Source organism: Streptomyces sirii, assembly GCF_045690365.1.
GTDB classification, from domain to species: domain Bacteria; phylum Actinomycetota; class Actinomycetes; order Streptomycetales; family Streptomycetaceae; genus Streptomyces; species Streptomyces sirii.
The window spans coordinates 1,482,065-1,539,186 of sequence record NZ_CP147982.1 but is presented as its reverse complement, the minus strand read 5'-3'; the positions used below and the strand labels follow the sequence as shown (position 1 = coordinate 1,539,186).

Annotated in this window: 50 protein-coding genes and 2 pseudogenes (1 of these 52 cut by a window edge); 18 read left to right on the top strand and 34 right to left on the bottom strand. The window is 73.0% G+C overall.

Features of this window, described 5'->3' with window-relative positions:
- The first annotated feature begins 876 nt into the window (after positions 1-876).
- Complete coding sequence (locus tag WAB15_RS07135) at positions 877-1,170, top strand: hypothetical protein (RefSeq protein ID WP_407285703.1); 294 nt, start codon at positions 877-879, stop codon at positions 1,168-1,170.
- A gap of 400 nt (positions 1,171-1,570) precedes the next feature.
- Here WAB15_RS07135 and cas2e read toward each other — a convergent pair whose 3' ends face one another.
- The 14 genes from cas2e to WAB15_RS07065 all read right to left on the bottom strand — a co-directional run bounded on the left by cas2e (position 1,571) and on the right by WAB15_RS07065 (position 13,199).
- Complete coding sequence (cas2e, locus tag WAB15_RS07130) at positions 1,571-1,900, bottom strand: type I-E CRISPR-associated endoribonuclease Cas2e (protein WP_407285702.1); 330 nt, start codon at positions 1,898-1,900, stop codon at positions 1,571-1,573.
- A gap of 22 nt (positions 1,901-1,922) precedes the next feature.
- Positions 1,923-2,165, bottom strand: a complete 243-nt coding sequence (locus tag WAB15_RS07125) for a hypothetical protein (protein ID WP_407285701.1) — start codon at positions 2,163-2,165, stop codon at positions 1,923-1,925.
- Between the two features lie 110 nt (positions 2,166-2,275).
- Positions 2,276-3,391 carry an alcohol dehydrogenase catalytic domain-containing protein gene (locus WAB15_RS07120; RefSeq protein WP_399149074.1) on the bottom strand — a complete coding sequence of 372 codons (1,116 nt, stop codon included), beginning with the start codon at positions 3,389-3,391 and terminating at the stop codon, positions 2,276-2,278.
- A gap of 48 nt (positions 3,392-3,439) precedes the next feature.
- Entirely contained in the window at positions 3,440-4,438 is a 999-nt protein-coding gene (locus WAB15_RS07115; protein WP_407285700.1) for an ROK family protein, read from the bottom strand.
- 11 nt (positions 4,439-4,449) lie between these two features.
- Positions 4,450-5,145 (bottom strand): HAD-IA family hydrolase, encoded by a 696-nt coding sequence (locus WAB15_RS07110; RefSeq protein WP_407285699.1) that lies wholly within the window; start codon positions 5,143-5,145, stop codon positions 4,450-4,452.
- Complete coding sequence (locus tag WAB15_RS07105) at positions 5,142-5,999, bottom strand: TIGR03619 family F420-dependent LLM class oxidoreductase (RefSeq protein WP_384428261.1); 858 nt, start codon at positions 5,997-5,999, stop codon at positions 5,142-5,144. The genes WAB15_RS07110 and WAB15_RS07105 overlap by 4 nt, the downstream gene beginning before the upstream one ends.
- On the bottom strand, positions 5,996-6,862 hold the full coding sequence (locus WAB15_RS07100) for a VOC family protein (protein WP_407285698.1): 867 nt from the start codon (positions 6,860-6,862) through the stop codon (positions 5,996-5,998). The genes WAB15_RS07105 and WAB15_RS07100 overlap by 4 nt, the downstream gene beginning before the upstream one ends.
- Complete coding sequence (locus tag WAB15_RS07095; RefSeq protein ID WP_399149069.1) at positions 6,859-7,032, bottom strand: hypothetical protein; 174 nt, start codon at positions 7,030-7,032, stop codon at positions 6,859-6,861. Before WAB15_RS07095 ends, WAB15_RS07100 begins: the two co-directional genes overlap by 4 nt.
- 14 nt (positions 7,033-7,046) lie before the next feature.
- Positions 7,047-7,946 (bottom strand): NADP-dependent oxidoreductase, encoded by a 900-nt coding sequence (locus tag WAB15_RS07090; protein ID WP_399149068.1) that lies wholly within the window; start codon positions 7,944-7,946, stop codon positions 7,047-7,049.
- Positions 7,943-8,758: an SDR family oxidoreductase gene (locus WAB15_RS07085; RefSeq protein ID WP_407285697.1), complete on the bottom strand. Its 816-nt coding sequence runs from the start codon at positions 8,756-8,758 to the stop codon at positions 7,943-7,945. Before WAB15_RS07085 ends, WAB15_RS07090 begins: the two co-directional genes overlap by 4 nt.
- Complete coding sequence (locus WAB15_RS07080; RefSeq protein ID WP_407285696.1) at positions 8,751-9,743, bottom strand: zinc-binding dehydrogenase; 993 nt, start codon at positions 9,741-9,743, stop codon at positions 8,751-8,753. Before WAB15_RS07080 ends, WAB15_RS07085 begins: the two co-directional genes overlap by 8 nt.
- Entirely contained in the window at positions 9,743-10,957 is a 1,215-nt protein-coding gene (locus WAB15_RS07075) for an MFS transporter (protein ID WP_407285695.1), read from the bottom strand. Before WAB15_RS07075 ends, WAB15_RS07080 begins: the two co-directional genes overlap by 1 nt.
- On the bottom strand, positions 10,954-12,018 hold the full coding sequence (locus WAB15_RS07070) for a 3-oxoacyl-ACP synthase III family protein (protein ID WP_407285694.1): 1,065 nt from the start codon (positions 12,016-12,018) through the stop codon (positions 10,954-10,956). The genes WAB15_RS07075 and WAB15_RS07070 overlap by 4 nt, the downstream gene beginning before the upstream one ends.
- A complete protein-coding gene (locus tag WAB15_RS07065) occupies positions 12,015-13,199 on the bottom strand; it encodes a sedoheptulose 7-phosphate cyclase (protein ID WP_407285693.1) in 1,185 nt (394 codons plus the stop codon). Before WAB15_RS07065 ends, WAB15_RS07070 begins: the two co-directional genes overlap by 4 nt.
- Positions 13,200-13,511: 312 nt before the next feature.
- Between WAB15_RS07065 and WAB15_RS07060 the strand changes: the two genes are divergently transcribed.
- Positions 13,512-14,123, top strand: coding sequence for a TetR/AcrR family transcriptional regulator (locus WAB15_RS07060; RefSeq protein WP_399149062.1), 612 nt, complete (start codon positions 13,512-13,514; stop codon positions 14,121-14,123).
- A gap of 76 nt (positions 14,124-14,199) precedes the next feature.
- Here WAB15_RS07060 and WAB15_RS07055 read toward each other — a convergent pair.
- From WAB15_RS07055 to WAB15_RS07000, 12 genes and pseudogenes are all read right to left on the bottom strand, one after another.
- Positions 14,200-14,370 (bottom strand): annotated as a pseudogene (locus tag WAB15_RS07055) (purine permease); the annotation flags it as partial.
- Between the two features lie 31 nt (positions 14,371-14,401).
- Positions 14,402-14,617, bottom strand: a pseudogene (locus WAB15_RS07050) (ATP-binding protein); the annotation flags it as partial.
- Between the two features lie 170 nt (positions 14,618-14,787).
- On the bottom strand, positions 14,788-16,335 hold the full coding sequence (locus WAB15_RS07045; protein WP_407289181.1) for an ABC transporter ATP-binding protein: 1,548 nt from the start codon (positions 16,333-16,335) through the stop codon (positions 14,788-14,790).
- 5 nt (positions 16,336-16,340) lie between these two features.
- A complete protein-coding gene (locus tag WAB15_RS07040; protein ID WP_407285692.1) occupies positions 16,341-17,168 on the bottom strand; it encodes an ABC transporter permease in 828 nt (275 codons plus the stop codon).
- The gene (locus tag WAB15_RS07035) at positions 17,165-18,118 is read right to left on the bottom strand and encodes an ABC transporter permease (RefSeq protein WP_407289180.1); all 954 of its coding nucleotides are present in this window, start codon (positions 18,116-18,118) and stop codon (positions 17,165-17,167) included. Before WAB15_RS07035 ends, WAB15_RS07040 begins: the two co-directional genes overlap by 4 nt.
- 26 nt (positions 18,119-18,144) lie before the next feature.
- A complete protein-coding gene (locus tag WAB15_RS07030; RefSeq protein WP_407285691.1) occupies positions 18,145-19,740 on the bottom strand; it encodes an ABC transporter substrate-binding protein in 1,596 nt (531 codons plus the stop codon).
- A gap of 128 nt (positions 19,741-19,868) precedes the next feature.
- Complete coding sequence (locus WAB15_RS07025) at positions 19,869-20,660, bottom strand: class I SAM-dependent methyltransferase (protein WP_407285690.1); 792 nt, start codon at positions 20,658-20,660, stop codon at positions 19,869-19,871.
- A 91-nt stretch (positions 20,661-20,751) separates the two neighbouring features.
- Positions 20,752-22,011, bottom strand: a complete 1,260-nt coding sequence (locus WAB15_RS07020; protein ID WP_407285689.1) for an MFS transporter — start codon at positions 22,009-22,011, stop codon at positions 20,752-20,754.
- Positions 22,008-23,060 (bottom strand): dipeptide epimerase, encoded by a 1,053-nt coding sequence (locus WAB15_RS07015; RefSeq protein WP_407285688.1) that lies wholly within the window; start codon positions 23,058-23,060, stop codon positions 22,008-22,010. The genes WAB15_RS07020 and WAB15_RS07015 overlap by 4 nt, the downstream gene beginning before the upstream one ends.
- Positions 23,057-24,148, bottom strand: coding sequence for a PLP-dependent cysteine synthase family protein (locus WAB15_RS07010; RefSeq protein ID WP_399149056.1), 1,092 nt, complete (start codon positions 24,146-24,148; stop codon positions 23,057-23,059). Before WAB15_RS07010 ends, WAB15_RS07015 begins: the two co-directional genes overlap by 4 nt.
- Positions 24,145-24,996 carry a Rossmann-like domain-containing protein gene (locus WAB15_RS07005; protein WP_407285687.1) on the bottom strand — a complete coding sequence of 284 codons (852 nt, stop codon included), beginning with the start codon at positions 24,994-24,996 and terminating at the stop codon, positions 24,145-24,147. Before WAB15_RS07005 ends, WAB15_RS07010 begins: the two co-directional genes overlap by 4 nt.
- The gene (locus tag WAB15_RS07000) at positions 24,993-26,249 is read right to left on the bottom strand and encodes an ATP-grasp domain-containing protein (protein WP_407285686.1); all 1,257 of its coding nucleotides are present in this window, start codon (positions 26,247-26,249) and stop codon (positions 24,993-24,995) included. Before WAB15_RS07000 ends, WAB15_RS07005 begins: the two co-directional genes overlap by 4 nt.
- Before the next feature lie 165 nt (positions 26,250-26,414).
- Between WAB15_RS07000 and WAB15_RS06995 the strand changes: the two genes are divergently transcribed.
- On the top strand, positions 26,415-27,911 hold the full coding sequence (locus tag WAB15_RS06995) for an alpha/beta hydrolase (RefSeq protein WP_407285685.1): 1,497 nt from the start codon (positions 26,415-26,417) through the stop codon (positions 27,909-27,911).
- 53 nt (positions 27,912-27,964) lie between these two features.
- On the opposite strand, the gene WAB15_RS06990 is transcribed toward WAB15_RS06995, so the two are convergent.
- Positions 27,965-28,339 carry a GNAT family N-acetyltransferase gene (locus WAB15_RS06990; RefSeq protein WP_407285684.1) on the bottom strand — a complete coding sequence of 125 codons (375 nt, stop codon included), beginning with the start codon at positions 28,337-28,339 and terminating at the stop codon, positions 27,965-27,967.
- Positions 28,340-28,533: 194 nt separating this feature from the next.
- Between WAB15_RS06990 and WAB15_RS06985 the strand changes: the two genes are divergently transcribed.
- Complete coding sequence (locus WAB15_RS06985; RefSeq protein WP_407285683.1) at positions 28,534-29,640, top strand: PP2C family protein-serine/threonine phosphatase; 1,107 nt, start codon at positions 28,534-28,536, stop codon at positions 29,638-29,640.
- Positions 29,641-29,742: 102 nt separating this feature from the next.
- Positions 29,743-30,171, top strand: coding sequence for an SRPBCC family protein (locus WAB15_RS06980; RefSeq protein ID WP_407285682.1), 429 nt, complete (start codon positions 29,743-29,745; stop codon positions 30,169-30,171).
- Positions 30,172-30,258: 87 nt separating this feature from the next.
- On the opposite strand, the gene WAB15_RS06975 is transcribed toward WAB15_RS06980, so the two are convergent.
- Complete coding sequence (locus WAB15_RS06975) at positions 30,259-32,388, bottom strand: SpoIIE family protein phosphatase (RefSeq protein WP_407285681.1); 2,130 nt, start codon at positions 32,386-32,388, stop codon at positions 30,259-30,261.
- Between the two features lie 67 nt (positions 32,389-32,455).
- Here WAB15_RS06975 and WAB15_RS06970 point away from each other — a divergent pair, with 67 nt between their 5' ends.
- Positions 32,456-32,749 (top strand): plasmid stabilization protein, encoded by a 294-nt coding sequence (locus tag WAB15_RS06970; protein WP_407285680.1) that lies wholly within the window; start codon positions 32,456-32,458, stop codon positions 32,747-32,749.
- 123 nt (positions 32,750-32,872) lie between these two features.
- A complete protein-coding gene (locus tag WAB15_RS06965) occupies positions 32,873-34,405 on the top strand; it encodes an alpha/beta hydrolase (protein ID WP_399149047.1) in 1,533 nt (510 codons plus the stop codon).
- An 18-nt stretch (positions 34,406-34,423) separates the two neighbouring features.
- On the opposite strand, the gene WAB15_RS06960 is transcribed toward WAB15_RS06965, so the two are convergent.
- From WAB15_RS06960 to WAB15_RS06945, 4 genes are all read right to left on the bottom strand, one after another.
- A complete protein-coding gene (locus WAB15_RS06960) occupies positions 34,424-35,392 on the bottom strand; it encodes a Ku protein (RefSeq protein WP_399149143.1) in 969 nt (322 codons plus the stop codon).
- 214 nt (positions 35,393-35,606) lie between these two features.
- Positions 35,607-36,002 (bottom strand): hypothetical protein, encoded by a 396-nt coding sequence (locus WAB15_RS06955; protein ID WP_399149046.1) that lies wholly within the window; start codon positions 36,000-36,002, stop codon positions 35,607-35,609.
- A 225-nt stretch (positions 36,003-36,227) separates the two neighbouring features.
- Positions 36,228-36,452 (bottom strand): hypothetical protein, encoded by a 225-nt coding sequence (locus tag WAB15_RS06950; protein ID WP_407285679.1) that lies wholly within the window; start codon positions 36,450-36,452, stop codon positions 36,228-36,230.
- 86 nt (positions 36,453-36,538) lie between these two features.
- Complete coding sequence (locus WAB15_RS06945; protein ID WP_407285678.1) at positions 36,539-40,744, bottom strand: molybdopterin-dependent oxidoreductase; 4,206 nt, start codon at positions 40,742-40,744, stop codon at positions 36,539-36,541.
- 215 nt (positions 40,745-40,959) lie between these two features.
- Here WAB15_RS06945 and WAB15_RS06940 point away from each other — a divergent pair, with 215 nt between their 5' ends.
- The 6 genes from WAB15_RS06940 (at position 40,960) to WAB15_RS06915 (ending at position 48,036) form a co-directional block, all read left to right on the top strand.
- A complete protein-coding gene (locus WAB15_RS06940) occupies positions 40,960-42,126 on the top strand; it encodes an FAD-dependent oxidoreductase (protein ID WP_407285677.1) in 1,167 nt (388 codons plus the stop codon).
- 151 nt (positions 42,127-42,277) lie between these two features.
- On the top strand, positions 42,278-43,042 hold the full coding sequence (locus WAB15_RS06935) for a VOC family protein (RefSeq protein WP_399149042.1): 765 nt from the start codon (positions 42,278-42,280) through the stop codon (positions 43,040-43,042).
- Positions 43,043-43,164: 122 nt separating this feature from the next.
- Complete coding sequence (locus WAB15_RS06930) at positions 43,165-43,602, top strand: SH3 domain-containing protein (protein ID WP_399149041.1); 438 nt, start codon at positions 43,165-43,167, stop codon at positions 43,600-43,602.
- Between the two features lie 251 nt (positions 43,603-43,853).
- Positions 43,854-45,053, top strand: coding sequence for an acyl-CoA dehydrogenase family protein (locus WAB15_RS06925; protein ID WP_407285676.1), 1,200 nt, complete (start codon positions 43,854-43,856; stop codon positions 45,051-45,053).
- Positions 45,054-45,108: 55 nt separating this feature from the next.
- The gene (locus WAB15_RS06920; RefSeq protein ID WP_399149039.1) at positions 45,109-46,026 is read left to right on the top strand and encodes an oxygenase MpaB family protein; all 918 of its coding nucleotides are present in this window, start codon (positions 45,109-45,111) and stop codon (positions 46,024-46,026) included.
- A gap of 33 nt (positions 46,027-46,059) precedes the next feature.
- Entirely contained in the window at positions 46,060-48,036 is a 1,977-nt protein-coding gene (locus WAB15_RS06915; protein WP_407285675.1) for a protein kinase domain-containing protein, read from the top strand.
- Positions 48,037-48,069: 33 nt separating this feature from the next.
- On the opposite strand, the gene WAB15_RS06910 is transcribed toward WAB15_RS06915, so the two are convergent.
- Entirely contained in the window at positions 48,070-49,377 is a 1,308-nt protein-coding gene (locus WAB15_RS06910) for a glycoside hydrolase family 27 protein (RefSeq protein ID WP_407285674.1), read from the bottom strand.
- 179 nt (positions 49,378-49,556) lie between these two features.
- Between WAB15_RS06910 and WAB15_RS06905 the strand changes: the two genes are divergently transcribed.
- The 5 genes from WAB15_RS06905 (at position 49,557) to WAB15_RS06885 (ending at position 56,390) form a co-directional block, all read left to right on the top strand.
- Entirely contained in the window at positions 49,557-51,131 is a 1,575-nt protein-coding gene (locus tag WAB15_RS06905) for a phytoene desaturase family protein (protein WP_407285673.1), read from the top strand.
- A gap of 87 nt (positions 51,132-51,218) precedes the next feature.
- Positions 51,219-52,322: an NAD(P)H-dependent flavin oxidoreductase gene (locus tag WAB15_RS06900; protein WP_407285672.1), complete on the top strand. Its 1,104-nt coding sequence runs from the start codon at positions 51,219-51,221 to the stop codon at positions 52,320-52,322.
- A 19-nt stretch (positions 52,323-52,341) separates the two neighbouring features.
- Entirely contained in the window at positions 52,342-53,901 is a 1,560-nt protein-coding gene (locus tag WAB15_RS06895) for an acyl-CoA synthetase (RefSeq protein ID WP_407285671.1), read from the top strand.
- Positions 53,902-53,958: 57 nt separating this feature from the next.
- Positions 53,959-55,491, top strand: a complete 1,533-nt coding sequence (locus tag WAB15_RS06890) for an acyl-CoA synthetase (protein WP_407285670.1) — start codon at positions 53,959-53,961, stop codon at positions 55,489-55,491.
- A gap of 98 nt (positions 55,492-55,589) precedes the next feature.
- A complete protein-coding gene (locus tag WAB15_RS06885; RefSeq protein WP_407285669.1) occupies positions 55,590-56,390 on the top strand; it encodes a VOC family protein in 801 nt (266 codons plus the stop codon).
- A 65-nt stretch (positions 56,391-56,455) separates the two neighbouring features.
- Here the strand turns inward: WAB15_RS06885 and paaK are convergent, their stop codons facing one another.
- A protein-coding gene (gene paaK, locus WAB15_RS06880; RefSeq protein ID WP_407285668.1) for a phenylacetate--CoA ligase PaaK crosses the window boundary here: on the bottom strand, positions 56,456-57,122 show its 3' portion. It continues 665 nt past the right edge of the window; 667 of the gene's 1,332 nt are visible here — the last part of the coding sequence; its start codon lies off the right edge, out of view — the gene reads right to left on this strand; its stop codon occupies positions 56,456-56,458.

The following is a 57,122-nucleotide window of genomic DNA, read 5'->3' as shown; positions in this document are numbered from 1 at the left end:
TGAGATTAGCAGTCGTGCCTCTGACCGGTGTTTTCCCAGGTCAGAGTGGATTCCGGCAGTTTCTGATCTTGGCGGTCTATGGCGGTCGTACGCGGGGTCGGGCGGGGCTGATGCTGACTTAATGCCGACTTTCCTGATGGTGTGTCAGGCCTGTTCTGGATGTCACGGAGGTGGCGGGCTCGCCGGTCCAAGTATCGGACCGTGAGCCGACGACGGCCCTGCTATCCGCGGGTGTCGTCGTGCCCTGAGCGGTGTCACCTTGCGTTGCCTCCGACCGATCATCGTCGTGTCCACGGCCCCATGGAAGTGCACCAGGCGGACGACTGGCCACACGGATCCGTACGGAGGCGTTCGGCACCTTGGTTGTGCTCATGGCGGCCCCGCCGAGCCTTGGCCACCACTGAGGCTGATCCGTTGCCCGGATCAATTGCCGGCTACGCGGGCCAACAGGTTCCGGGTTCGCGCCAGCCGCGCCAATCAGCCGCGCCTGCATGCCCCTGACTCAGCAACAGGGAGTTGATCGCACGAGACGGTCCCGGTCGACCGGCTGGGGGCAGCTGTCGTGCGAGCATGAGCGGCCGTGATCAAGACGCAGACGGTTGCTGAGGAGCCAGGGTGAGACGGAACGTCGGATTGACGGTGGTACCCCTGGCGGCTCTGGCGCTACTGACCGCGTGCGGGGGTTCCACGGGAGACACACATCCCTGCACCTTGACGGACACGCCCGCGGGGATCCGGGTGGAGGTCCACCGGCAGCTGGCGAACAGGGTGGCCGACGCGAGCCTTACGGCATGCTGGGACGGCGCATGCCGGAAGCGCGCGCTGCAGCTGCGGCAGACCCGGCCGGAAAACCCGGCGGCTCCAGGAAACCCCGTGATGACTACGGAATCCGCAACCGCCGCGGAGGGCCCGGTAGCGACGACCGCCCGGACTCCCGAGCCCTCTGCCTGGCCTGGCTTCGCGTTCGTACGTGACCTCCCGGGGAAGTCGATACGCGTCAGGCTGGTGTTCAAGAACCAGCAAGGCGCCACCGTGCTCGACCGACAGATCAGCATCACCCCGCAGCCGACCTATCCCAACGGCCGCGACTGCTCGCAGGGCGGCCGTCAGGCACGCCTGACGGTCACGGGAGAGGGTGCTCTGATCTCACGCCCGCTGCGACTGCGGTGAAGGAGACAATCGGCTTTCACTCGGGCGTTTGCGGTGGGGCCGGCGCGAGCGCACGAGACTGCCCGCGGCTGCACCGATGCGAGCCGGTCCGCGCTGGACGTGCTCGCCTGCGCACCACTAGGAGAGCCGCCCGTCCGCCTCGCGCGGATGCATGCCGAGGTTCTGCTCGCCACACAGAGGCCATGCCTGCCACACACAGAGACAGTCTTTGGTGCGGCGTTGGTGATGGCCGTCGAGGCGAGGACAGCGTTGTCCGCCGAGTCCGGAACTGAGAAGTGGTCGCGCGAGCGCTTGTATTCCACGATGACGGGCGTACAGATCTCGTTCTTGTCTGAGCCCTCCTTCCCGGCGATATTCCGATCCTCGCCTGCGCGGAGACCACCCTTCGCGCCCTGCGACGCTACATCGGCTTTGCGACTTCTTGGTCTACTCCGCGGGTGCCTTCGACATTCCGGAAGGCGATGAGTGTGAGTCCGTCGAAGTCGCGTAGGTGGCGGTGTCGTTGGCCGGCGGTCCGCAGGGCGAAACCTTGTTCGTTGTTGGCGGGATAGGCGAGCACTGCGATGCCGTCGCCGACGCAGGCGCTGACGGCATTCCAGAGTTCGTCTCTCACTTTTGCGGAGACTGTGCCGACGTAGAGTTCCGGCGTTACTTCCAAGAGCCAGCGTGTCAGTGCTCCTCGCAAGTGGTCGGGGACTGCCGTCATCGTGAGGGTGATCACCGATGGCATGTGGTGCCTCGTTGCGCTGCGGTTAGCTGCCGTCGGCCGCGTAGTTGACGCCTCCGGGAATGACACCGGAGATCGGGTCCCAAAGGTCTACCAGTTCTTCTTCCAGGTCCGGTTGTTCGCGTGTTTCGTCAGGGGAGAAGAGGCGTTGGATGTCGGAGACGACGCGGGGCATGAGGCGGAACAGACGCAGGCCGTCGCGGAAGCCTCGACGGGCCGCTTGCTCGGGCAGCGACAGCGTGAACGCAAGGCCCGGTCGCCGGAGCATCTGCTGGCGCTGGTGGTGCTGCTCAGAGCTTCCAGGAGTTGGGCTACTTCCCCAGCCTTGACGAGGTGCCGGAGCTGGTGGTCGGGCATGTGCGCGGACTGCTGGGGCGGCTACGGCAGTCGGCCGCCGTGGTGTGCGGGGCCGTTCCCCAGGTCGATGACCAGGCGGATGACGAGTTCGCCGTCGACGGTGCGGGTGCGGTCGCCGATGATCCGGTTGAGGTGGCGGACGCCGGGCTCCAGGGCCATGACGTGGGTGAGGAGCGGGTCGACGGTGCTGTCGGTGCGCAGGGCTTCGGCGGCGGCGAGGAGCTGGGGGTTGGTGACGCCGCGGTTGCCGCTAAGGGTGAGGCTCAGGCCCGGGCGGGTGAAGGTGGTGGTGGCGGGGGGCCAGGGGCCGCCGGTGTTGGCGCGGCGGACGCCGTCGAGGTCGACGCCGGGCAGCAGGGGGGTGGTGGCGCGGGGCGGGACGCCGCCGAGGGGGTGGATGGCGACCAGGCGCTCGCCGAGGGCGGTGAGGGCGGCTTCGACGGCGGGGACGGTTCCGCTGCGATGGGTGGTGACGAGGAGCGCGACGGTGCCGGTGACATGTCGGTCGAGGGGATCGGTGGCAAGGACGCTCACCGTGTGAGGGAAGTGGGCCTGGGTCCATTTGAGGCCGGCTTCTGTGCGGTGGACCACGACGACCCGGACAGTGGGGAAGAGGAAGCGGGGCGCGAGAAGGGCGGCGAGATTGCCGGTCAGGCCGTCGCCGTGGACGACAAGGGTGTCGGGAGCCGAGGTGGCTAAGCAGGAGAGGGCGTAGCGGACGACCGCGTACGGTTCGACGAGGGTGGCGCGGGCGGCGGGGAGGTCTTCGGGGAGATGGGAGACCAGGCCGCCGCGGACGGCCGAGGCGCCGATGAGGACGCGTTGCTGGAAGAGGCCCGGCACGTTGTGGCCGAGGAGGAAGGACGGGTCGCCGGGGTGGGTGGGGTTGACGAACACCCGTTCGCCGGGGGCGAAGCCGTCGGTGCCGGGACCGGCGGCTACGACCTGGGCGGCGCCCTCGTGCCCGACGACGGGTGAGGGGTCGTCGCGGTCGCCGCGCAGGATCTGGATGTCGGTGCCGCAGAGGCTCACGTGCTCGGGTGCGAGCAGGAGTTCGCCCTCGCCGGGGTCCGGGGTGGGGGCCTCTTCGATGCGGCAAGTGGTGCCGTGGCGGACGATCGCGCGGTGGGTGGCCATGGCTGGCATGGGGTCCTTCCCGGGTGGTGACGGTTGAAGGGGCCGGTCTCAGTGTTTGGTGACGATCAGTGCGCCGTGGGAGAGCGCGACGGCGCCCGCCATCGGGTCCACCTCGCCGGGGCGGCACAGCCGCAGACGGTGTCCGGCCCGGTCGAGGCCGGTGTCGCGGTCGGCATAGCTGCGTACCTCGCTCACCTGGCGGACCAGTTCGGCGCGGTAGGGGTCGCCGAGGCCTTCCGCGTAGCCGCCGCCGATGCCGATGAGGTCGATACGGGGATCGAGGCAGCGCAAGGTGCGCACGATTTCGGCGACGGGTTCCACGACGGCGGTGAGCAGGCGGCGGGCGGCGGGGTCTTCGGCCCGTAGCCGGACGGGGAGGGCGTCGCGGATGCCCTCGGGGCGTTCGATGCCGAGCGCGGCCGCGACGTGCGGCAGGGCGGGTCCGGCGGCCAGGGCTGCGACGTGGCCGGTGCCGCCGCAGGGGCAGCTCAGTGCGCGGACGGCGGCGGGTGCGGTGGAAGCGGCCGGGAGGTGGCCGACCTCGCCCTGCATGCCGTGGGCGTCGACCGGGACGCAGCGTTCGGTGAGGTCGGCGGTGCGCAGGGCGATGCCGCTGCTCACCGTGAGGTACACGACGCGGCGGTGGTGGGGACGGGCGAACCGCTCGACGAAGCTTGCAAGGCCGGCGGTGACGTCGTTGAACAGGTGCCAGTTGACGTCCGGGCGGCGGGCGGTGAGCAGGGCGCGGAGCGGGACGGGCCGGTCCGGGCCACCGCCCCAGAGCGGGCCCGAGCCGTGCAGCACGCCATGCTCCTCGTCCATGGCGGCACCGCAGGACATCGCCACCCGCGCGTCCGCCGGCACCGCGTCGGCCAGGGTCTCGATCAGCTGATCGAGGAGCGCTGCCGGATCCTCGCCGGGCCGGTTGAGGATGCTGGGCGCGGGGAGCCGTACGGTCTCCCCGGACCCGGTCCGGATCCGCAACCAGGTCCCTCCGAGGTCGACGGCGACCTCGGTACGTACCTGGTCGTCGCGGTCCTCTGTCACGGCCCGTGTGCTCACAGCCGTATCCCCTCTGCCGGTTCGGCGTGTGCCCGGGGCTGCCGGATCTCCAGGCGGATACGGCCGTCCTGGACGTGGGCCGTGACGGCGGTCAGGTCGTCGACGCGGTACGGGGCCGGTTCGGCGACGGGGGCGGCGACGGCGACGGGGGTGCCGCCTGAGCGGCGGGCGGCGAGCAGACCGGGGGCGGAGTCCTCGAAGAGGAGGCAGTCGGCGATGTCCACGTCGAGGAGGCGGGCAGCGGCACGAAAGCCCTCGGGGTCGGGTTTGCCGGCCCGGACGTCGTCGGCGCAGACGCCGACGGTGGGCAGGGGCAGTCCGGCGGCGGTGAGGCGGCGTTCGGTCATGGTGCGGGAGGCGGAGGTGACCACGGCCCAGGTGTGCGCGGGCAGGGAGGTGAGCAGCCGACGGGCGCCCGGGATCTCGGTGACGGTGTCGGCGGTGGCCTCCTCGCGTGCCCGGATCCAGGCGACTTCGGCGGTGACGTTGGAGAAACCGGCTGCGGGGAGGAGCCCGGCGACGATGTCGTGCGCGGTGCGGCCGGGCAGCGCGGCGAGCACGGTGGCGGGGTCGAGACGGTGGCGGGCGGCGAACTCCCGCCAGACGCGGTCGATGGAGTCGGCGGAGTCGACCAGGGTGCCGTCCATGTCGAAGAGCAGAGCGCGGGCCGTCACGGCACGCAGGGAGGTCATCCGATCTCCAGGGTGTGCGCGGCGAGCCGGATCAGTTCGAGGTCTTCCTTCCAGTGCCTGCGCAGACGCTGGTCGCCGGGGTCGGTGTCGAGGATCACGTGGTCGGCACCGAGTTCGCGGAGGAAGGCGATGTCGGAGCGGATCTGGTCGGGTGTGCCGTAGCCGAGAGGCCGGGAGTCGGGGTCGGCGGGGGTGGTGGTGGGGAGGAAGAAGATCCTCGGGGCGAACTCCTTGCCTTCCGCGAGGGCCCCGGCGGCCAGGGCGCACAGCTGCCGGCTGGGGTGGAGCGGGTGCCAGGCGGTACCGATGCGGTTGACGCGTTCCAGGGCGCGCGGTCCGTTGCCGCCGATCCACAGCGGCGGATGCGGGTCCTGTACGGGCCGGGGTGCGGTGTGCACCCGGTGGCCGCGGTGGGTGACGGTGTCGGAGGTCCACGCCGCGACCAGGACGTCCAGGGTGTGGTCGGTGAGGGCGCCGCGCCTGCGGAAGTCCACGCCCAGGACGTCGAAGGCGCGCGGGGCCCAGCCGACGCCGAAGCCGACGACGAGGCGGCCGCCGCTGAGCTGGTCGATGGTGGCGGTGGCCCGGGCGAGCGCGATCGGGTGGCGGTGGGAGGCGATGAGGACGCCCGCGCCGAGACGGACGGTCTCGGTCTGCCCGGCCAGCCAGGAGAGGGTGGCGAGGCTCTCGTGGAACGGGGCCGGTGAGCGCCGGTGGGCGTCGTCCGTGAGGGCGAGGTGGTCGGAGACCAGGACGGTGTCGAAGCCCAGCCGTTCGGCCTCGCGGGTCCAGGTGAGCATGCCCTCAGGTGTCATCTGGGGGCCGAAGTTGGGCAGGTTGATGCCGAATTTCACGTGGTCACCGGCCCGGGGAGGGTGAGCCCGAAGGGGGCGTGGTGGGCTGTGGGGGCGGGTTGCGGTGTGGCGTGGAGTTCGAGCAGGTTGCCGCCGAGGCGGTCGAGAGGGCGCGGCGGTTCCTGGTCGGGGACACCATGTTCGAAGAGTTCGAGGTTCAGGGCGTCGTCGACGACGACCATGGCCATCGCCGAGGTGCCCTCGACGTCGAGGTCGAACTGGCGTCGCATGAAGGCCCGATCGACGGCGATCTCGGTGCGCAGGACGACCCGTGCCCGGTGGTGGGTGACCAGGTGGTCGACAGTGGCGTCGAGGCTCTGGACGCTGTAGCCGGTGTGGTCCAGGCCGAGCAGGGTCGGCAGGGGCGCGTCGTTGGCCGGCCGCTGGCCGTGGTGGAGCCGTTCGGCGGTGGTGTCGACGTATCCGGGGGTGTCGGGCCACTCTTGCAGTTCGAAGAGGGTGCCCCAGGGGGAGCGGAAGTAGATCCAGCGGTTTCCGCGGATCGGGCCCTCGGGGATGGTGACGATGTCGCCGAGGACGTCGACCCCGGGAAGCTCTTCCAGGTGGGCGACGGCTGCCTCGATGTCGCCGACGCGGAGGCAGAGGTGGTTGGTGCCGATGTCGACCAGGCGGGGCGGGGTGTCGGCGGTGCCGGCGGGCGCGGTGGGATGAAGTCGCACCTCGATGCCGTGTGAGAACGAGACGACGCCGGCCCCGCCGTCCCTGTCCACGGTCGAGGGCCCGGCCAGTTCCGCGAGGAAGGCGGTGGCCTCCGCGACGTCGGGCACCGCCACCGTGATCCGGTGGGCCGGCGGGCGGGTGCCCGGGGCGAGGGTCAGGGAGGTGTCCGGAGCCGTGCTCATGCGGGGGTTCCTTCGGGGTGCGGGGTCGGATCGACGACCCGGGTGGTGTGGGGGCTGGTGGCCGGAACCGGGTACGGGCCGGTGGCCGGGTACGAGTACCGGCCGGTGGCCGAGGCCGTGGCCGGGGTCGGGACCGTGCGCGACTCCGTGACCGGGTGCGCAGCCGACATCGGGTGCGGATGCGTCACGCCAGGAGCAGGACCTTCCCTCGCAGGCCGCCCGCGCCGAAGTCGTGGTGGGCGCGGGCGGCGTCGGCGAGCGGGTAGCGGCGGCCGGCCGGTACCGTGAGGCGGCCAGCGGTGATCAGGTCGCTCAGGGTCTGGAGCTGGTCGCCGTTCTCGTCGACGTAGCTCTTGCGGGGAGTGATGCCGCGCTCGGGCGCGGGCTGGAGGTTGTCGTCGATGGCGACGAACTGGCCGCCGTCGGCGACCGCGCGGATCGCGGCGGCCACGCCCGCGGTGTCGACGACAGCGGTGTGGGTGGCGTCGGGGAGATCCTCGGGCCGGGTGTGGACGGTGCCGACGCCGATAGCCCGCAGAGGTTCGGTGTCGCCGGTCCGGGCCAGGGCGTCGACCGGGTGTCCGTCGGCGAGCAACAGCTGGACGGCGATCCGGCCGACCGCGCCGGCCGCGCCGGTGACGAGCACCGGCGCGCCGGGCGGCAGCGTGAGCTTGGCCAGGGTCTGGACGGCGGTGAGTCCGGCGAGCGGGAGCGCGGCGGCCTCCTCCAGCGGCGCTCCGGCCGGGGCACGGGCGAAGAGGCGTGCGTCGGCGGTGACCTGTTCGGCATAGGTGCCGTAGCGGTGGACCGGCTGGGCGATCATGCCGATGACCTGCTCGCCCACGGCGAACCGGGTGACCTCGCTGCCGGTCTCGGTGACGACGCCGGAGACGTCCCAGCCGGGGACGGCCGGGTAGGTCAGGTTCATGGTGAGGAAGCCGGAACGGGTCTTGAGGTCGACCGGGTTCACGGCGGCCGCGGTGACGGTGACACGGATGTCCTGCGGTCCGAGGGGCAGTTCGGGCACCTCGGCGAGGGCCAGGACCTCCGGGTCGCCGGTGCGGTGGAAGGTGACGGCTTTCATACCGGTGGGTTCTCCCTTGGAGGAACGGTGGTGAAGGCGTGGCGGGCGTTGGCCTCCGCCGCGGTCAGGGCGAGTCCGCCGTCGGCGAGGACCGAGGCGCCGGTGAGGTAGCCGGCGCCGGGCCCGGCGAGATAGGCGATGAGCGAGGCGATCTCCTCGGCTCCGGCCGGGCGTCCGAGCGGAATGTCGGGCCGGGAGATCTCCCGGTAGGTGTCCTCGTCGTGGACGCCGTTCATGGCGGTGGCGGTCTCGCCGGGGGCGACGGAGTTGACCCGGATGCCGAACCGGCCGAACTCCAGGGCGAGAACCTTGGTGATCATGCCCAGGGCGGCCTTGCTGGCGCAGTAGAGCGCGCCGCCGCTGATGGGCACGGTCTCGTGGACGGAGGTGACGTTCACGATGCTGCCCCGGACGCCGCCTCGGATCATGTGGTGGCCCACCGCGGAGGCGAGCGTCATGGGGGCGAGGGCGTTGATCGCGAACACCTCGTCGGCCCGCTTCAGTTCAAGGGCATCGGCGGCGGTGCGGTCGTTGATGCCGGCGTTGTTGACCAGGCAGTCGATACGCCCGGCCCGCTCGACGGCGGCCATGCAGCTGTCGACGGCGGCCTCCGGGTCGCGCAGATCGGCCCGGACCGGGACGCACTCGGCGCCGGTGGTGCGCTGCAGCTCCCCGGCGACCTGGCGGATCCGGTCCTCGCCGGTGGCGTAGCCGAGAAGCAGCCGGTGGCCGGGGCGGGCGAGCGCCCGGGCGGCGGCCCGGCCGATGCCGCTGCTGGCGCCGGTGATCAGTGTGGTGTGGAGGTCAGGCAACGCTCAGCACCACCTTGGGCCGGATCCGGCCGTGCTGGAGCACGTCGAAGGCGCGGGCGACCTCGGCGAGCGGTATCACCTGGTCGACGAGACCGGCGGCGAGTTCGTCGACGAGTGCGACGGCGCGGGCGTAGTGGTCGACGCCGTGCCGGACTCCGGCGATCCGGAGGCCGTTGAGAGTGATCCGGCCGGGGTCGACGGTCTCGGTCCGTGCGGGGACGCCGACCAGGAGGCACAGGCCGCCGGGTCGCAGACGGTCCAGCGCGGCGGTGAGGGTGCCGGGGGCCCCGGAGCACTCCAGGACGAGGTCGTAGCCGGTGGGGGCGTCGGCGGTGCGAGTGACCCGGTCGCGGTAGCTGCCGGGCGGGAGGTGGCCGACGCTGCCGGGTTCGGCGACGTCGACGGTCACCGGGTAGCGGGCGAGAACGGCGGCGGCGAGGCTGCCCATGGTGCCCGCGCCGACGACCAGGACCTGGTCACCGGGCCGGAGGTCGGCCGCGCGGACCGCCTCCAGGACCGTGACCAGGGGTTCGACCAGGACATGTGCCGGGCGCGGGTGCTCCGTGCCGGGACCGAAGGGGACCAGGGCATGGCGGGGCATCACCAGGTACTCGGCGGCGGCACCGGTCCAGCCGTACAGGCCGACCTCGCGCAGTTCGGTGCAGAGGTTGCGGTGGCCGGAGGCGCAGGACCGGCAGGACTGGCAGGGGATCATGGTGGAGCCGGTGACCACCTCGCCGTGGCGCAGTCCGGTGACGCCGGGGCCGTACTCCTCAACGGTGCCGGCCCATTCGTGGCCGAACCGGTGCGGGAAGGCGGCCCGCCCGTCGGCGAGGTAGGGGGAGGTGCCGTGGAGCAGCTCCAGGTCGCTGCCGCACAGGCCGACGTAGGCGATCCTGACCAGGACCTCACCGGGTCCGGCGACCGGTCGGGCGGTCTCCACCAGGGTCGCGGTGTGCGGTTTGTCGATGACGGCGGCCCGCATCAACGGCCCTCACCTGCCGTCCGGGTAAGGGTGCGGCGGGTGCCCACGGCAAGGGCGAGGACGGCTGCCAGGGCCAGGGCGGCGCCGACCGCGGGCAGCGAGGCCAGCGATGCGCCGAGGGAGAGGGTGGTCGAGCCGATCCAGGCGCCGGCGGCGTTGGCGAGCTGGAAGCCCGCGATGTTGACCGTGGCGGCGAGGTTGGGGGCCTCACTCGCCGCGGTGATCAACTTGGAGGCCAGCGGCGGGATGATCGAGAAGCCCGCGGCGCCAAGGACGAAGAGCCAGGGGGCGGTGAACCAGGTGCTCGAGCCGAAGAGCGCGAGCAGGCCGAGGGCGACGGTGAGTGCGCCGAGCGCGACGAACAGGGTGCGGTCGATGGAGCGGTCGGCGAAGTGTCCGCCGAGCTGGTTCCCGGCCACCGAGCCGATACCGAAGACGAACAGGAGCAGCGTGACGTGGCCGGACGAGAAGCCGGTGTAGTCGCGGAGGTAGGGCGCGATGTAGGTGAAGACGACGAACAGGGCGGCCTGGCTGAGCGCGGTCAGGGTGAGCGCAGCCCACACCGAGGGCCGGGTGAAGACGGTGAGTTCGGCGGAGATGGACCCGGCCGGGCGAGCGGGAGCGCGCCGGGTGACGGCCACGAGCCCGACGGTGACCAGGGTCTGGAAGACGGCGACGACCACGAAGGAGGTACGCCAGCCGAACTCGCCGCCGATCAGGGTGCCGAGCGGCACGCCGAGCACGGTGGCCAGGTTCAGGCCGAGCGAGACCCGGGCGATCACCCGGCCCTGGAACTCCGGCGGCACCAGCGAGGTGGCGAGGACCAGGCAGAGGGCGAAGAAGGTGGCGTGCGGCAGCGCGGTGACGATCCGGAAGACGACCAGGAGCGCGAAGCTGTGCGCCAGAGCTGTGCCGAGGGTGCCGATGACGAAGACCGCCATGGAGCCGATGATCAGGGCGGTGCGCGGCACCCGGGTGGTGACGATGGTGAGCAGCGGACCGCCGATCATCACGGTGACCGCGTAGACGGTCACCAGGAGGCCGGCGGTGGCGTCGGATACCTTGACGTCGCCCGCGATGTCCGGCAGGACACCGGCGACGAGGTATTCGACGGTGCCGACGCCGAAGACGGCGAGCAGCATCCAGAACACTGCGGCGTTGGCGCCCGCCCCTGATACGGGCGTTGCGGTCTCGGTCCTGGTGGTGGCGGTCAACGGACGCCCCCCTTCGTCTCGTTCGTCTCAGTGGTGTGTGCGTGCGCGCCGGTGTACTCCACGACCGCGCAGCCCCAGGTGAATCCGGCGCCTATGCCGGTGAGCAGCAGCCGGTCGCCCGGGGTGAGGGCGCCGGAGTGGCGCAGCAGGTCGAGGCCGACGACCGGGTCGGCAGCGCCGGTGTGCCCGATCTCCCAGCCGCGTTCGGCGAGCGTCTGGCCGGCGTCGATCTTCAGCGGGGCGAAGCACTGCTTGCGCAGCAGGACCCGGCCGAAGTGCGGCACCAGCCAGTGGGCGATGTCGGAGTGTGCGGTGCCGGCGTCGGCGAGTGCGGTCTCGGCGGAGCGTGACAGTGCGGCGGTGTTCCGGGTCCAGAACTCCTCGATGCTGCGGGTCTCGGTGAATGCGGCGACCCGCTGGCACAGGTCGATGGGGGTGCTGGAGCCGTAGTACGGCATCGCCATCGAATCGTTGCCGCGGTGCATCCGCTCGAGCAGCGGGTCGCTGACCACGGAGGTGGACAGGACCCGGAAGGGGCCGCCGTCGTGGCCGAGGACCAGGGCACCCGCGCCGTCGCCGTAGACCAGTCCGCTGTCGGAGGCCCAGCGGTCGAAGAGCGGCAGCTGCCAGGCGTCGGAGGCGGTGACCATGCCCTTGCCGGAGCCCGCACACCAGCGGCCGACGAGTTCCATGCCGACGACGGCGCCCGCACAGGCGGTGCGTATCTCGATCGGTATGCATTCCTCTATGTCGAGCTCGCTCTGCAGATAAGCGCCGCAGTTCCAGGCCTCCAGGCCGTTGTGCAGCACCACCGCGTGGACCAGGACATCGATGTCAGCGGGGTCGGTCCCGGCGTCCGCGAGCGCGGCGCGTCCGGCGTCCGCCGCCATCTCGGGGGCGGTCTCGCCGCGTTCGGGTCGGGCTATGGCGGCCGACACCTGTCCGGTCTTCTGGTGTTCGACCTGGCTGTACCGTCCAGTGGCCACCATCTCTGCGGCGAACTCACGCTCTTCGGGCAGATAGGAGCCGACGCCCTCGATGTAGAGGCTGTCCCACTTCACGCTGCCTCACCGGCCCCTACGAGTCCGGCGGCCGGTCCGAAGTCCTGCCCGATCCGTCTTCGTTCGGTGTCGAGTTCCTTGAGCGCGGTGTTCAGTTCCTCGGGGGTGACGTCGTTGACGAAGCGGTGGTGTCCGATGCCGACCGGCAGCGGCAGCCGCTGCTGTCCGTCGCGGTGGCGCACTGTGTCGGCGAGTGCGCCGTCCAGGATTCCCGGGCGGGCCAGGACCTCGGTCCACAGCGGCAGTCGCAGCCGGTCCATCAGTGCCAGTACGCGCTGGGCCTGATGCTCGGTGACATCGCCGCGCATCCTTCCCATCACGGTGGTGAGCGCCATGTCGACGGCGACCGCCTCACCGTGCAGCAGCTCCGGCAGCGCCTCCATCTCGATGGTGGGGCTGAAGGTGTGCCCGTAGTCGACGCACCGTTCCAGGCACTGTTCCCACAGATTGGGCTGGAGTTCTTCCAGCATCAGATGGATGGCCTCGGAGACGACCCGGCGGGCCGCCGTCTCCAGTGCGGGAGTGCTTCCCTGGAAGCGGTCCTCGATCAGCAGCGGCCCGAAGTCTTCCAGAAGACCGAAGAGTTCCGCCGACTTGATCAGCGCCATCTTGAGGATCTCCGCCAGCCCGTTGGAGAGGTGACGCGCATCGAGGGTGCTGAGGAAGGAGCGGTCCACGAAGGTCGCCACGGCCGGCGCGTAGGTGCCGAGCCGGTTCTTGCCCTGCTGGTAGTTGACCCCGGTCTTCACGCCGACCCCGGCGTCGACCAGGCCCACAAGCGTGGTGGGTATTCGTATGTAGGGTGTGCCGCGCCGGTACAGGCTGGCGGCGAGTCCGACGACGTCGAGGAGGACGCCGCCGCCGATTGCGATCACCGGTTCGCGCCTGCGGTCGATGCCGAAGTCGTTCATGGCGTCGACCACGTCCGTCACCAGGCTCCACCGCTTGACGCTCTCGTCCACGCGTAAGGGAAGGAGGGTGACCGCGATGCCGTGGTGGTCGAAGTAGCGGGTGATGCGCTCCCCGTGGAGTTTCTGAACAGTGGAGTCGATCACGACGAGACGCCGGTCGCCGGGTCGCAGCGGAGCGTCCGCGCAGCCGGAGAGCAGCAGGGTGCTCTCGGGATCGAACAGTCCGGACGCCTCGACGACGTGGTACCGAACCTGTTTGATGGCCTCCACGGTCCAGGACGGGGAGGCGGAGTGACGACGCGTTAAGCCATCGGTGTATGCGGCACTGTTGTGCACCTGGAGTCCCCCTGTGTGCAGACAATGTGTCACGGCCGGCGACCACCCTGTCGCCGCGCCGCGTGGCGCATGGAGATGCGGCGAGGGACCACGCCTGTCGGCGTACCGGTTCCTCTCACCCGCCCGGCGACACTACTATCATTCGTTTATTGACCGCTACATGAATAACGGATCACACCGGTGAAGCTGCGTCCCGGCCCGCGCCCCGACAGAGCACGCTCACTGACGACGACGTGGGAGCACCCGATGGCAGGCGTACGCGGCCAGGGCCGTAAGTTCGATCTCGAACACATTCTGGACAAGGCCATGGTCGCCTTCTGGCGGCACGGTTACGACGGCACCTCGGTGGCCACCCTCACCCGGGAGATGGGGATCAACACCCCCAGCCTCTACGCAGCCTTCGGCAGCAAGGAGGGCCTCTTCTTCGCCGCCGTCGAGTACTACAACAACGGCAGGGGCAGCTTCATGCAGCGCGCCTTCGACGAGGAGGACCGCTCCCCCGCCCTGATCCATCGCCTGCTGCACGAGGCGGTCGACGCCTACACCCACACCGACAGTCCCGGCGGCTGCCTGGTCATAGGCTCCGCCACCCGGGTCTCCGACGCCGCCCAGCAAGTCGCCGACCACCTCCGCGATCTCCGCAACGCCAACATCGACCGCCTGGAGGCCCGCATCAGGGCCGACATCGCCGCGGGCACCCTCCCGGCCGGCACCGACGCACGCGCGGTCGCCGAGTTCGCCGGGGTGATCGTTCAGGGCATGTCCCACCGGGCCCGGGACGGCGCGACGGCCGAGGCGTTGCGGACGGTCGCGGGAACGGCGTGGGAGTCGATCCGCGGACTGCTGGGCGAGACGTAAGGTCGGCCCGGGAGAGCCCGATGACGGTGCCGCCGGCCAGCGGCGGGAAGAAGCGGACCGCCCGCGCGAAGGGCACGGCAACCAGCAGCCGGAAGACACCGGCGGCGATCATCGACCCGTATACCGCCTGCCCGCACTCGCCCGCGATGAGGGTCATCGGGGTCACGGCGGTGAAGGTGGCACCCGCGACGACCGGCAGCCGCACGCCCAGTACCTTGCCGATGCCGAGTGCCTGGAGCAGCGTCACCAGGTCGGCCACCAGCAGGGCTGCGTTGATCAGCAGGCCGATGTAGGCCCCGGCCCTTGGTGAGGGCGGACACGGCCTGGGTCTCCACGCCGGTCAGTCCCAGCAGGGCGGCGGCGGAGGTGAGTTGGTCGGCTTCCTGGCGGTAGATGATCCGAGTCGAGCAGTCGGTGAGCAGGCCCTCGGCCAGTGCCCGGCCCCGGGAGCCGGCATCGCCCGTGGTCAGTAGATCGCCATCTTCATGAGGTACCTCCTGGTGAGAGCTGAGCGGTCGGGTCTGTGGCCGGTGTACGTCCAGGTCGGGGCGGTGCCGGAGCGCACAGGCAGCCGTGGAGACGCTCCGGGGGCAGTATCCGCGCTCCGGTCCTCAAGGTCACGCGATGGCGGAAACGAGTGTGTCACCGGACGATTGCCGACGTACTAGCCCACCGCCGGACCGGCTCCGTCACGGACCGTCAGATCCGCCGCGACCTCCACGAGGGAGGCGGTGAAGGCGTGCCGCGGTGCGGTGATCACCTGGCGCGCCGGCCCCTGCTCGACGAGTTCGCCGCCGTCCAGTACGGCGATCCGGGCGGCCGCCGCGGCGGTGGCGAGGTCGTGGGTGATCAGCACCAGGGACAGCTCCGGCCGGTCGTGCAGCAGGGCGGTGAGCGTGTCGAGCAGACCGCGCCGGGTGACGGCATCGAGCCCGGAGGTGATCTCGTCGCAGATCAGCACCCGCGGCCGGGCCAGCAACGCGCGGGCCAGCGCGGCGCGCTGCAACTCACCGCCGGACAGCCGGCCGGGCACGCGGCGCACCAGCTCCTCGGCCAGACCGAGCGCGGCCAGCGTACGCAGCGCCTCCGCCACGGCCTGCCCCGGATCCGCCCCGCGCAGCCGCACCGCCGTGCGCGCCACCTGGTCCAGCACCGGCCGATGCTCGTCGAACGCGGCCCTGGCGTCCTGGAAGACGTACTGGACCGCGGCGAGTTGCGCTCGGGTCCGCGACCGCAGACTGCGCGGGAGGGCGGTGCCGTCGAGCCGGACCTCGCCCCGGAAGTCGCGGTGCAGCCCGGCCAGGCAGCGGGCCAGGGTGGTCTTCCCGCTGCCGGAGCGGCCGACGACGGTGAGGAACTCGCCCGCACGGAGGGTGAGTTCGGGCAGCCGCAGCACTTCGGTGGCGGTCCGGGATCCGGCCCGGTGCCGGGCCGCAAGTCCGCGCACCTCCAGCACCGGCCGGCCCGCGACCGCCGGCGGACTCTGGCCCACCCCGGCTTCCGCGGCGAGGAGTTCAGCGGTCCACCGATGCTCCGGGGCGCGCCACAGCCGCTCGGCGGGGCCCGCCTCCACCACCCGCCCGCCCCGCATCACCAACACCTCGTCGGCGAGTGCCCGCACGACGTCCAGGTCGTGGCTCAGCAGCAGCACCGCGATGCCCTGCCGGGCGAGCGCCGCCAGCTCGCCGACGACGCGCCGCTTGGTCACCGCGTCCTGACCTGTCGTCGGCTCGTCCGCGACCACCACCCCGGCACCGGCCAGCAGCGCCTGCGCCAGGACCACCCGCTGCTGCTGGCCCCCCGACAGCTGGTGCGGATAGCGGCCGAGCAGCGCCTCGCCCTCCGGGAGCTGGGCCAGGGCCAGCGCCTGCCGGATGCGCTCACGGGCCGCCGCCCGCCGCCCGGCCCGGGGCAGGGCCCGCACCTGGCCGCGGGCGATGTCCGACAGCAGCGCACCGACCCGGCGTGCGGGGTTGAGGACCGCGCCGGGATGCTGGGGCACATAGCCGACCAGACCGTCGGCCACCCGCACCTCACCGGCCACCCGCGCACCCGCCGGGTACTCGCCCAGCAGTGCCAGGCCGGTCGTCGTCTTGCCGCTGCCGGACGCGCCGACCAGCGCGGTGACCTGCCCGGCCCGGAGCCGCAGACCGACCCCGTCGACGATCGGCCGCCCGTCGACCTCGACACGCAGATCCCTGATCTCGGCGATCACGCTCACGCCCGCCGCCTCCTTCCCGCTCCGGCGGTCTTCTTCTCCAGTACGGCGTCGAAGAGCAGATTGCTCCCCACCGTCAGCGCGACGATCAGCAGCGCCGGCACCACCACGGCCCAGGGCTGGACGAACAGCCCCGTACGGTTGCGGTCCACCATCACCGCCCAGTCGGCCGCGTCCGGCGCCGCACCGACACCGAGGAACGCCGCCGTGGCCACCAGATACAGCACCCCCGTCAGCCGTACGCCGGCATCCGCGACCAGGGTGCGCGCCATCGATCTGCCGACGTACCCCACGGCCATCCGCCACCAGGACTCGCCCTGCATGCGCAGCGCCTCCACCGCGGGGCGGGAGGCCGCCTCGGCCGCCGTGGCCCGCACCATCCGTGCCACATCGGGGATGTTGACCAGGGCCACCAGCAGCGACAGCCCCACCGCCCCCGGCGGGGCGACCGCCGCCACCAGCAGGATCAGCAGCAGCGACGGCACCGCGACCAGGACGTCCCAGGGCCGCATCAGCAGCTCCTCCAGCCACGCCCGGTGGGTGAGCGCGCCCGCGAGCCCGACCGGCAGCGCCACCAGATAGGCCAGCGCCGTCGCGGCCAGCGCGACGAGGACCACCGACCGCCCGCCGAGCAGCACCTGCCGCCACACGTCCCGGCCGACGAAGTCGGTGCCCAGCCGATGCCCGCCGCCGAGCGTGAAGGAAGGCGCCCGGGGCGCCGGCTCACCCGCGAGCAGCGGGCCGAGCAGGGCCAGCACCAGCGGCACGGCGAGCACGGCCAGGGCGAGCGCGAAGCGCCCCGGCCGGGCACCGGCGAGCCTCCTCATGCCGCCACCCCCGCCCGCGGCGCGAAGCGGCGGGCGACCAGGTCGGCGCCCAGGTTGAGCAGCACCGTCGCCACGCCGAAGACCACGGCCAGGCCCTGCACCACGGGCAGATCGCGCTCCGCGACGGCGTTCATCAGCACCGTTCCCAGCCCCGGGATCACAAACAGCGCCTCCACGACGATGACCCCGCACAGCAGCCAGTCGACGGTGCGGGCCAGCTGCTGGGCGGCGGGCGCGATCGCGTGGGGCAGCGCGTGCGCGTACCGGACGCGGGCGCCCGGTACGCCGTAGCGGCGGGCATGGACGGCGTACGGAGCGGCCAGCGCGTCGATCATCCCGGCGCGTACCAGGCGGGCCAGTGAGCACACCGGACGCGACAGCAGGACCAGGACGGGCAGCACCAGGGCCGCCGGATGGGCGAGCAGATCGGTGCCGTAGCCGACGGCGGTCGGCGGCAGCCAGCCCAGGCGCAGCGCGAACACCGTGACCAGCAGCACGCCGCAGGCGAACTCCGGGACCGCGTACACGCCGAGCGCCACCGAACTGATCAGCCGGTCCGCGAACCGCCCCTCGTGCCGGGCGGCCAGCACCCCGAGCCCGACGCCGGCCGGCACCAGCAGCACGAGGGTGAGCCCGGCCAACAGCAGGGTCGGCTCGAACCCGTCCGCGAGATACCCGCTCACCGGCCGGCCCGACGTCAGGGACGTGCCGAGGTCGCCGTGCAGCAGCCCGGCCGCCCACTCCGCCAGGCGTTCATGCGCCGGCCGGTCCAGGTGCAGCGCCGCGCGGAGGGCCGCGATCCGCTCCGGGTCGGGCTGGTCGCCGGCGAGCGCCACCGCCGCGTCGCCCGGCAGCGCCTCGGTGAGCGCGAAGACGAGCAGCACCACGGCCGCCGTCTGCACCGCACCGGTCAGCAACCGCCGGACGCACCAGGACCGCAGCCCGCTCATGCCCGCGGCTCGCTCGCTACGCGCCCTCACGCCAGCCAGACCTTGTCGAAGCGCGCCCAGTCGAGGGAGTTGGCGGGCGCCTCGCGTTCGACGCCCCGCACATTGCGGGCGGTGCCCAGGATCCAGTCGGCGAAGCCCCAGACCAGGAAGCCGCCTTCGGCGTACAGCCGGCGCTGCATGCGCGCGTAGACGGCGGCACGGTCCTTGTCGTCCCTGGTGGACTGCGCCTGCCGGTACAGCGCGTCGAAGTCCTTGTGCCGCCAGTGCGTGGCGTTGGTGGAGGAGTCGGTGAGCAGGCGCTGCGAGATATGGGACTCGATGGGCATGGCGCCGGAGCGGTAGCAGCACAGCGTGCCGGCGTCCAGGATGTCCGTCCAGTAGCTGTCCTTGCTGCCGGTCCTGACCTCGACGCGCACTCCGGCCTCGGCCGCCTGGTCCCGGAAGATCGCCGCGGCCTCGGTGAATCCGGAGGCGACGGGCGAGGTGTCGAGCGTGACCGTCAGCTTCTCGGCACCGGCCCGCTTCAGCAGATGCCGGGCCCGGTCGAGGTCCGGGGTGCGTTGCGGCAGACCGCCGGCGTAGTACTCGTACCCCTTGCCGAACAGATCGTTGCCGACCTCGCCGGCACCGGACAGCGCACCGTCGACCAGCTCCTTGCGGTCGGCCATCAGGAAGAACGCCTCGCGGACCCGCCGGTCGTCGAACGGCGGCCGGTCGGTCTTCATCGCGAACGCCTGCATGGCGCTGTTCCGCAGCCGGACGATGGTGATCTGCCCCTGGTCCTCATGGGCGCGGGCGGTGGCCGGGTTCAGCTCGTGGGCGTACTCGACCTGGCCGCCCAGCAGGGCGTTGGTACGCGCCGACTCCTCGTTGGCGACGACGAACTCCAGCTCGTCGAGGTAGGGGGCGCCGTCCCAGTAGGCGTCGTTGCGCCGGAAGATGGCGGAAGTGCCGGGCGTGAACGATACGAAGCGGAACGGACCGCTGCCGACCGGCTTGCGGTCGAAGTCCCGGGCCCCCTCGGGGACGATGTACGCGCCGAACGCGGCGAGCACATTGGGGAATTCGGCGGTCGGGCGCTTGAGGACGAACTCGACGGTCCGCGCGTCCACCGCCCGGCTGGCCTTCAGATCGATCGGCTCCAGCGACGCCTTGGCCCGGAACGCCTTCTTCGGGTCGGCGATACGGCGGTAGCTGTAGAGCACGTCCCGGGCCGTCACCGGCCTGCCGTCGTGGAACGCGGCCTTGCGCAGCGAGACCCGCCACCGGTCCAGGCCCGCGTTCGGCTGCCACGCCGCGGCGAGCCGGGGCCGGGCGGCGAGATCGGGGCCGTAGTCGGCGAGCTTGTCGAAGAGCGCCTTGGCGCGGGCGACATCGGCGAAGAGGTTGGCGAGGTGCGGGTCGAGGGTCTCGCCGGCACCGCCGCCCGCGAAGGCGGCGCGCAGCCGTCCGCCGTGCCGGGGCCTGCCGTCCTCGGAGGCGTCACCCGCCGAGAGCCGGGAGCCGGAGCAGCCGGCGAGCGCGAGCGCACCGAGCCCGGCGGCCCCGCCGGCGGCGGCGAGGAAGCCCCGGCGGCGCAGCCCGGGGAGACGGGGGTCGTTGACGGGGACGTGGTGGTCCATGGCGATGTCCTTCGAAGGCGGGGGAGCGGGGGAGCGGGGGAGCGGGGGACTGGTGGTGCGGTGGGGCCGGCGGCGGCCGTCCGGCACCCCGGTGGAGCGGTGTCCGGCGCGGCGTCCACCGGGTGCGATCAGGTCTCCCGGGTGAGCCGGGCGACGAGATGGAGCCGGTCGGCATCGACAGTCGTGGCGGGCGGATCCCCTGGGCTCCAGGGCGGATCGGTGCGCGGGCCGGGCCCGTCGTACAGGGCGAGCACCTCGAAGCCATGGGTGCCGAGGAGATGGCGCAGCTCCTGCGGGAAGAGCAGCCGCCATGCGGAGTGCTGCTCGACCGGCGGCGATCCGTCGTCGGCTGTCCACACCCGGGTACGGCGCAGCAGTTGCGCCGCCCGGTCCACGCGCAGCGCGGTCGTCGACCGGTGGGTGACGCCCTGCCAGTCGAAGGTGCTGACGGACGGGCCGTCGAGCAGTTCGGTCCGGCCGAGGAAGAAGGCCCCGTTGCGCATCTCCGCCAGGAGCAGCCCACCGGGCGCCAGGGCCCGGCGGCACGAGGCGAGCAGGCCGTCGAGCTCCTCGTTGGTGTGGCAGTACAGCAGGGCGCTGTCCAGGCACACCACCGCGTCGAAACGCCGTTGCCCCAGGTCGAAGTGGCGCAGATCGGCCCGGACGTACGCGGGCCCGGGGTGGTGGCGGCGGGCGTGGCCGAGCATCGCCTCGGACAGGTCGGCGCCGACGACCCTGCGGCCGGCGCGGTGCAGATGCGCGGCGTCGCGGCCGGTGCCGCAGCCGAGGTCGAGGACCCGCGGACCGGCGCCGTAGTGGCGCAGGCGGTCCTCGGCCCAGCGGCCGGCCAGCCGTGTGGCGTCGGGGAAACGGGCCTCGTACAGGGCCGGGTTGTCGGTCAGCAGGTTCGCGTCGGTCATCGGTTCTCCTTACGCGGCCGCCTCGGGCCGCAGCTGTCCGCCTCGTCCCGCGCCGGCTCCGCCGAGCGCCGGCACCCGCGGCGGCCCGCCCTCACACCGGCACCGGTTCGGCCGGCGTCCGGTCGGGCAGGGTCCGCAGGCGGTGCAGCCGGGCGACGGCCGCCGCGGAGACGAGTCCGAAGGCCAGGCAGCACGCCCAGGGCAGCCACCGCGCCCCCGTGTGCTCCCCGGCGTCCATCGCCCAGCCGACGACGGCGTTGCCCACGGCCGCGGCGATGCCGGATACCACGTAGAACAGGCCGAAGTAGGTGCCGGTCAGTTCCGGGCGGCCGAAGCCGGGGATCAGCTCCATCACGAACGGCTGGGCGATCATCACGCCCAGGTAGAGCAGCAGGGCACCGCCCAGCACCGGCAGCAGGCGCAGCGCCGCGCCGACCGGATCCCCGTGTGCGGTCCCGGCTCCCGCCACCGCCATCGGCGGCAGGAAGCCCAGGCCCATCAGGGCGATTCCCCCGCTGATCCAACGGCCCCGGCTGCCCCGCGCCTTGAGGGCCCGGGTGAGGCGCAGTTGCAGTCCGAGGTTGGTGAGGGTGCCGACGAGGAAGACGACGCCGGCTGCGCCGTCCCAGCCGGTGGCCCGGCGCGCGCCGTCGGGCAGCAGCAGATACAGCTGGTTCTCCATGGTGAACATGCCGACCATGGCCAGCGCGAACGCCACGAAGCCGCGGTTGCCGGCCACTTCGCGCCAGTCCGCCATGACGCTGTTCCCGGATGGCGCGACCGTGTCCGCCGGCAGCACCAGGGCCTGGGCCACCGTGAGCACCGCGAAGAGCCCTGCCGCGGTGAGCGCGGAGACCCGGAAGTCGACCAGCAGCAGCGCGCTGCCGAGCAGCGGCCCCACCAGCGCGCCGGCCGTCGCGAACACGTTGAACAGGGCGAACGCCTCCGCCTTCCGCTCGCCCGCCGCCAGCGCGAGGTATGCGCGCACGGCCGGGTTGAACAGCGCCCCGGCCAGTCCGCTGAGCACCGAGGCGGCCAGCAGCACCGCCGGCCCGTCGCCGAGCGCGAAGAGCCCGAAGCCGACGGCGCGCAGCCCGCAGCCGGCGATGATCACCCCCCGCGCGCCCAGCCGGTCCGCGGCCGACCCGCCGATCAGGAACAGGCCCTGCTGGCTGAGGTTGCGTACGCCGAGCACGATGCCGACGACCGCGGCCGACAGCCCCAGGTCCTCGCCGAGGTGGACGGCGAGATAGGGGATGAGCAGATAGAAGCCGGTGTTCACCCCGAACTGGTTGACCAGCAGGAGCCGTATCGCGACGGGAAAGCCGCGGATCTCTCGCCAGGTCCTCACGGCCGCGCCCCGCCGTCCGTACGCGGCCGCACGCCCAGCCCCGGACGCCCGCTCGCCCGGACGGTGCCGTCGGTGCCGGCGATACCGGTCCACGGGTCGTGGGCGAGCAGCAGATGCCCGTCGAGGTCGGTCCACCGGGCGCGGTCGGCGAGGTGGACGGCGGGGGCGATGCCCAGGGTGCTGGCGGTCAGGCAGCCGAGCATCAGCTCGGTGCCGGTCCCGGCGACGAGGTCGGCGATCCGCAGGGCCGCGCCGACCCCGCCGCACTTGGCGAGCTTGACGTTGACGCCCTGCACCCGTCCGGCCAGGCGGCGGACGTCCTCGTAGTCGACCGCGTCCTCGTCGGCGACGACCGGCAGCGGCGAGCGCTCGGCGAGCCGCGCCAGCGCTTCGGGGTCGCCGGGCGCGGTCGGCTGCTCGACGGCCTCGACGCCCAGCGCCGCGAAGCGGTGCAGCAGGCGCTCGGCCTCGTTCGCGCGCCAGGCGCCGTTGGGGTCGAGCAGTAGTCGCGCCAGGGGTGCGGCGGTCCGGACGGCCCGTACGCGGGCCAGATCGTCGGCGGGGTCGGGGGAGCCCGCCTTGATCTTGAGGACCGAGAAGCCGTCCCGCACCAGGCGGGCGGCCTGGGCCCCGGCCCGTTCCGCCGAGGTGATGCCGAGGGTGCGGGCGGTCGCCGCGGACGGCGGGCCGGCGGCGCCGAGCAGGGTGTGCAGCGGGACGCCCGCGCGCTTGCCCACCAGGTCGAGCAGCGCGGACTCGACGGCGGCGGTCACGGCGGGCGGAGTGCTCGCCAGACCGTGGCCGCGCAGCTCCTCCAGGGCGCTCTCCGGATCGGCGAAGCGCGCCAGCCATGAGGACTGGGCGTGCATCAGCCGGCCGAGCGTGTCGGCGTCGAGGCCGTAGTACACGCTGGTGACGGCCTCTCCGTGGCCGTGGCGCCCGTCGTGCTCGACGGACAGCCAGACCGCCTCGCGGGCCGCCATGGTGGAGCGGGATATTCGCAGCGGCTCGGTGAGGGCGAGGCGCACGGTGCGCTGACTGACTTTCACGGGTTCTCCTGGCTGTGGGGGGTTCGGCGGGCGAGCGGATCGGCGACGGCGCGGCACCGGGCCCAGCCGGTGGCCTCCACGGCCCCCGGGTGCGGGATCTCGACCGGACGGGTGGCCGCCGTGGCGGGGTCCAGGCCGTGCGCGGCGAGGAAGTCGTCGTCGTAGACGCTGCCGAGGTAGCGGTGCGGGCCGTCGGGGAAGACCCCGGCGACGACGGCCCCCGGATGGACCCGGGCGGCCCAGGCCGCGACCAGGGCGACCGCGCCGGTGCTCCAGCCGCCGCTGACGAAGTTGCCGCGGGCCAGTCGGCGGCAGGCGTCGGCGGCCTCCGCGGGCCCGACCCAGTGGACCTCGTCGAACGCCTCGTAGGCGACGTTGCGCGGATGGATGCTGCTGCCCAGGCCGCGCATCAGCCGGGGCCTGGCCGGCTGGCCGAAGATCGTCGAGCCGGTGGCGTCGACGCCGATCAGCCGCAGCCGGGGCCAGTGCCGCCGCAGCGGGCCGACGATGCCGGCGCTGTGGCCGCCCGTGCCGACGCTGCACACCAGCACGTCGAGGTGGTCCAGTGCGGCGGCCAGCTCGGCGGCGAGCGAGGCGTAACCGGCCACGTTGTCGGGGTTGTTGTACTGGTCGGGCCAGTACGCGCCGGGCAGCCGCGCCAGCACCTCCCGCAGCCGCGCCAACCGCGCGGCCTGCCAACCGCCCTCGGCCGCCGGGCGGTCGACGAGCTCCAGGCGGGCGCCGTGGGCGCGCAGCAGCCGGCGCATCGAGGGCTCCAGCTCCGCGTCGCCCACCAGCACGACCGGATGCCCCAGGGCCTGGCCGGCGAAGGCCAGCCCGATGCCGAGGGTTCCCGAGGTGGACTCCACCACCGGTGCGCCCGGCCGCAGTTCGCCGCGCTCCTTGGCGCCGAGCAGCATGGAGACCGCCGCCCGCGCCTTCATACCGCCGACGCCGAGCCCTTCGAGCTTGCCCCAGAAGCCGGGCTGCGGGCAGGGCAGATCGGCGGTGATCCGGGCGAGCGGGGTCCGGCCGAGCAGGGCGAGGAGTTCGGCGTTGCCGGCGGGGCTGAGGACTGCTGTGGTCACCGGGCGTCCTCGGGGTGCGCAGGGCCGCCGTAGCGGTGGACGACGCCCGGACCGCCGTCGAGCCAGAAGAACGGGTACGGCTCGGCGCACACCGCGCTCACCCCTGCGCCGATGAGGCGCGGCAGCACCGCGCTGCCGGTCTGGGCGAACATCACCAGCGGCGTGCCGTGCCGCAGCGCGTGCCGGCGCAGCTGTTCGAAGCTGCCGTTGCCGAGCGTCATCCCCGAGGCCAGGACGGCGTCGCAGCGCGCCAGTTCCGCGGCCGCGTCGGTACGCACCCGCTCGCCCCACTCCGTGGTGCCGCCCTTGAGGTCGCAGGGTATGTACCGCACGCCCCGCGCGCGCAGCGCCTCCAGCAGCGAGTTCACCACTCCCACGACGAGCACGGTGCCGCCCGGCGGGACGTCGAGCAGCCCGGTGACGGCCCTGGCCCTGGCCCGGGACTTCACCAGCGAACTCCCGGCGGGCAGCGGCCAGGGCCGTGCGCCGGCCGCGGGACCGTGGGGCAGGACGTGCGCCAGATAGGCGTCCAGCGCGGCCACCCGCACCGGCAGCAGTTCATGCGTCAGCAGCCGGGCGACGTCGGCGCCGACGCAGTCGTCCACCGCGCCGTCGGGCAGGGCGCCGGGCTCGACCGCGCACGAGCCGACCGCCGCGGCCAGGCGCAGGCTCAGCACCTCGTTGCGGTAGCCGCCGCCGCGCCCGTCGTGGCGTACGGACTGGCGCGTGGCGAAGGCCACCGCGATCCGGGTGGTGCGCGGGTCGGGGCCGAAGTCACCGTCGAGCACCCGCTCGACGAGTTCGTCGTACGAGGCCGCGGTGCGGTCGGCGGAGATGCGGGCGCTCATCGGGCGGCCACCTTCGGACACAGCGCCGACAGCAGGGCCTCGACCCGCTCGCGGGCTCCGGGGCCCCGGGCGTCGCCGGCCATGACGTGGCCCAGGTACTCGTTGTTGCTGCCCGCGGCCCGCACCACCCTGCCGGGTTCGGCGAGCTGGAGCTCCAGCAGGCCGTCGGCCCCGCGCACCTCGTCGGCTCCGCCGACGGACGCAAGCACGCCCGCGGTGTCCGGCACCAGGAACCCGATGGCGGCGCTGCGCAGCCCGGTCGCCCGCGGGCGCAGGTCCGGTTCGCGGCCGAGGGCCATCTCGACACCGGCGGCGGCCAGGTCGATCCCCGCCACATGGCGGACGAGTTCGGTGATGCGGTTGCCGGCGGGGCGCGGATTGACCTCGACGACCCGGGGGCCGTCGGCGGTCAGCTTGATCTCGGTGTGCGCCACCACCGCGTCCAGGCCGAGGGCGGCCAGCGCCCGGCGGGCGGTCTCGGCGGCCGCCTCGGCGTCGGCGGGGGAGAGCGCCGCGGGGTACATGTGCCCCGTCTCGATGAACGCGGGCGCACCGCCGACGCTCTTGTCGGTCACCCCGACCACCCGCGTCGTCCCGCCGAACGACACGGTCTCCACGCTGACTTCGGGCCCCTGGAGCAGCTCTTCGAGCAGCACCACGGGAGCGCGCCGCTGACCGCGCGCGTTGACGGGGAAGTCGGCGAGCGCCTGGTAGGCGCGGGCCAGCCCGGCCTCGTCGTCGACGCGGCGGACGAACATCCCGCCGCACAGGTCCACCGGCTTCAGTACGAGCGGATAGCCGATCTCCCGCGCCGCGTCGGCGGCCTCGGACCGGTCCGCGCAGACCGCGAAGCGCGGCCCGGGCAGTCCGGCGTCGGCCAGCGCCCGGCGGGTGGCGTCCTTGCGGCAGGCGCTTTCGACCGCGGCGGGGGCGGGGCCCGGCAGGCCCAGCCGGGCGGCGATCCGCGCGGCCGTCGGGAGGTAGTAGTCGCACGACGTGATCACCCCGTCGAAGCCCAGCGCGCCGTGCAGGCGCTCGACGAGGGGCAGCAGGGTGTCGAGGTCGTTGGTGTCGGCGGTCAGCACGTTGCGGGCCGACAGCAGCGGATGCGCGGCGCCCTCGGGCGCGGTGCGCAGGTAGTGGTGCAGGTCACGGGTGAGGAAGGTGAACTCGTGCCCGCCCTCGCGGATCGCTCGTGGCAGCAGCCTGCTCATCGATCCGACCCAGCTCTCGACCATCAGCAGATGGGCCACGGTTTCCCTTTCACGGAAGGCGAGTTGGACGCAGGTCGGCCCGGGTCCGTGCAGGGACGGGGCCGCCTTGACGAGTCCCCACCTTAACGATAATCGTTTTCATTGTCATCTGATGGCCCGTTGCCGGCCCGTCGTCCACTCCTCGATCCCGTGAAGGTGAACCCCGTGACTCCCGCCGTACGCCGCCGACCTGCCCGGCGCGCCCTGGTGGCCGCCGCCACCGCCACCGCCCTGCTCCCGGCCGCCCCCGTCCACGCCGCCGCCCCCGAGCCCCCGCTCCGCTTCGGCGCCTGCCCGCGGTCCGTACCGGCCCCGGCCGCGCCCGACCGCGTCGAATGCGGATGGCTGAGCGTCCCGCTGGACCGGACGCACCCGGACGGCAGGCGCATCCGCATAGCCGTCTCCCGCGTACCCGCCTCCGGTACACCCGCCGAGCGTCGCGGTGTCCTGCTGGTGAACCCGGGCGGGCCCGGTGGGCCGGGGGTGTCCTACGCCGTCACCAAGCGCGCCAAGCTGCCCGAGAGCGTGCGCCGCTCCTACGACGTCATCGGGTTCGACCCGCGCGGCACCGGGCTGAGCGCGCCCGCCGACTGCGGTCCGATGGGCGGTCTCTTCGCCGCCCCGGGCCCCGACCCCCTGCCGGTCGGACGCCCGGCGGAACAGGCGTACCGCGACTCGCTCGGGCGGCTCGCCGACGACTGCGCCGCCGGCACCGGCGACGCCCTGGCGCATCTGTCCACCACCGAGACCGCCCGCGACATGGACGCCCTCCGCGCCGCGCTCGGTGAGCCGCGGATCGGCTTCCTCGGTGTGTCCTACGGCAGTTACCTCGGCGCCGCCTACGCCGCCCGGTTCCCGCGGCACGTCGGTCGCATGGTGCTGGACAGCGTCGTCGGTCCCTGGGGGTGGTACGACTTCGACCTGCGGCAGAGCCGGGCGCTGCTGCGCCAGCGCGAGGTGTTCTTCGCCTGGGCCGCCCGGCAGGAGGTGCGTTTCGGCCTCGGCGGCAGCGCCGGCCAGGTCCGCGCCGCCTACCTGCGGGCGCGCCGGGCGTCGGCGGCTCACCCCGCGGACGGCTTCGGCCCCGCCGCGTTCGACCGTGCCGTCTACCGGGCCCTCGGCCGCACCGAACGCTGGGCGGACCTCGCGGCCGGCATCCACGCGTACCTGCGGGACGGCGACACCGAACTCCTGCGTCCCGACGACCCCTTCGACGGGGCGGCGTCACGCACCTTCCAGTCCGCGAACCGCGTGGTGAAGTGCGCGGACGGGCCCGGCCCGACGCCCGGCCGGGTCACGGCCGACCTGCGGCGCCTGCGCCGGCTCGACCCCCAGCCGGTCGTCACGGGGATGGAGGCCTCGGCCTGCGCCTACTGGCACCACAAGCCCGCCCACCGCACCCGCCTGGGCAGCCCGGCGGCGCCCCCGGTCCTGCTGATCGCCTCGGCGCACGACCCCGTCACCCCCATCGAGGGCGCCCGCCGGCTCCGCCGCCACCTGCCCGGCTCACGCCTGATCACCCTTCACCACGACTACTCCCACGGCGTGTTCGCCAGCCGCGGCAACGCCTGCGTGGACGACGCCACCGCCGCGTACCTGGTCGACGGGACCGTCCCCGCGGCGGATCTGCACTGCACCGGCCCGGGGCTGCCGACGCCGTGAAGGGCCGGCTCACAGGGGTGGGGGCCGGCCCGCGGGGGTCGATGAGGCGGCGCCTACGGACGGTAGGCGCAGGCCGCCGGGGGAGCGTGTGTCTTCCAGCCCAGGGTCTCGTAGAGGGCGCGTCCCTCGTCGGTGGCGCCGAGGGCGCCGAGGGTCGCGCCCTCGGCCACGGCGTGATCGGCGAGGGTGCGCATCACCGAGCCGCCCAGGCCGCGGCGGCGGTGCGCCTCCTGGGTGACGACGCGATCGACGACCGCGGCCCGCCCGAGGGTCGCCATCTGCCCCTGTGCCGCCATCTGCCCCTGTGCCGCCAACTCGCCCACAACCGAGTGCACGAGATGGCACCCCCAGGGCCGCTCGGCCGGCGGCGGAGTGGAGCGGGACACGGCCCAGCCGGCCGCCCAGGTCCTGACGGGTTCCGCAGTCATCAAACCCTCCCTGAAGCGCATGAGTAAGGGGCGATAGACGCTCTGGTAATAGGTGTACTGCCTGTGTGCACCTTACCTACGGCGGGTGGGGGCGGCATCCGCTTTTCCGGAGCCCCTGCACCGCGGTGATCTCCCGCGGGCGGTGATCTCCGGCCGGCGCGGCGCGGTGGTCGTCACAGGTGTAGAGAGGAGTTATGAGCATCCGGCGCGGTGTCACCCGGCTCGGCGGCGCCTGGCGGCCGAAGCACGGGTTGCTGGCCGTGCCGCTGGCGATCATCGTGGCCGTCACCGTGATCGACATCCATACGCCGCCGACCATCCACCTGGGCCCGTTGCTGGTCGCCGCGCCCGCGATCACCGCCTCCTTCGCCGGAGCCGCCCTCACCGGCGTCGTCGCGGCCCTCGCCGTGGCGGCGCAGATCATCGTCGGCCATCTGCACGGCGGGCTGATGACCGCCAACCACCAGGCGCAGATCGTCGCCCTGATCGTGATCGGCGCGTTCCTCACGGTCTTCCGGTACGTGCGGGACCGGCGCGAGCGGCGGCTGAGCCAGGTGCAGTCGGTGGCCGTCGCGACCCAGCACGTCCTGATGCGGCCGCTGCCCGAGCGGATCGGACCGCTGCAGATCGCGTCCGCGTACATCGCCGCCGAGGCCGAGGCCCAGATCGGCGGGGACCTGTACGCGGCGGTACCGGCCCCGGGGGCGACCCGCCTGGTCATCGGCGACGTACGCGGCAAGGGCCTGTCCGCCATCGAAGAGGCCGCCGTGCTGATCGGGGCCTTCCAGGGCTCCGCCTACCGCAACCTCTCACTGCCCGGCATCGTGGCGCACCTGGGCAACTCCGTGCACTGGAACGTGGCCCACCTCGCCGGGGGCGAGGCCGAAGCCGCGGAGTCGTTCGTGACCGCGCTGGTCATGGACGTCCATCACGGCTGCCCCGCGCTGTCGATGGTCAACTGCGGACATCCGCCGCCGCTGCTGCTGCGGGACGACCGGGTCCACACCCTGGAGGTCCGCGAGCCCGCACTCCCGCTGGGCCTCATCGCCCCCTCGGAGAGCGAGTACGAGGTCGAGACGTTCGGATTCGACGTCGGTGACCTTCTCCTCCTCTACACCGACGGGGTGGTCGAGGCCCGGGGCCGGGACAACGTGTTCTACCCGCTGGTCGAACGGGTCGCGTCCTGGCGCGAGACCGATCCGCCCTCGCTGGTGCACCGCCTCCACCACGACCTGCTCCAGTACGCCGGGGGGAACCTGGGCGACGACGTCGCGATGATCGCGATCGCGCGATGCCCCTGAGCCGCTCGCCTTGAGCCGCCCGACCCGGCTCGCCTCCGGTCCCGGCCCGGAGCACCCTGGAAGCGTAATCGCGTAGCCATGAGCCGAGCAGTGAGGTGCCCGATGAGCACACTCGAAGAACACATCGACATCAGCGTTCCCCTCCATACGGCCTGGGAATGCCTTCATCGCACGGAGACCTATCCGCGCTTTGTGGACGGCGTGCGCGAGGCGCGTACCGAGGGCGAACTGACGCATCTCGACGTGGATGCGGGCGGCCGGTCCCAGGGGCTCGACATCCGGATCACCGACCGTGACCAGGACAACCTGATCACGTGGCGGACCACGAGCGGTCCCGAGCTGGCGGGAACCTTCTCGCTGCTGCTGATCGACGGGGAGCACACCAGGCTCCAGGTCCGGTTCGAGTACGAGCCCGGCACCGTCACGGAGGCCTTCGGCGGGCCGAAGGGGTTCGCCCAGGCGGCCGCGATCGAGCGCGGCGTGCGCAGCGACCTCCAGCAGTTCAAGGAGCTGGTGGAAGCAGAGCGGTGACGTGAACTCTCCTTGGTGCACCGTCGATTGACGCACCCTCGGACAGCGGGAGCAGCAGACATCCGGACCGGACGTCAGAACCGGACGTCAGGACCGGACATCCGGCCCGGCCGGCTCTGACGCCAGCAGCATCAGGGCGATGTCGTCCTGCCGGTCCGCCTCGTCCTGGCGGGCCTGGAGGAGGGCGTCGGCGAGGCGGTCGGGGCCCTGCCAGGGGGCGTCGTCGAGTCGCCGGGCGAGGCCGGCCACGGAGTGCTCCAGGTCGACCCCCGGGGTTTCGACCAGGCCGTCGGTGTAGAGGGCGAGCACGGACCCCGGCGGCAGCTCGACCTCGGTGGCCTCGTACCGGGCGGCGGGATCGATGCCCAGCAGCAGCCCCTGGGGCACCCGCAGCACCGTGGTGTGCCCGTCGGGGTGGCGCAGGACCGGGGGCGGATGGCCGGCGCTGGCCAGACACGCCCGCCGGGTACGCAGGTTGATGTGGACGTACAGGCAGCTGGTGAACAGGTCCGGGTCGAGGTCGGTCAGCAGCCGGTTCGTACGGGCCAGCACCTCGCCCGGTGCGGCGCCGGCGGTCGCATGGGCGTGTACGGCGGTACGGGCCTGTCCCATGAGGGCCGCGGCGGCCGCGTTGTGGCCCTGGACGTCACCGATCACCGCGGCGGCGCTGCCCTCGTCGAGGCGGATCAGGTCGTAGAAGTCGCCGCCGATGTCCATCCCGCGGGTCGACGGCAGATAGCGGGCGGCGACGGCGAGTCCGGGCACCACGGGAAGGCCGTGCGGCAGCAGCCCCGCCTGCAGGTCGTGGGCCAGTTGCTGCTTGGTGTCGTACAGCCGGGCGCGGTCCAGCGCCTGGGCGATCAGACCGGCCAGCGAGGTCAGGACCTGGCGTTCCTCCCGGCTGAAGATCCGGGGCCGGGTGTAGCCGAGGATGCAGCAGCCGACGGGGCGGCCGGAGACGATCAGCGGCAGCACCGCCCGGGCCGCCTTGCCCGTCAGCTGCGGCAGACCGGGGTAGAGGCTCTCGATCTCCTCGGGGGAGGAGAAGAAACTGGGCTCCCCGGTGGCCAGGGCGTGCACGGCGGGGCTGTTGGCGGCGCCCAGGGCGACGCCTTCGAAGTGGGCGACGGCTTCGGCGGAGTACCCCCGGTGACCGATGGTGCGCAGCCGGCCGCCCTCCGCCGAGTAGATCAGCACGCCCTGGGCGCCGAAGGCCGGCACGATCTGGTCGGCGATCAGGCCCACGACGTCCTGGACCCCCACGACCTCGGTGAGCGCGGCGGCCAGGTGCAGTACGTGGTAGATCTGCCCGGCGCGTACCGGCACCACCGCCTCCTGCGGCGTGAGGTCGGCGGCTGCCTGCGGGGCGTCCACCTTGCCCGTGGGGGTGATCCACACGCTCAGGCCCCGCCCGTCCGGGAACAGCCGGAAGGTGAGCCACCGGTCCGGAGGGCGGCGGGCGGTGAAGGACAGCGGCCGGCGGCTGATCACCGCCGCGCGGTAGCGGTCCTCGAAGACCGGGTCGCGCAGCCACCGCAGGACGTCCCAGGGGCGCGCCCCGACAAGTCGGCTCGCCGGCTCGCCGAGCAGCTCCACCGCGCCGGTCGTCACGAGGGTGATACGGCCGTCCAGGTCGAGGGCGCAAGCGCCGCCCGGCAGCCGTTCGAGGTAGTCGACGGCCGCCAGGGCCTCCTGCGCGCCGACGGGACGCGGGGGCGGTGGCGACAGTACGCGCGGCGCCTCGGGCGGCACCCGGTCGCCGGCGACGGGGTCGTCGGCCAGCAGGACCGCCAGACGCCGGCAGGCGCTCTCGATCACCGCCCGCTCGTCCGCCGACAGCTCCGGCGGATGCCCGGCGGGCCACAGCAGCAGCAGAGCGCCCCGGCTGCCGTCGCCCTCACCGATGGGCGCCGCGGCCAGCGAGAAGTCGTAGGGGACGGCCACCGCCGTACGGGGGAAGTCACGGGCCAGCTGCTGGGGGCCGTTCGCCCACACCAGGCACCGGTCGCGGACCGCGACGGCGACCGGGATCGGTGCCGCGAGGGCGACCCGGCCCCACGGGTCCAGGAACGGAGCCGGAATGCCGCTCATGACGGTCAGTTCCAGCACCGGCTCGCCGGGGGCCAGCACATACAGCCCCGCGGCGGACGCCCCGGTGTCCCGCAGCGCCCGGAGCAGGGCCCGGTCCACCGGGCCGCAACCGGTCCCGCCGCTCATCGCGCACCTTCGCACCGCTGCCGCTGTGACATCCCGACCACCTGGGGTCGCCGGCCCTCCGGGGCCATTGCCGACGTTACGCCGCCCGCCGGGCCGCGGCACGCGGATACCCGGCCGCCCCGCCAAGGAGATCGCCGCCCGGACGGTCAACAAGGAGCGGGCCCGCGCCGGGGAGTCCCGGACGTCGAGCAGGGTCTCCACCCAGGACCCGAAGTCCGCCTCGCAGCGCGGCGGCGAACGCTCCCACAGCGGGCGCGGGGACCCGACCAAGGACCAGCTGTACGAGGAGGCCAAGCGGCGCCACATCGACGGCCGCTCCTCGAGGAACAAGGGCGAGCTGCGCCGTGCCCTCGGCCGCTGATCACCACCGGCGGTGCGGAAGAGGTGCGACGGACCTAGGCTCGGAGATATGCCGGGAACACGCCGTGCACCGTCTCGTGTGGGAGTAGGGGGAGCGCGGTGTGTTCGCCGGTGCCGGGCGTCGGTGCGGCTGCCGGCCGTCGCCGCGGTGGCGGCGCTGCTCGCCCTCTTCGTGGGAACTCCGGCCGCCACGGCCGTCGATGACCCGGATCTGGCGCGCTTCTACCAGCAGCGGCTCTCCTGGGAGCCCTGCGGGCAGGACATCCGCAGCGGAACACCGGGGCAGGACGCCACCCAGCCACCGGGCTATCAGCAGCGCCTGGAGTGCGCCCGGCTGGAGGTGCCGCGCGACTACTCCGACCCCGCACGGACCACGCTGCGGGTCCAGCTGACCCGGCTGCGCGCCACCGGCCCCGGTGAGCGGCTCGGCTCCCTGGTGATCAACCCCGGCGGGCCGGGCGCCTCCGGCGTCGACTACCTGATCGACAACGGGAGCGCCTTCGCCCGGCTGGGGCAGCGCTACGACATCGTCAGCTTCGACCCGCGCGGCACCGGCCGCACCGAACCGGTCACCTGCGGTACCCGGCTCGCCCCCGCCCAGGGCCCCCAGGACACCCTGGCGGCGAAGGAGAAGCGCATCAACGACGCCTGCGGCCGCTACTCCGGCGGGATGCTGCCCTGGGTCGGCACCCCCGACGTCGCCCGGGACATGGACGTACTGCGCGCCGCGGTCCACGACGACAGGCTCAACTACCTGGGGTTCTCCTACGGCAGCAAGCTCGGCGCGGTCTACGCCCACCAGTTCCCCGACAAGGTCGGCCGGATGGTACTGGACAGCGTCGAGGACCCGACCAAGAACACCTGGCAGACCGCGCTGGGGCAGGCGAAAGGCTTCCAGCGGGCCCTGGACGACTTCGCCGCCGACTGCATCCGGGCCAAGGACTGCCCGATGGGCACCGACGGGTCCCGCGCGCAGGACCAACTGCTCGACTGGTACCGGCAGTTGAGTGACCGACCGATGACGGTGAAGGGAAAGCCGGTCGACCAGACGACGTATGTCTACGCGCTGCGCGAGGCCCTCTACAGCAGAAGCGACTGGCCGGCGCTGCGGCAGGCGCTGGCGCAGCTGCGCCGCGGCGACGGCGCCGGCATCCTCCGGCTGAGCGACATCGGCGGCAGCGAGGCCGGCGGCGCCCACCGGGTCCCGGTGCGGCAGGCCGGGCAGGACGAGCTGCCGCCGCAGGACCAGCTGGCCCTGCGGGCGGTCTCCTGCCGGGACACCTCCGAGCGCTACGGCGCATCGGACTACCCCCGCGCCGAGCGGGAACTCACCCGGGCCTCCCCGCTCTTCGGCCCGGACATCGCCCCGACCCTGCTCGACTGCTACGACTGGCCCGCCGCGGGCGACGACTCCTCCCGCGAGGTGGCGGCCCCCGACGCACCGCCCCTGCTGCTCGTGGCGACCACCAACGACCCGGCGACGCCGTACGAGGGCGCCCTCAACATGGCCCGCGAGCTGGACAACTCCAGCATGGTGCTGACCTACCGCGGCGAGGGGCACGCCGCCTACGCCTCCGGTGACGCCTGCGTCCAGGGGTATGTCGACGACTTCCTGCTGGACGGCAGGATGCCCAAGCCCCACACCTCCTGCGGCTGAGCCGCGGAGCCGGTGGGCTCAACCGGCCCGCCGGCCGCGTCCGGACCCGGTCTTCTTCGCCGCCTGCGGCTTCTTGGCGGCGGTCTTCTTGCCGGCGGCCCCGGCGGTGGCCCGGGTAGTGGCCTTCTTGGCGGCGGCTTTCGCGGTGGCCTTCTTCGCGGGCGCCTTCTTCGCCGCGGCGGGCCCGGAATCCGCCTCCTCGCCGCGCGACCGCTTGGCGGCGCGCACGCTGTCCTGCAGGGCCGCCATCAGGTCCATCACCTGGCCCGCGGGCGGCTCCTCGCCGGTCTCGAACGCCGGCTCGCGGTGCGCCAGCTTCGCCGCCACGATCTCGTCGAGCGCCTCGCGGTAGTGGTCGTGCACATCGTCCTCGGACAGTCCGCCGTAGGAGTCCATCAGGGCCTCCGCGGCCGCCACCTCCTTGGCGGCGATCTTCTCCTGCCGCTCGGGCAGCACCCCGTCCATCGGGCGGATCTGGTGCGGCCACAGCAGCACCTGCATCACCAGCGCGCCCTCCAGCGGGCGGATCAGGGCCAGCGTCTCCCGCCCGTGCAGCGCGATCTTGCCGAGCCCGACGCGCTGGTGCCGCTCCATCGCCTCACGCAGCAGCACATAGGGCTTGGCCGCGGCGGGGCTGTCGACGCCCAGGTAGTAGCCCTTGCCCATCTGCAGCGGGTCGATGTCACCGCCGGCGACGAACGCCAGGATCGTCAGCGTCTTCGCGGTCGGCAGCGGCAGCGCGTCCAGATCGTCGTCGCTCAGTGGTACGACGGTCTCGCCGTCGCCGGGCCGGTAGCCGCGGCCGATCTCGTCCGGGGGGATCTCGACGCCCTCCAGCGAGCACACGGGCTGATTGCGCACCCGGCCGCCGTCCGCGGTGTGCAGGCGCACGAAGCTGACCGACGTCGAGCTGTCCGTGGCGTTGTACGCGGCGACCGGGATCGTGACCAGGCCGAAGCTGATGGAGAACTTCGCCGTGGGGCGCATGGGGGCCGCCTTCATCGGTGCCATTCGGCTCCATGCTAAACGGGGCGGATAAAGCGCACATCCCGGGATGGATCACCTGTCCCGGGAGGGGTCCGGCGTGCCGTACGGACGGACTCCCGGTCCCCGCGGAGCGGAAATGTCCGTCCGGCGGGGACCGGGAGTCGGGGTCAGGGGGGAGAGGTGAGGGCACACGGGGCCCGCGGGGCCCACGGCCTTAGGCCACCTGATGCCGCTGGTCTCCGGCGCACAGCGCCCAGATGACGAAGACGTCTATCGCGACCAGCACGATGGCCCAGAACGGGTAGAACGGGATCCACAGGAAGTTCGCGAGCGCCCCGAGGCCGGCGACGACGACACCGAGGACGCGGGCCCACATCGCACCGCTCATCAGCAGCGCGACGCCCGCCAGGAGGATGATCAGACCCAGGATGAGATGGATCCAGCCCCAGCCTGTGAGGTTGAACGAGAACACGTAGTTCCGCGTCGTGACGAAGACGTTGTCCCTGGCGATCGCGGAGATGCCCTCCAGGAAGGCCATCGCGCCACCGAAGATCATCAGTACGGCGGCGAATGCCGTCCAGCCGCCGACGTTTTGCTTCTGACGGGCCATGGTCCACTCCTCACTTGAGAAACCCGGCCGCCGGCACGGACCCGCCGGTGGTCATGCCCTGAATTCCACGTTTCCACAGGCACCGGTCGTCCGCATGTCAGGGACCCGCGCCGCGGGGCGGCGCGCGGGCGCGCCGTACCGCCGACGCGCAGGAGCACCGGCGGTTGACAGGCACTCAAGGCGCGGCGGTGCGGCCCGGCCTGCGGTGCCCGGTACCGGCCCGCTTCAGTCGGGCGGCTCGGGGGAGGGGGTCTCCTCCGGCTCCGCACCCGGCGGTCCCTCGGGTTGCGGGCCCGGTTCGTCCGGGTCCGGGTCGGCGGGGACCGGGTCGCGCGGCACCGGCTCCGGCCGGCGAGGCGCGGGGCCGGGCCCGTCGGGCGCCGGTTCGGTGGCCGTGGCGCCGGAGGCCGAGGCGCCGACGGCGGCGATGGCTGTGGTCATGGCGGTCATAGCGCTCTCTCCTTCCTCTCCATCGTGCGACCGATGCCGGTGGTCGGCCCGTTGGTGATTGCCCGCTCGGTCCCCGACCGCCCCGGTCAGTACACGTCGCGGACGTAGCGCTTGTCGGCCGCGAGCTGTTTGACGTAGCCGGCGGCCGCGTCCTGCGTCAGGCCCCCGTGCGCCACGGCGATCTCGCGCAGGGCGCGGTCGACGTCCTTGGCCATCCGCGACGCGTCGCCGCACACATAGAAGTGGGCACCGTCCTGCAACCAGGACCACAGGTGGGCGCCGTGCTCACGCATCCGGTCCTGCACATAGACCTTGGCGCGCTGGTCGCGGGAGAAGGCCGTGTCCAGCCGGGTGAGCAGCCCCTCCTCGCGCAGCCCGTCGAGGTCGTCCTCGTAGTAGAAGTCCGTGGCGCGGCGCTGCTCACCGAAGAACAGCCAGTTGGGGGCGCGGTGGCCGCGGGCGCGCCGCTCGTTGAGGAAGCCGACGAAGGGCGCGACGCCGGTGCCGGGCCCCACCATGATCATCGGGGTGGCCGGGTCGGCCGGCGGCCGGAAGTGCGGGGCGGACCGGACGACCACCGGCACCGGGCTGCCGGGCTCGGCGTCGGCGAGGAAGGTGGAGGCCACGCCCTTGCGCGGGCGGCCGTGGCGGTTCTCGTAGCGCACGACGGAGACCGTCAGATCGATCAGGCCGGGGTCGGTCAGCGGGCTCGACGATATGGAGTACAGCCGAGGCCGCAGCCGCGGCAGGACGGCGGCCCATTCCGCGGCATCGGCCCCGACCGGGTGTTCGGCGAGCACGTCGACGGCCTGCCGGCTCCACGCCCACTGCGCGAACTCGCCCTTGTTGTCGGGCCGCAGCAGCTTCTTCAACAGCCGGTCGCCGGTGCGTTCGGCGGCCAGCCGCAGCAGGCTCGGGGAGATCCGCGCGATGTCCAGATGGCGCAGCAGCGCCTCGCCGAACGACACCGCGCCCAGGCCCGCGACCTCGACGGTGGCGGCCGGGTCGAGACCGGTGCGCTCCAGCCACTCCGCCACCAGCTCGGGACAGTTGGTCGGCTGCACCTCCAGCGCGTCGCCCACCGCGTAGTCCAGCGGCCCGCCCTCGGCGTCGCGGGTGTCGAAGGTGAACCGGCGCACCTCCTTGGTGGCCCCGGGACGGCTCAGCAGCTGATTGCCGACGAGCCGGGCGAGGCTCGGCGCGGGCTTGGCGGCGCGGGCGGGAGCCGGCGGCGCGGCGGCCGGCGCGAGCGCCGCCGCCTCCCCGGCGCCACCGGCGTCCCCCGAATCCGCCCCGCCCGCCAGGGCTCCGAGCACCCGCTCGACCCACTGCTCCGCCGGCTCCTCGTAGTCCGGTTCGCAGTCCGTGCGCGGCACCAGCCGCACCGCGCCCAGCTCGGCCAGGCGCGCGTCGAGCCGGCGTCCGTGGCCGCAGAAGTCGTCGTAGGAGGAGTCGCCCAGCGCCAGGACGGAGTAGCGCACACCCTCCAGCCGGGGAGAGTCCGGCGCGTTGAGCGTCTCCCAGAACCCCGAGCCGTTGTCGGGTGCGTCGCCGTCACCGAAGGTGCTGGTGACGATGAGCAGATCGGCGGAGCGCGGCAGGGTCGCCGGGGCGCTCTCGGCCATGCTCAGCAGCGTCGCGTCCCGCCCGCTGCCCTTCAGCCGCCGGGCCGTGTCGGCGGCGACCTCCTGCGCGTTGCCGGTCTGCGAGGCCCACAGCACGATGACCGTACGGGCCGGCGCGGCGTCGGTGGGCGCGGTGGGCGCGCCCACCGCGCCGTCCATCGCCGGTCGCCCGTCCTCGACCCGCGAGAACATCCCGGCCAGCACGCCGTTCACCCACAGTGCGGTCTCCGGGCCGAACGGCGCCTGCGCGGGCAGCACGGGCGTCCCCGAGGCGTTCCCCGAACGCAGCCCGGCGAGGAAACCGGACAGATAGCGGCGCTCGTGCGCGGCCAGCACCGGCGGCGCGGGATCGGGGAGCCGGAACACCTCCGACAGCAGCGCCACCGCAGCTTCCGTCCCGCCGCCGGGCTCCGCACCGGGCCCGGGCACGTCCTCCGTGCGCGCCCCGGCCACGCTCCCCGCCGGTCCCCGCTCTCCCGCGACCCGGGCCAGCGAGACCGCGCACACCTTGAACTCCGGCTGGAAGGAGACCGGATCGACCGCGTCGTTGGTCACCGCGTTGACGCTGAGGTACTCGCCGAACAGGTCGTTCCAGTGGAACGGCGCGAAACAGTTCCCGGGCCGCACCCGGTCGGTCACCACGGCCGGCAGCACCGCCCGCCCGCGCCGCGAGGCCACCTCCACCGCATCGCCCTCCGCGACGCCCAGCGCCTCCGCGTCCCGCGGATGGATCTCCACGAACGGCCCCGGGTTGAGCTTGCTCAGCTTGGCGACCTTGCCGGTCTTGGTCAGGGTGTGCCACTGGTGCTGCAGCCGGCCGGTGTTGAGCACGTAGGGGAAGTCGTCGTCGGGCATCTCCGCCGCGGGCAGATGCGGCCGGGCGAAGAACACGGCACGGCCACTGGGGGTGGGGAAGGACAACCGGGGCCGGGAGCCGTCCGGCCGCAGGGCCGGCCGCTGGCTCACACCGTCGTTGAGGTAGCGCACCGGGTTGCGGTCGGGCCCGTCCGCCGACGCGCTGGGCCACTGCACCGGGGTGCGCCGCAAACGCTCGTAGGACACCCCGCGCAGGTCGTACCCCGTCTGCGGGTTCCAGGCGCGCTTGATCTCCTCGAATATCTCCTCCGCGCTCTCATAGCCGAAGGCGTCCTCGTACCCCATCTCGCAGGCGATCCGCGCGATGATCCGCCAGTCCGGCCAGGCCTCGCCGGGGGGATCGGCCGCCTGCCGCACCAGCGTCAGATTGCGCTCCGAGTTGACCATGACGCCCTCGGACTCGCCCCACATGGCGGCCGGCAGCACCACATCGGCGTACGCGTTGGTCTCGGTCTCGGTGAAGACGTCCTGCGCCACGACGAACTCCGCGGCCTCCAGCCCCTCGATGACCGTCCGGCGGTTGGCGACCGAGGCGACGGGGTTGGTGCAGATGATCCAGCACGCCTTGATGTCCCCGTCCGCCATCCCCCGGAACATCTCGACGGTCCCCTTGCCCGCGTCCGCCCGCAGCGTCCCCGGCGGCAGACCCCACAGCTCCTCGACGAAGGCACGGTCCTCGGGCACCAGCGCCGAGCGCTGCCCGGGCAGCCCCGGCCCCATGTAGCCCATCTCGCGGCCGCCCATCGCGTTGGGCTGGCCGGTGAGGGAGAACGGACCGGCCCCCGGGCGGCAGATCGCGCCGGTCGCCAGATGCAGATTGATCAGCGCGTTGGTGTTCCAGGTGCCGTGCGTGCTCTGGTTCAGCCCCATCGTCCAGCAGCTCATCCAGGCGCCCGCCGCGCCGATCCACTCGGCGGCCCGACGCAGGTCCGGCTCCGGTATCCCGGTGATCTCCGCGACCGCCTCGGGCCCGTAGTCCCGGAGGAACTCCGGTATCGCCTCCCAGCCGTCGGTGTACTCGGCGATGAACTCCTCGTCGACGGCGCCGCCGTCGACCAGCAGCCGCAGCAGCCCGTTGAGCAGGGCCAGATCCGTGCCCGGCGCGATCTGCAGGAACAGGTCGGCCTTCGCCGCGGTGGCGGTGCGCCGCGGATCGACCACGATCAGCTTGGCGCCCGCCTTGACCCGCTCCATCATCCGCAGGAAGAGGATCGGATGGCAGTCGGCCATGTTGGAGCCGATGACGAGGAACACCTCGGCGTGCTCGAAGTCCTGGTACGAGCCGGGCGGGCCGTCCGCGCCCAGCGACAGCTTGTAGCCGCTGCCCGCGCTCGCCATGCACAGTCGCGAGTTGGACTCGATGTTCCGGGTGCGCACGAAGCCCTTGGCGAGCTTGTTCGCCAGGTACTGGGCCTCCAGCGTCATCTGACCGGAGACGTACAGGGCGAGGGCGTCCGGGCCGTGCTCGTCGACGATCGACCGCAGCCGGGCGGCGGTCTCCTTGATCACGGTGTCCATCGCACCGGGCACCGGCGCGTCGCCGCGGTCCGCGCGCACCAGGGCGGTCGACAGCCGCCCCGGCGCGGCGAGCAGCTCCGCGCTGGTCGCGCCCTTGGTGCACAGCCGGCCCGCGTTCGTGGGGTGCGCCTTGTCGCCGGACGCCTTACGGACCGTACGACGCCCGTCGCGGTCCGTCGCCACGTCCAGGACGATCCCGCAGCCGACACCGCAGTACGAGCACGCCGTCCGCACCTGCGTCAGGTGCTCTGTCAGCGGTTCCGGTGCGGTCACGGACGGTCCCCTTCGTGGTCGGTTGCCGGTTCCGACCGTACGAGTCGCCCGTTAACCGGGTGTCACATGAAGCGATCAATGGTGTTTACGGACACCACACAGTCCCGCACGGCCCTCCGTGAGATGCGGCGGGTAGCCGCCGTACGCCCCTGGGTTGCACGACTATAAAAGTGTAGCCGTTGCACTTTTCAATCGGCTGTGCTTTTCTGGATGGCATGACACCCACCCCTCCCCGCATCGCGGTCATCGGCGCCGGCCCCGGCGGCCTGACCTGCGCCCGCGTCCTGCAGCGGCACGGCGTACCGGTCACCGTCTACGATCATGAAGCGTCCGCCGACGCCCGCCCGCAAGGCGGCACGCTGGACCTGCAGCTGACGACCGGTCAAAAGGCCTTGCGCGCGGCCGGGCTGTACGAGGAGTTCAGTGCCCTGGCCCGCCCAGAGGGGCAGCAGATGCGGCTGCTCGACCACACCGCCACCCTGCTCTTCGAGCACACCCCCGCCATCGACGAGGCCGACCGCCCCGAGATCGACCGCGGCCGACTGCGGCGTCTGCTGCTGGACTCCCTCACACCCGGCACGGTCCGCTGGGGCCACTACCTGCGCACCGTCCATCCGCTCGGCGACGGGCGCCACAAGGCGGAGTTCGACAACGGCCGCACCGAGACCTTCGACGTGGTCATCGGCGCCGACGGCGCCTGGTCCCGGGTGCGCCCGCTGCTCTCCGACGCCACCCCGCACTACTCCGGCGTCACCTTCGTCGAGTTCGGCCTCGACGACGCCGACGCCCGCCACCCCGGCATCGCCCGCCTGGTCGGCGACGGCAGCATGATGGCGGCCCACGCCGACAAGGCGCTGATCGCCCAGCGCAACAGTCATGCCCATATCCGCGGCTACGCCGCCTTCCGGGGATCCCAGGACTGGGCGCTGCGGGCCGGGCTGGTGATGGCGGACACCGAGGCGGTGCGCGCCGTGCTCCTCGACACCTTCGCGGGGTGGGACGACCGGCTGCTGGCGCTGCTGCGGGAGAACGACGGCGGGTTCGCCAACCGCCCGCTGTTCGCGCTGCCGGTGCCGCACACCTGGATCCACACCCGAGGTCTGACGCTGCTCGGCGACGCCGCGCATCTGATGACGCCGTTCTCCGGCATGGGCGCCAACCTCGCCATGCTCGACGGCTGCGAACTCGCCGAGGCCCTCGTCGCCCGCCACGACGACCCCGACGAGGCGCTGTGCGCCTATGAGGCGGCCATGCTGCCCCGCTCGGCACGGGCCGCCGAGCTGGCCGCCCGCGCACTGGCCAACGCCCTCGCCCCCGACGCCCCGCAGGGGTCCCTGCGTCAGCTGCGCCGGATGGCCGGGCAGGGGCAAACGGGGCCCTGACCGCCCCCGACCGGCGGGTCCGAGCCGCCCGCCCTCCGGTTGCGGGCCCCATGCGTCCGTCGGACGATCGGCAGCGTACGGGCGGCGGCCGGCCGCGCACGGGCGCGACGGCGGCACGCCCCGCGGCGGCGCGGAGGGACGGAAACACACCGTGAAGATCACTGAGCCCACACCCGGCGCGCCGTGCTGGGTGGAGTTGGGTACCTCGGACGTCGACGCCGCCAAGGTGTACTACCACCAGGTCTTCGGCTGGCGCGCCGAGACCGACCCACGCCACGAGGCGGGCGGCTACACGGTGCTCTACCTGGGCGCCGCCCCGGTCGCCGCGCTGTCGCCGCTGTCCGCCCCCGGCCAGCCGACCGCCTGGACCGTGTCGTTCGCGACGCGCGACGCCGACGCGCTGGCCGCGGCCGTCACCCGTGCCGGCGGACGGCAGGTCAGGGCGCCGAGCGACGTCTTCGACCTGGGCCGCTTCGCGGTGCTGGCCGACCCGGAGGGAGCCGTCTTCGAGGTGTGGCAGGCCCGGTCCTTCGCGGGCGCCGCGGTGCTCAGCGCGCCGGGCTCGCTGGGCTGGGTCGAGCTGGCCACCCGTGACGAGGCGGCCGCCAAGGTCTTCTACACGGGGGTCTTCGGCTGGACCGTGGGCACCCACGAGGACTATCCGCAGTGGGGCGTCGACGGCGCCGACTTCGGCGGGATGAGCGCGCTGGACGAGTTCTACCCGGACGACGTCCGGGCGCACTGGCTGCCGTACTTCGCGGTCGCCGACGTCGACGAGACGGCCGCCCGCGCCACCGAGTCCGGCGGCATGCTGCTGGTGCCTCCCACGGATGTCCCCGACGGGCCGCGGATCGCCGTGGTCCGCGATCCGCAAGGGGCCTCCTTCGGTATCTACCGCGCCGGCACCGAGGGCTGACTTCCCGTATCACACGATCGGCGGCTTGTTCGTCGTTTCACCACATTCAATGGGTTTCTTGCGCGTAATGTCCCGTTTGCGCCAATGGGTGCCATTGCGCGTCAAGAACAGGAGAACCCCCTATGTCCACGACCGAACTCCTCGTGGCCCGAGGCAGAAGGCTCGCCGCCGGCGCGGGCGTACTGGCCGCGGCCGTCGCCATGGGCGCGACGCTGTCCACCGCGGCGTCGGCCCAGGCGGCGACGCCCGGGCCCGTCAGTACCGCGAAGCCGTACGGCATCGTCACCACGAAGATGGGCCTGAGCGCGCGCCAGTACCCCAGCACGGACTCCTCCGTGCGGGGCTTCCTCCGGCACCGCGCGCAGGTCGGCCTGGTGTGCAAGGTGCGCACCCAGAGCGTCGGCGGCAACAGCGTCTGGTACCTCACTCGCGACGAGCGGGCGTCCTGGGTCTCGGCGAAGTACGTGACCAACACCGGCAAGGTCAAGTACTGCAAGGACGTGCAGCACGGTCGGATGCACTCCGGCTTCGACAACCCGGCCAAGCACGCCATGGGCTGATGGTGCCCGGGCGAGGCCCGGTACGGCACCCCACAGGTGCCGTACCGGGCCTTCGTGCGTGCGGGCACCCGGCCCCGCACCGGCATCCGCCCGGCCCCCGGCCCGGCGGCCGCACCGGCCCGATCGCACTCCGGCACCCTTCCGTATTACTGGAACAAGTTCTACTGTGCCCTCGAATCCGGCATCCGACGCACCGTCAGAACGGCGGCGCCGCCGTACCGGACGACGGGACCGGACGAACTGGAGGGGCCGTGCACCTCGAATACACCCCCGAGCAGCAGCAGTTGCGCGCCGAACTGCGCACCTACTTCGCCCAACTGGTGCCGGACAACGCCTACGCACGGTACGCCGACCCCACCGCCCAGAAGCGCTTCTACCGCGAGACCGTGCGCCGTCTGGGCCTCGACGGCTGGCTCGGCGTCGGCTGGCCCAAGGAGTACGGCGGCCGCGGGATGACCCCGATGGAGCAGTTCATCTTCTTCGACGAGGCCGCACAGGCGGGCGTACCGCTGCCGCTGATGGCGCTGAACACCGTCGGCCCGACGATCATGCGGTTCGGCACCGAGGAGCAGAAGGCCTACTTCCTGCCCCGGATCCTGTCCGGCGAGATCGACTTCGCGATCGGCTACAGCGAACCCGACGCCGGCACCGACCTGGCCGCCCTCAAGACCCGCGCGGTACGCGAGGGCGACGAGGAGACCGGCACCTACGTCGTCAACGGCCAGAAGATCTGGACGACCAACGGCGACACCGCCGACTGGGTGTGGCTCGCGGTGCGGACTGCCTTCGATGATCCTGCCGCCCCGCCCCACAAGGGCATCACCATGCTCCTGGTCCCCACCAGCGACCCGGGCTACTCCTGCACCGTGATCAACACCCTCGCCTCGCACGACACGACCGCCAGCTACTACGAGAACATCACGGTCCCGGCCGGTCGCCGCGTCGGCCAGGAGAACAAGGGCTGGCGGATCATCACCAACCAGCTCAACCACGAGCGGGTCACCCTCGCCGCCCACGGCACCATGGCCATCCGCGCCCTGCACAACGTCCAGCGCTGGGCCGCCGACACCAAGCTCGCCGACGGCCGCCGGGTCATCGACCTGGGCTGGGTCCGTGGACGGCTGGCCCGCACCCACACCAGACTGGACGCCATGAAGCTGCTGAACTGGCGGATGGTCGACGCGCTCCAGCAGGGCACACTCACCCCGCAGGACGCCTCCGCGGTCAAGGTCTACGGCTCCGAGGCCCGGCGGGACGCCTACGCCTGGCTGATGGAGGTCGTCGGCTCGGCCGGCCCGCTGAAGGAGGGCTCGGCCGGCGCCGTGCTCCACGGCGAACTGGAGCGCGGCTACCGCTCCGCCGTCATCTTCACCTTCGGCGGCGGCAACAACGAGATCCAGCGCGAGATCATCTCGTGGATCGGCCTCGGGATGCCCCGCGTACGGCGCTGACCGGCCCCCACGCCGTAAGGGCGCGGGGGGACCCCAAGACGGGAGAAGGGGCTTCATGGCAGGCGACCCCGGGCTCTTCGGGCCCCGCTCGGTGACCTGGCAGCTGCACGCCGACCCGATGATGTGGATCGCGGGCGTGCGCGCGCTGTACCTCCAGGCGCTGCACCCGCGCGCCGTCCGCGGCGTCATGCAGAACTCCGCCGCGTTCCACATGGACGCCAGGGGCCGGCGCGACGCCTGGGGCCGGCTGATGCGGACCGCCGACTTCGTCGGCACCCTCACCTACGGCACCACGGAAGCCGCCGAGCGGGCCGGCGCCGCGGTCCGCGGCATCCACCGCCGGCTGACCGCCACCGACCCGGACACCGGCGAGCGCTACGGCATCGACGAGCCGGCCCTGCTGCTGTGGGTGCACTGCGCGGAGGTGGACTCCTACCTGCACGTACTGCGCCGCTCCGGCTACCCGGTCAGCGACGCCCAGGCCGACCGCTACCTCGCCGAACAGCGCGCAAGCGCCCGTCTGGTCGGCCTCGAACCGGACGCGGTGCCCGGCGACCGGGACGCCCTCGCCGCCTACTTCGACGGCGTACGGCCCGAACTGGCGCTGACCCCCGAGGCCCGCCAGGTCGACGCGTTCCTGCGCCGGCCCCCGGCCCCCGCCGCCCTCGTCCCGGCCCGCGCGCTGCTCTGGCAGCGGGTCGCGCACCTGGCCTACGGCGCGCTCCCGGCGTACGCACACGACCTCTACCGGCGCCCCGCGCCCCCGCCGGCCGCCGTCACCCGCCGCCTGCGCGCCACCGGCCGCCTCCTGCGCGCCGTTCCGCCCACCGTCCGCTGGCGGCTGCCGCCCCGGCACGTCCTGCGCGCCGTCGAGCGACTCGGCCCCGACACCCGCCCAGCGCCCTACAAGCTCCGCCGTTCCGCCGCCATACTGGACGGGCACGACGGGATGCAGGGGGAACTGCGCGGCTGACCGCGGCACTGGGGACGGGGGCGGCGATACGGGATGGCGGAGAACAGACTGGTTCAGGGGCGCTACCGGCTGCTCGACACCATCGGCCGCGGCGGCATGGGCGAGGTCTGGCGGGCCCGCGACGAATCACTGGGCCGCCAGGTCGCCGTCAAGTGCCTCAAGCCCCTGGGGCCCCGGCACGAACCGTCGTTCCTCCAGGTGCTGCGCGAACGCTTCCGGCGCGAAGCCCGGGTCGCGGCCGCCCTCCAGCACCGCGGCATCACCGTCGTCCACGATTTCGGCGAGGACGCGGGCACCCTCTTCATCGTCATGGAGCTGCTCAACGGCCGTAACCTCAGCCAGCTGCTGGACGACAACCGGCGCCAGCCGCTGCCCGTCAGGGACGTCGTCGAGATCGCCGAGCAGGTCACCGCCGCCCTCGCCTACACCCACGAACAGGCCGTCGTGCACCGTGATCTGAAACCGGCGAACATCGTCCGCACCACCGACGGCACGGTCAAGATCTGCGACTTCGGCATCGCCCGCCTCGGCCACGACATCGGCTTCACCGCCCGCCTCACCGGCACCGGCATCGCCATGGGCAGCCCGCACTACATGTCGCCCGAGCAGATCGGCGCGCACGCCATAGACCACCGCAGCGACCTGTACTCCCTGGGCTGTGTCCTCTACGAGCTGGCCACCGGCGTCCCCCCGTTCGACCTGGGCGACGCCTGGGCGGTGCTCGTCGGACATCGCGACACCGCCCCCGCCCCGCCCCGCACGCTCCGCCCCGACCTGCCCGAGCCCTACGAGCGGATCATGCTCGAACTGCTCGCCAAGGACCCCGACGACCGGCCACGCGACGCCGACGACCTGGCCAAACGCCTCGCCGACGCCCGCCATCGCCACCCCGCGCGCCGCGCCCCGGCCGACCCGGACGACACCGCCGCCACCCCGCGGCTGCCGTCCTGGACCCGCGGTATGACCCTCGGCTCCCCGGCCGGCGCCGCCCGCCGCCCGCCCCGCCCCACGGCCGACCCGGCCACCACGGTCCTCACCGACACCTGGACGGGCGGCGGCGACCCGCGAGGCGGCGACGCCTCCCCGGCCGTCCCGCTCGCCAGCCCCGCACCACCCGACGACCGCCGCGCCGCCCTCACCGGCCGCCTGGAGTCCGCCCATGCGCTGAGCCGCCGGGGCCGCTACTTCGACGCCCACCAGTGCTACGCCGAGGTGCTGGCCGACCAGCAGCGCGCCCTGGGCCCCGACCACCCCGACACCCTCGGCTGCCGTCACCACCTCGCCCGCAACCTCGGCCGGCTGGGCCGGCTTGAGGACTGCCTGGCGATGACCCGCGAGGTGGCCGAGGCCCGTGCCCGGGTCCTCGGCGCCCGCCACCCCGACACCCTCACCACCCGCTGCGAACTCGCCCACGTACTCGGCAAGCTGGGCAACTGGGCGGCGGCGCTGCAGATCTACCAGCAGGTCGCGGCGGCACGCGCGGCGGCACTGGGCCCCGACCACCCCGACACCCTCGCCGCCCGCTACGAGGTCGGCATCGGCCTCGGCCGGCTCGGCCGCAGCGCGGAGGCCCTGGCGCTCTACCGCGACCTGATCGCGGCCCGCACCCGTACCCAGGGTGCCGACGGCCCCGACACCCTGCGCGCCCGGCACGGCCTGGGCGTCAACCTCGGACAGCTGGGCCGCTGGCAGGAGGCACTGGTCGAGGCCCGTGAGGTGGCCGCGGCACGCGAACGGGTCCTCGGCCCCGACCACCCCGACACCCTGGTCAGCCGGCGGGAGACCGCCGTGGCCCTCGGCTGGCTCGGCCGCTGGAACGACGCGCTGGACGGCTACCGCCAGGTGGCCGACGCCCGCGAACGGGTCCTGGGCGCCGCCCACCCCGACGCCCTGACCAGCCAGAGCGACCTGGCCCAGTGCCTGGAGCAGCTGGGCCGCGCGGACGAGGCGGCCGCCCTCCACCGCCGGGTCGCCTCCTTGCGCCGGCAGCGTGCCCGACGCGAACGGTAGCGGGGCCCGCGGGCCCGGGAGCCGGCGCGCGGCTCAGCTCGGGGTGACCCGATAGAGCACCGTGCCGTGCGCCGGAACCTTCGGCGCCGCGATATCGCCGTCGCTGTGCGCCCGGTGGCCGGTGACCAGATCGTGCAGCAGATAGGAGGAGCTCTTCGGCAGCCCGGCCGCGCCGGCCGTGACGGACAGCGTGCGCGCGGTCCCACCCGAGTTGAACAGGGCGATCGCATGGTCGCCGTTCTTCAGCGGCCGGCTCAGCACCGCGAAGTCCGTGCCCTGCTGCACGATGTGGCCCTGGACCCCGAGCGGATCCTGGTCGACGGCGATGACCTCCTCGTTCCCGAGCACCGCCCGCGCCGCCGGCGACAGCTTCCCCAGGTCCGTACTGGAGATCAGCGGTGCCGCCATCACCGCCCACAGCGACATCTGGCTCTGCATCTCCTGCCGCGTCAGCCCCGAGTCGCCGGCCAGCAGGAGGTCCGGGTCGTTCCAGCGTCCGGGCCGCTGGAGGTCCGCCAGCTCCGCGTTGTAGCGGAAGTTGTAGACGATGGAGGACCACTTCGTGTCCGGTGAGCTCTTCTGCAGCGCCACATCGCGGCCGCTGCGCCACAGATTGCCCAGCTCGGACGACCAGCCGATGACCCGGTGCCAGACGGCGGCGCCGTCGAACTGGAAGTACGCCGGCGCGGACACCGAGAAGGTCATCGGCCGCCCGGTTGCCCGCAGCGCGTCACTCATCTGCCCGTACAGATCGCGGTAGGTCTGCTCCTTGCTGTGCCCCGGGACGGTGGGCACATTGCAGCCGTCCGCCTTGACGTAGTCCACCTTCCACTGCGCGAACAGCTGCGCGTCCTGGGGGAAGCGGCCGAGGCTGCCCGGATACTTCTCGCAGGTGAGCGTGCCGACGTCCTCGTAGATGCCGAACTTCAGGCCCATCCGGTGCAGCTGCTGCCCGACGTACGCCATGCCGTGCGGGAACTTCGCCGGGTCCGCCACCAGCTCGCCCTTGGGGCCGCGCTGCCGGCTCATCCAGCAGTCGTCGACCGTGACGGTGTCGTAGCCCTTGGCCGCCAGCCCCGTACGGACCAGCGCCCGGGCATTGTCCAGGACCACCTGCTCGCTGATGCCGCAGGTGTAGTAGGACCAGTTGTTCCAGCCCATGGGGGGCGTCGGGGCCAGATGCGGATACGGCACCGCGGGGTGCGGCGCGCCGGGTGCGCGGGCCGGGTCGGCGTGTGCGGTGGCGGGCGCGGGGGCCGCGAGCAGCCCGGCCGAGCAGGCGACGACGGCCGTCAGCCCGGCGAGGCGGGGGCCGGTGCGGGGTACCGAGGGGCGGGACACGGGTCACCTCATGGGGGAGCGGGACGGCCTGCGTGCGGGACAGCCGGGGCGGTCCCGGAGGCGAGCACGGCCGGACGCTAGGAGCAGCCCCGCGGCCGATCAAGAAGCCGCACCGGCCGCGCCGGAGGTTTCAGCCGCGTGCACCTAGCTAGCGAGATCACCGCGTGCTACGAAGGGGCATGCCGGAACGGACTTCGTATGACGCGGTCATCGTCGGCGGCGGGCACAACGGGCTGGTCGCCGCCGCCTATCTCGCACGCGCCGGGCGCAGCGTGCTGGTGCTGGAGCGGCTGGACCACACGGGTGGGGCCGCCGTGTCGACCCGGGCGTTCGCCGGGGTCGACGCCCGGCTGTCCCGCTACTCCTACCTCGTCAGCCTGCTGCCGCCGAAGATCGTGCGGGACCTCGGGCTGCGCTTCGCGGTCCGCAAACGGACCGTCTCCTCCTACACCCCCGTCGTACGTGACGGCCGCCCCACCGGCCTCCTCGTCGGCGGCGGCGAACAGCGCACGCGTAAGGCGTTCGCCGAACTCACCGGCTCCGACCGGGAGTTCGACGCCTGGCAGCGCTTCTACGGCACCACCCAGCGGCTCGCCGAACGGGTCTTCCCCACCCTCACCGAGCCGCTCCCCACCCGCGTCGCACTGCGCGCCGCCGTCGACGACGACGCCACCTGGCACGCCCTCTTCGAACGCCCCCTGGGCGAGGTGGTCGAGGAGACCTTCACCGACGACCTGGTCCGCGGCGTCGTCCTCACCGACGCGCTGATCGGCACCTTCGCCACCGCCCACGACCCCTCCCTGCGCCAGAACCGCTGCTTCCTCTATCACGTCATCGGCGGCGGCACCGGCGACTGGGACGTCCCCATCGGCGGTATGGGCGCCCTCACCGACGCACTGGCCGACGCCGCCCGCCGCGCCGGGGCCGAGATCGTCACCGACTGCCCGGTGACCGCGATCGCCACGGACGGCCGGACGGCGGAGGTCAGCTGCGACCGGGGCGTGATCGGCGCCCGCCGGGTCCTGGTCAACGCCGCCCCGCGCGAACTCGCCCGCCTCCTGGGCGAGCACCCGCCGGCACCCGCCGAGGGCGCCCAGCTCAAGGTGAACATGCTGCTCACCCGGCTCCCGCGGCTGCGCGACACCCGGGTGGACCCCCGGGAGGCCTTCTCCGGCACCTTCCACATCGCCGAGGGTTACGGCCAGCTGGAGCGCTCCTACCAACAGGCCGCTTCCGGCGAGCTGCCCGCGAGCCCGCCGTCCGAGATCTACTGCCACTCCCTGACCGACCCCTCCATCCTCGGCGCCGACCTGGTCCGCCAGGGCTACCAGACGCTCACCCTCTTCGGCCTGCACACCCCGGCCCGGCTGTTCGCCGCGGACAACGACACCACCCGCGACCGCCTGCTCGCCGCCACCCTCGCCGAGCTCGACACCCACCTCGCCGAACCGCTCGCCGACTGCCTGGCCCACGACGCCGAGGGCCGCCCCTGCATCGAGGCCCGGTCCCCCCTGGACCTGGACCGGGAACTGGGCCTGCCGGGCGGCAACATCTTCCACCGCGAGCTGGCGTTCCCGTACGCGGACGAACACGACGAGAGCGCGGGGGCGGCCGGCGGCACCGCCCCGGCCCGGTGGGGCGTGGCCACCACCCACCCCAACGTCCTGCTGTGCGGCGCGGGCGCGATCCGCGGCGGAGGAGTGAGCGGAATCCCCGGCCACAACGCGGCGATGGCGGTGTTGGAGGAGGGGTGAGGGGACCCTGCCCGCCCCCCCGCAGGTTTCTGACGCAGCATCAGAAAATCTCTTCCCTCGTACGGCCCGCTGCGGCATCCTTCGCGCATGCAGACGGAGCTGAGCAACACGCTGGGAGCCGAGCACGCCGTCTTCGGGTTCACACCCTTCCCCGCGGTCGCCGCGGCGATCACCCGGGCCGGCGGGTTCGGGGTGCTCGGCGCGGTCCGCTACACCGCGCCGGACGAACTGGCGCGCGACCTCGACTGGATGCAGGAGCACACCGACGGACTGCCCTACGGGCTCGATGTGGTGATGCCCGCCAAGAAGGTGGAGGGCGTCAGCGAGGCCGACGTCGAGGCGATGATCCCCCAGGGGCACCGCAGGTTCGTCACCGAGCTCCTGGAGAAGCATCAGGTGCCGAGGCTCGCCCAGGGGGAGGTGCCCGGCTGGCGGATCACCGGATGGATGGAGCAGGTCGCCCGCACCCAGCTCGACGTGGCCTTCGACTACCCGATCAAGCTGCTCGCCAACGCGCTCGGCTCGCCGCCGCCCGACGTCGTCCAGCGCGCCCACGACCACGGCGTCCTCGTCGCCGCACTGGCCGGCAGCCCCCGGCACGCCCGCCACCACAAGGCGGCCGGTATCGACATCGTCGTCGCCCAGGGCTACGAGGCGGGCGGGCACACCGGCGAGATCGCCACCATGGTCCTCACCCCGGAGATCGTGGCCGCCGTCGACCCGCTCCCGGTGCTCGCCGCGGGCGGCATCGGCACCGGTGAGCAGATCGCCGCCGGGCTGGCCCTCGGGGCGCAGGGCGTCTGGCTCGGCTCGATCTGGCTGACCACCGAGGAGGCCGAGCTGCACTCCCGGAGGCTGACCGCGAAACTGCTCGCCGCCGGTCCGGGCGACACCGTCCGCTCCCGCGCCCTGACCGGCAAGCCCGCCCGCCAGCTGCGTACGGAATGGACCGACGCCTGGGACGACCCCCATGGCCCCGGCGCCCTTCCGATGCCGCTGCAGGGCCTGTTGGTCGCCGAGGCCAACTCCCGTATCCAGCGGCACGAGATCGAGCCGCTGCTGGGCACCCCGGTCGGCCAGATCGTCGGCCGGATGAACAGCGAACGCAGCGTGCGGGCCGTCTTCGACGACCTCACCCGCGGCTTCGAGCGGGCCGTCGACCGCATCAACCGCATCGCCGGACGTGCGTGAACCCGAGGAGGACAGCCCCATGACCAAGGACGCCCCGCCGGCCAACGGCTTCTGGGCGCAGGCCGCCGCCGACCCGGACCGTACGGTCCTGATCGCCCCGGACGGCGAGGAGTGGACCGCGGCCCGGCTGCACGCCGCCGGCAACCGACTCGTCCACGGACTGCGCGCCGCGGGCCTGCGGCGCGGCGACGCCTTCGCCGTCGTGCTCCCCAACGGCGTCGAGTTCCTCACCGCCTACCTCGCCGCCACCCAGGCCGGTTTCTACCTCGTCCCCGTCAACCACCATCTGGTGGGCCCGGAGATCGCCTGGATCGTCGCGGACTCCGGTGCCAAGGTGCTCATCGCCCACGAGCGGTTCGCGGCGGCGGCGCGGCAGGCCGCCGACGAGGCGGGGCTGCCGGCGGCGCGGCGCTATGCCGTCGGGCCGGTCGACGGATTCCGGCCGTACGACCGGCTCCTCGACGGACAACCGGACTCCGCGCCCGACGACCGCACCCTGGGCTGGGTGATGAACTACACCTCGGGCACCACCGGACGCCCGCGCGGCATCCGCCGCCCGCTGCCCGGCACCCCGCCCGAGGACGCCTATCTGGGCGGCTTCCTCGGCATCTTCGGCATCAAACCGTTCGACGGCAACGTCCACCTGGTCTGCTCGCCGCTCTACCACACCGCCGTACTGCAATTCGCCGGCGCCTCACTGCACATCGGCCACCGGATCGTCCTCATGGACAAGTGGACGCCGCAGGGCATGCTGGCCCTGATGGACGAGCACCGCTGCACCCACACCCATATGGTGCCGACCCAGTTCCACCGGCTGCTCGCACTGCCGGAGGAGACCCGGGCGGCCTACGACGTGAGCGCGATGCGGCACGCCATCCACGGCGCCGCGCCCTGCCCCGACCACGTCAAACGCGCGATGATCGACTGGTGGGGCGGCTGTGTGGAGGAGTACTACGCCGCTAGCGAGGGCGGCGGCGCGTTCGCGACCGCCGAGGACTGGCTCAAGAAGCCGGGGACGGTCGGCAGGGCATGGCCGATCAGCGAACTGGCCGTCTTCGACGACGACGGCAACCGGTTGCCGGCCGGTGAACTCGGCACCGTCTACATGAAGATGACGACCGGCGGCTTCAGCTACCACAAGGACGAGGGCAAGACGCGGAAGAACCGGATCGGGGACTTCTTCACCGTCGGGGACCTCGGCTGTCTCGACGAGGACGGCTATCTCTTCCTCCGCGACCGCAAGATCGACATGATCATCTCGGGCGGGGTGAACATCTACCCCGCCGAGATCGAATCCGCCCTGCTCGGCCACCCCGCGGTCGCCGACGCGGCCGCCTTCGGCATTCCGCACGACGACTGGGGCGAGGAGGTCAAGGCCGTCGTGGAGCCCGCCGAGGGCCACCGGGCGGGCCCCGAGCTGGCCGCCGACATCCTGGCGCACTGCGAACGGCGGCTCGCCGGCTACAAGCGTCCCAAGTCCGTCGACTTCATCACCGCCATGCCCCGCGACCCCAACGGCAAGCTCTACAAACGCCGGCTGCGCGAACCGTACTGGGAGGGACGCGAACGCGCCGTGTAGGGCTGACGCGCGGTCGGGCGCCTTGACCGGGGGTGGGGCGCGGCCCAGGATCACGCCATGATGCGAGCACGGAGCAACACCGTCGACGGAGTCCTGCGGCGCAGCGCCCGCCGCGTGCCCGAGCGGACCGCGGTGCGCTACGGGGAGCGGGCCTGGACCTATCGCGAGCTGGACGACGCGGTGACCGCCGCGGCCCGGTTGCTGCTGGCGGACGGCCTCGGGCCCGGCGACCGGGTCGCGTCCTACGGGCACAACTCCGACGCGTATCTGATCGGCTTCCTGGCCTGCGCCCGCGCCGGACTGGTGCACGTACCGGTCAACCACGGCCTCACCGGCGAGGACCTGCGCTACATCCTGGAGCAGTCGGGCAGCGCGCTGGTGCTCACGGACGCCGCCCTCGCGCACCGGCTGCCGGACTCCGTCCGCGCCCTGCCGCTGTACGGCACGCCCGACGGGCTGCTGGAGCTCCTCGCGGCCGACGCGGTGCCCGGCGCCGCCGGAGAGCTGCCGGAGACCGCCGACGACGAACTGGTGCAGCTGCTCTACACCTCGGGGACGACCGCCCTGCCCAAGGGGGCGATGATGACGCACCGCGCGCTGGTGCACGAGTACACCAGCGCCGTCGTCGCCCTCGACCTCAAGGAGACCGACCGGCCGCTGCACTCGCTGCCGCTCTACCACTCCGCGCAGATGCATGTGTTCCTGCTGCCCTATCTGGCGGTGGGCGCCGAGAACACCATCCTGGACGGCCCCGACCCGGACCGGATCTTCGACCTTGTGGAGGCGGGCCGGGCCGACAGCCTCTTCGCGCCGCCGACGGTGTGGATCGCGCTGTCGCAGCACCCCGGCTTCACCACCCGGGAGCTGGGCGGGCTGCGCAAGGCCTACTACGGCGCCTCGATCATGCCGGTGCCGGTCCTGGAGCGGTTGCGCGCCCGTCTGCCCCGGCTGGCCTTCTACAACTGCTTCGGGCAGAGCGAGATCGGGCCGCTGGCCACCGTCCTCGGCCCGGAGGAACACGACGGCCGGATGGACTCCTGCGGGCGCCCGGTGCTGTTCGTCGAGGCGCGGGTGGTGGACGAGGCGGGCCGGGAGGTGCCGGACGGCACCCGGGGCGAGGTCGTCTACCGGTCCCCGCAGCTGTGCACCGGCTACTGGGACAAGCCCGAGGAGACCGCCGAGGCGTTCCGGGACGGCTGGTTCCACTCCGGGGACCTCGCCGTCCGGGACGCGGAGGGCTACTTCACGGTCGTCGACCGGGTCAAGGACGTCATCAACTCCGGCGGCGTCCTGGTCGCCTCACGCCAGGTGGAGGACGTGCTCTACGAGCATCCGCAGGTGGCCGAGGTCGCGGTCGTCGGACTGCCGGACGAGCGCTGGATCGAGGCGGTGACGGCGGTGGTGGTGCGGCGTACGGACGCCGCGGACGGTGGGGCCCTGGTGGGGGAGGGGGAGCTGATCGCGGCGGCGCGGGCCCGCCTCGCGCCGTTCAAGGCGCCCAAACGGGTGGTGTTCGTGGAGGCGCTGCCGCGCAACGCCAGCGGGAAGGTCCTCAAGCGTGAGCTGCGCGAGCGGTTCGGCACGCCCTGAGCCGCGCGCGGAGGGCGACTGTCAGTGGCCCCTGCCATGCTGAGAAGCGGCGGGAGAACGGCCCCGCCGGCCTCGATCCGTACGACGGAGGAGCACCCATGCTGACCACCAACTACGTCCCGGGCACACCGAACTGGCTCGACCTCGGCGCCCCCGACGTCGATGCCGCCGTCGCCTTCTACTCCGCCGTCTTCGGCTGGAGCTTCACGTCGGCCGGGCCGGAGGCGGGCGGGTACGGCTTCTTCCAGATCGACGGCAAGACGGTCGCCGCCGCCGGCCCGCTGACGGAGGAGGGCGCCGGATCCGCCTGGACGGCGTACTTCCACACGCGCGACGCGGACGCCACGGCCAAGGCCGTGGAGCAGGCCGGCGGCTCGGTGCGGGTCGAGCCGGGGGACGTCTTCACGGCGGGCCGGCTCGCGGCCTTCACCGACCCGACGGGCGCCGACTTCGCCGTGTGGCAGCCGCGCGAGACCGGGGGCCTGGAGAGGGTCATGGAGCCCAACACGCTCTGCTGGACCGAGCTGTACACCACCGACGCGGCCGCGGCGAAGGACTTCTACCGCTCGGTCTTCTCCTGGAACTATCAGGACATGCCGATGGGCGGCGACATGGTCTACTCGGTCATCTCCTCGCCGGGCGGCGGCAAGGCCGACGACCCGGGGCAGGGCGGGCTCATGCAGCTGCCGAAGGAGAATCTGGCGGCCGGTTCGACATCGGAGTGGCACCCGTACTTCGGCGTGACCGACTGCGACGCGACCTACGCCGCCGCCGTCGGCCAGGGCGCCACGGTCCTGATCCCGCCCGCCGACGCCCCCGGTGTCGGTCGACTGGCCATGGTGAAGGACCCGGCCGGGGCCCCGTTCGCCCTGATCAAGGGGGATCCGAACATGACCTGAGCCGCATCGGGAGACGGCGGCCCGGGTGTGTTGTCCGGGCGGGTCGGCGACCGGGCCGACACCGCTCAGTGCGTGTCCCGCGGGCGGGCGTCCACGATGCGCTTGATCTTGCCCACCGAGCGCTCCAGCGTCTCCGGATCGACGATCTCGACGGCGACCGAGACCCCGATGCCGTCCTTGACGCCCCGCGCGATCATCCCCACGGCCGCCGTGCGCTCCTCGGAGGTGGCATCGGGGCGGGCCTCGGCGCGTACGGTCAGCTGGTCCAGCCGGCCCTCCCGCGTCAGCTTCAGCTGGAAGTGCGGGGCGACGCCGGGCGTGCGCAGCACGATCTCCTCGACCTGTGCGGGGAAGAGATTGACCCCCCGCAGAATGATCATGTCGTCGCTGCGCCCGGTGACCTTCTCCATCCGGCGGAAGGCCGCCCGAGCGGTGCCCGGCAGCAGGCGCGTCAGATCACGGGTGCGATAGCGGACGACCGGCATGGCCTCCTTGGTGAGGGAGGTGAAGACCAGCTCTCCGTGCTCACCGTCCGGCAGCACCTCGCCGGTGATCGGGTCGACCACCTCCGGGTAGAAGTGGTCCTCCCAGATGTGCAGCCCGTCCTTGGTCTCCACGCACTCCTGGGCGACACCGGGGCCCATGACCTCCGACAGGCCGTAGATGTCCACGGCGTCGATGGCGAACCGCTCCTCGATCTCGCGCCGCATCTCCTGCGTCCAGGGCTCGGCA

What these genes read in the sequence shown, in the direction of transcription:
- WAB15_RS07135 (WP_407285703.1), top strand. Translation starts at nt 877, where the DNA reads ATGACTACGGAATCCGCAACCGCCGCGGAGGGCCCGGTAGCGACGACC.
- cas2e (WP_407285702.1), bottom strand. Translation starts at nt 1,900, where the DNA reads ATGCCATCGGTGATCACCCTCACGATGACGGCAGTCCCCGACCACTTG.
- WAB15_RS07125 (WP_407285701.1), bottom strand. Translation starts at nt 2,165, where the DNA reads ATGCTCCGGCGACCGGGCCTTGCGTTCACGCTGTCGCTGCCCGAGCAA.
- WAB15_RS07120 (WP_399149074.1), bottom strand. Translation starts at nt 3,391, where the DNA reads ATGGCCACCCACCGCGCGATCGTCCGCCACGGCACCACTTGCCGCATC.
- WAB15_RS07110 (WP_407285699.1), bottom strand. Translation starts at nt 5,145, where the DNA reads ATGACCTCCCTGCGTGCCGTGACGGCCCGCGCTCTGCTCTTCGACATG.
- WAB15_RS07100 (WP_407285698.1), bottom strand. Translation starts at nt 6,862, where the DNA reads ATGAGCACGGCTCCGGACACCTCCCTGACCCTCGCCCCGGGCACCCGC.
- WAB15_RS07095 (WP_399149069.1), bottom strand. Translation starts at nt 7,032, where the DNA reads ATGTCGGCTGCGCACCCGGTCACGGAGTCGCGCACGGTCCCGACCCCG.
- WAB15_RS07090 (WP_399149068.1), bottom strand. Translation starts at nt 7,946, where the DNA reads ATGAAAGCCGTCACCTTCCACCGCACCGGCGACCCGGAGGTCCTGGCC.
- WAB15_RS07080 (WP_407285696.1), bottom strand. Translation starts at nt 9,743, where the DNA reads ATGCGGGCCGCCGTCATCGACAAACCGCACACCGCGACCCTGGTGGAG.
- WAB15_RS07060 (WP_399149062.1), top strand. Translation starts at nt 13,512, where the DNA reads ATGGCAGGCGTACGCGGCCAGGGCCGTAAGTTCGATCTCGAACACATT.
- WAB15_RS07040 (WP_407285692.1), bottom strand. Translation starts at nt 17,168, where the DNA reads ATGAGGAGGCTCGCCGGTGCCCGGCCGGGGCGCTTCGCGCTCGCCCTG.
- WAB15_RS07035 (WP_407289180.1), bottom strand. Translation starts at nt 18,118, where the DNA reads ATGAGCGGGCTGCGGTCCTGGTGCGTCCGGCGGTTGCTGACCGGTGCG.
- WAB15_RS07030 (WP_407285691.1), bottom strand. Translation starts at nt 19,740, where the DNA reads ATGGACCACCACGTCCCCGTCAACGACCCCCGTCTCCCCGGGCTGCGC.
- WAB15_RS07025 (WP_407285690.1), bottom strand. Translation starts at nt 20,660, where the DNA reads ATGACCGACGCGAACCTGCTGACCGACAACCCGGCCCTGTACGAGGCC.
- WAB15_RS07005 (WP_407285687.1), bottom strand. Translation starts at nt 24,996, where the DNA reads ATGAGCGCCCGCATCTCCGCCGACCGCACCGCGGCCTCGTACGACGAA.
- WAB15_RS06990 (WP_407285684.1), bottom strand. Translation starts at nt 28,339, where the DNA reads ATGACTGCGGAACCCGTCAGGACCTGGGCGGCCGGCTGGGCCGTGTCC.
- WAB15_RS06985 (WP_407285683.1), top strand. Translation starts at nt 28,534, where the DNA reads ATGAGCATCCGGCGCGGTGTCACCCGGCTCGGCGGCGCCTGGCGGCCG.
- WAB15_RS06980 (WP_407285682.1), top strand. Translation starts at nt 29,743, where the DNA reads ATGAGCACACTCGAAGAACACATCGACATCAGCGTTCCCCTCCATACG.
- WAB15_RS06975 (WP_407285681.1), bottom strand. Translation starts at nt 32,388, where the DNA reads ATGAGCGGCGGGACCGGTTGCGGCCCGGTGGACCGGGCCCTGCTCCGG.
- WAB15_RS06960 (WP_399149143.1), bottom strand. Translation starts at nt 35,392, where the DNA reads ATGCGCCCCACGGCGAAGTTCTCCATCAGCTTCGGCCTGGTCACGATC.
- WAB15_RS06955 (WP_399149046.1), bottom strand. Translation starts at nt 36,002, where the DNA reads ATGGCCCGTCAGAAGCAAAACGTCGGCGGCTGGACGGCATTCGCCGCC.
- WAB15_RS06950 (WP_407285679.1), bottom strand. Translation starts at nt 36,452, where the DNA reads ATGACCGCCATGACCACAGCCATCGCCGCCGTCGGCGCCTCGGCCTCC.
- WAB15_RS06940 (WP_407285677.1), top strand. Translation starts at nt 40,960, where the DNA reads ATGACACCCACCCCTCCCCGCATCGCGGTCATCGGCGCCGGCCCCGGC.
- WAB15_RS06930 (WP_399149041.1), top strand. Translation starts at nt 43,165, where the DNA reads ATGTCCACGACCGAACTCCTCGTGGCCCGAGGCAGAAGGCTCGCCGCC.
- WAB15_RS06920 (WP_399149039.1), top strand. Translation starts at nt 45,109, where the DNA reads ATGGCAGGCGACCCCGGGCTCTTCGGGCCCCGCTCGGTGACCTGGCAG.
- WAB15_RS06915 (WP_407285675.1), top strand. Translation starts at nt 46,060, where the DNA reads ATGGCGGAGAACAGACTGGTTCAGGGGCGCTACCGGCTGCTCGACACC.
- WAB15_RS06905 (WP_407285673.1), top strand. Translation starts at nt 49,557, where the DNA reads ATGCCGGAACGGACTTCGTATGACGCGGTCATCGTCGGCGGCGGGCAC.
- WAB15_RS06900 (WP_407285672.1), top strand. Translation starts at nt 51,219, where the DNA reads ATGCAGACGGAGCTGAGCAACACGCTGGGAGCCGAGCACGCCGTCTTC.
- WAB15_RS06895 (WP_407285671.1), top strand. Translation starts at nt 52,342, where the DNA reads ATGACCAAGGACGCCCCGCCGGCCAACGGCTTCTGGGCGCAGGCCGCC.
- WAB15_RS06890 (WP_407285670.1), top strand. Translation starts at nt 53,959, where the DNA reads ATGATGCGAGCACGGAGCAACACCGTCGACGGAGTCCTGCGGCGCAGC.
- WAB15_RS06885 (WP_407285669.1), top strand. Translation starts at nt 55,590, where the DNA reads ATGCTGACCACCAACTACGTCCCGGGCACACCGAACTGGCTCGACCTC.